This is a genomic window from Bradyrhizobium brasilense, from assembly GCF_029714345.1.
In the GTDB taxonomy this organism is placed as follows: domain Bacteria; phylum Pseudomonadota; class Alphaproteobacteria; order Rhizobiales; family Xanthobacteraceae; genus Bradyrhizobium; species Bradyrhizobium australafricanum.
On sequence record NZ_CP121669.1, the window covers coordinates 4,963,031 to 5,020,701 of the forward strand.

47 protein-coding genes and 1 pseudogene (2 of these 48 running past the window's edge) are annotated in these 57,671 nt (G+C 65.4%); 25 read left to right on the top strand and 23 right to left on the bottom strand.

Features of this window, described 5'->3' with window-relative positions:
* The 4 genes from sufD to QA635_RS23415 all read right to left on the bottom strand — a co-directional run.
* On the bottom strand, nt 1-224 hold the 5' end (the start) of the coding sequence (gene sufD, locus QA635_RS23400) for a Fe-S cluster assembly protein SufD (RefSeq protein WP_283061677.1). 1,099 nt of this gene lie to the left of the window's left edge; 224 of the gene's 1,323 nt are visible here — the first part of the coding sequence; its start codon is at nt 222-224; its stop codon lies beyond the left edge, outside the window.
* Between the two features lie 17 nt (nt 225-241).
* Nucleotides 242-994, bottom strand: coding sequence for a Fe-S cluster assembly ATPase SufC (gene sufC, locus QA635_RS23405; protein WP_283061678.1), 753 nt, complete (start codon nt 992-994; stop codon nt 242-244).
* 57 nt (nt 995-1,051) lie between these two features.
* Complete coding sequence (gene sufB, locus QA635_RS23410; RefSeq protein ID WP_038380064.1) at nt 1,052-2,548, bottom strand: Fe-S cluster assembly protein SufB; 1,497 nt, start codon at nt 2,546-2,548, stop codon at nt 1,052-1,054.
* 94 nt (nt 2,549-2,642) lie between these two features.
* Complete coding sequence (locus QA635_RS23415) at nt 2,643-3,800, bottom strand: cysteine desulfurase family protein (protein ID WP_283071771.1); 1,158 nt, start codon at nt 3,798-3,800, stop codon at nt 2,643-2,645.
* Nucleotides 3,801-4,261: 461 nt separating this feature from the next.
* Here QA635_RS23415 and QA635_RS23420 point away from each other — a divergent pair, with 461 nt between their 5' ends.
* On the top strand, nt 4,262-4,909 hold the full coding sequence (locus tag QA635_RS23420; protein ID WP_016843213.1) for an alpha/beta hydrolase: 648 nt from the start codon (nt 4,262-4,264) through the stop codon (nt 4,907-4,909).
* A gap of 94 nt (nt 4,910-5,003) precedes the next feature.
* Here the strand turns inward: QA635_RS23420 and QA635_RS23425 are convergent, their stop codons facing one another.
* From QA635_RS23425 to QA635_RS23435, 3 genes are all read right to left on the bottom strand, one after another.
* Entirely contained in the window at nt 5,004-5,333 is a 330-nt protein-coding gene (locus QA635_RS23425; RefSeq protein WP_283061681.1) for a DMT family transporter, read from the bottom strand.
* 3 nt (nt 5,334-5,336) lie between these two features.
* Nucleotides 5,337-6,014 (bottom strand): glutathione S-transferase family protein, encoded by a 678-nt coding sequence (locus QA635_RS23430; RefSeq protein ID WP_283061682.1) that lies wholly within the window; start codon nt 6,012-6,014, stop codon nt 5,337-5,339.
* An 82-nt stretch (nt 6,015-6,096) separates the two neighbouring features.
* Nucleotides 6,097-7,200, bottom strand: coding sequence for an anhydro-N-acetylmuramic acid kinase (locus QA635_RS23435; RefSeq protein WP_283061683.1), 1,104 nt, complete (start codon nt 7,198-7,200; stop codon nt 6,097-6,099).
* Nucleotides 7,201-7,352: 152 nt separating this feature from the next.
* Here QA635_RS23435 and tyrS point away from each other — a divergent pair, with 152 nt between their 5' ends.
* From tyrS to QA635_RS23450, 3 genes are all read left to right on the top strand, one after another.
* Nucleotides 7,353-8,606, top strand: a complete 1,254-nt coding sequence (gene tyrS, locus QA635_RS23440; protein ID WP_283061684.1) for a tyrosine--tRNA ligase — start codon at nt 7,353-7,355, stop codon at nt 8,604-8,606.
* A gap of 56 nt (nt 8,607-8,662) precedes the next feature.
* Nucleotides 8,663-9,910: an MFS transporter gene (locus tag QA635_RS23445; protein WP_283061685.1), complete on the top strand. Its 1,248-nt coding sequence runs from the start codon at nt 8,663-8,665 to the stop codon at nt 9,908-9,910.
* 983 nt (nt 9,911-10,893) lie between these two features.
* On the top strand, nt 10,894-12,387 hold the full coding sequence (locus QA635_RS23450) for an alkaline phosphatase family protein (RefSeq protein WP_283071773.1): 1,494 nt from the start codon (nt 10,894-10,896) through the stop codon (nt 12,385-12,387).
* Nucleotides 12,388-12,611: 224 nt separating this feature from the next.
* Here the strand turns inward: QA635_RS23450 and QA635_RS23455 are convergent, their stop codons facing one another.
* The gene (locus QA635_RS23455) at nt 12,612-16,316 is read right to left on the bottom strand and encodes a YhdP family protein (protein WP_283061686.1); all 3,705 of its coding nucleotides are present in this window, start codon (nt 16,314-16,316) and stop codon (nt 12,612-12,614) included.
* A gap of 227 nt (nt 16,317-16,543) precedes the next feature.
* Here QA635_RS23455 and QA635_RS23460 point away from each other — a divergent pair, with 227 nt between their 5' ends.
* Nucleotides 16,544-17,269 (top strand): peroxiredoxin, encoded by a 726-nt coding sequence (locus QA635_RS23460; RefSeq protein WP_283061687.1) that lies wholly within the window; start codon nt 16,544-16,546, stop codon nt 17,267-17,269.
* 100 nt (nt 17,270-17,369) lie between these two features.
* Nucleotides 17,370-18,719: a M23 family metallopeptidase gene (locus QA635_RS23465; protein WP_283061688.1), complete on the top strand. Its 1,350-nt coding sequence runs from the start codon at nt 17,370-17,372 to the stop codon at nt 18,717-18,719.
* A gap of 70 nt (nt 18,720-18,789) precedes the next feature.
* Here QA635_RS23465 and QA635_RS23470 read toward each other — a convergent pair whose 3' ends face one another.
* On the bottom strand, nt 18,790-20,052 hold the full coding sequence (locus tag QA635_RS23470; RefSeq protein WP_283061689.1) for a DUF5666 domain-containing protein: 1,263 nt from the start codon (nt 20,050-20,052) through the stop codon (nt 18,790-18,792).
* Nucleotides 20,049-20,924 (bottom strand): DUF6502 family protein, encoded by an 876-nt coding sequence (locus QA635_RS23475; protein WP_283061690.1) that lies wholly within the window; start codon nt 20,922-20,924, stop codon nt 20,049-20,051. Before QA635_RS23475 ends, QA635_RS23470 begins: the two co-directional genes overlap by 4 nt.
* A 162-nt stretch (nt 20,925-21,086) precedes the next feature.
* On the opposite strand from QA635_RS23475, the gene QA635_RS23480 reads away from it, so the two are divergent.
* The 6 genes from QA635_RS23480 (at nt 21,087) to QA635_RS23505 (ending at nt 27,322) form a co-directional block, all read left to right on the top strand.
* Nucleotides 21,087-21,515: a hypothetical protein gene (locus QA635_RS23480; RefSeq protein WP_283061692.1), complete on the top strand. Its 429-nt coding sequence runs from the start codon at nt 21,087-21,089 to the stop codon at nt 21,513-21,515.
* A gap of 199 nt (nt 21,516-21,714) precedes the next feature.
* Entirely contained in the window at nt 21,715-21,903 is a 189-nt protein-coding gene (locus tag QA635_RS23485) for a hypothetical protein (protein ID WP_283061693.1), read from the top strand.
* 17 nt (nt 21,904-21,920) lie between these two features.
* The gene (locus QA635_RS23490; RefSeq protein WP_283061694.1) at nt 21,921-23,861 is read left to right on the top strand and encodes a glycosyltransferase; all 1,941 of its coding nucleotides are present in this window, start codon (nt 21,921-21,923) and stop codon (nt 23,859-23,861) included.
* A gap of 3 nt (nt 23,862-23,864) precedes the next feature.
* On the top strand, nt 23,865-24,605 hold the full coding sequence (locus QA635_RS23495; protein ID WP_283061695.1) for an ABC transporter ATP-binding protein: 741 nt from the start codon (nt 23,865-23,867) through the stop codon (nt 24,603-24,605).
* Nucleotides 24,602-26,029: a glycosyltransferase family 4 protein gene (locus QA635_RS23500; RefSeq protein ID WP_283061696.1), complete on the top strand. Its 1,428-nt coding sequence runs from the start codon at nt 24,602-24,604 to the stop codon at nt 26,027-26,029. The genes QA635_RS23495 and QA635_RS23500 overlap by 4 nt, the downstream gene beginning before the upstream one ends.
* A gap of 6 nt (nt 26,030-26,035) precedes the next feature.
* On the top strand, nt 26,036-27,322 hold the full coding sequence (locus QA635_RS23505; RefSeq protein WP_283061697.1) for an O-antigen ligase family protein: 1,287 nt from the start codon (nt 26,036-26,038) through the stop codon (nt 27,320-27,322).
* Nucleotides 27,323-27,540: 218 nt separating this feature from the next.
* Here the strand turns inward: QA635_RS23505 and QA635_RS23510 are convergent, their stop codons facing one another.
* Nucleotides 27,541-28,776 (bottom strand): ABC transporter substrate-binding protein, encoded by a 1,236-nt coding sequence (locus QA635_RS23510; RefSeq protein WP_283061699.1) that lies wholly within the window; start codon nt 28,774-28,776, stop codon nt 27,541-27,543.
* Nucleotides 28,777-28,936: 160 nt separating this feature from the next.
* On the opposite strand from QA635_RS23510, the gene QA635_RS23515 reads away from it, so the two are divergent.
* Nucleotides 28,937-31,090, top strand: a complete 2,154-nt coding sequence (locus QA635_RS23515) for a carbamoyltransferase C-terminal domain-containing protein (protein WP_283061700.1) — start codon at nt 28,937-28,939, stop codon at nt 31,088-31,090.
* Here QA635_RS23515 and QA635_RS23520 read toward each other — a convergent pair.
* From QA635_RS23520 to QA635_RS23545, 6 genes and pseudogenes are all read right to left on the bottom strand, one after another.
* Nucleotides 31,050-31,983: pseudogene (locus QA635_RS23520) on the bottom strand (DMT family transporter). The gene QA635_RS23515 and the pseudogene QA635_RS23520 sit on opposite strands and share 41 nt — an antisense overlap.
* 84 nt (nt 31,984-32,067) lie before the next feature.
* The gene (locus QA635_RS23525) at nt 32,068-32,937 is read right to left on the bottom strand and encodes an NAD(P)-dependent oxidoreductase (protein WP_283061702.1); all 870 of its coding nucleotides are present in this window, start codon (nt 32,935-32,937) and stop codon (nt 32,068-32,070) included.
* A gap of 3 nt (nt 32,938-32,940) precedes the next feature.
* A protein-coding gene (gene prfB, locus QA635_RS23530; RefSeq protein WP_100213632.1) for a peptide chain release factor 2 occupies nt 32,941-34,072 on the bottom strand; the annotation gives its coding sequence in 2 pieces (ribosomal slippage) (nt 32,941-34,002 and nt 34,004-34,072; 1,131 coding nt in all).
* A 106-nt stretch (nt 34,073-34,178) separates the two neighbouring features.
* The gene (locus QA635_RS23535) at nt 34,179-36,680 is read right to left on the bottom strand and encodes a penicillin-binding protein 1A (RefSeq protein WP_283061704.1); all 2,502 of its coding nucleotides are present in this window, start codon (nt 36,678-36,680) and stop codon (nt 34,179-34,181) included.
* A 236-nt stretch (nt 36,681-36,916) separates the two neighbouring features.
* The gene (locus QA635_RS23540) at nt 36,917-38,227 is read right to left on the bottom strand and encodes an N-acetylmuramoyl-L-alanine amidase (protein ID WP_283061706.1); all 1,311 of its coding nucleotides are present in this window, start codon (nt 38,225-38,227) and stop codon (nt 36,917-36,919) included.
* 615 nt (nt 38,228-38,842) lie between these two features.
* A complete protein-coding gene (locus QA635_RS23545) occupies nt 38,843-39,607 on the bottom strand; it encodes a hypothetical protein (protein ID WP_283061707.1) in 765 nt (254 codons plus the stop codon).
* 27 nt (nt 39,608-39,634) lie between these two features.
* Between QA635_RS23545 and QA635_RS23550 the strand changes: the two genes are divergently transcribed.
* Both QA635_RS23550 and QA635_RS23555 read left to right on the top strand, forming a co-directional pair.
* Nucleotides 39,635-42,172 carry an Rne/Rng family ribonuclease gene (locus tag QA635_RS23550; protein ID WP_425249047.1) on the top strand — a complete coding sequence of 846 codons (2,538 nt, stop codon included), beginning with the start codon at nt 39,635-39,637 and terminating at the stop codon, nt 42,170-42,172.
* 106 nt (nt 42,173-42,278) lie between these two features.
* The gene (locus tag QA635_RS23555) at nt 42,279-43,511 is read left to right on the top strand and encodes an NAD(P)/FAD-dependent oxidoreductase (RefSeq protein WP_283061708.1); all 1,233 of its coding nucleotides are present in this window, start codon (nt 42,279-42,281) and stop codon (nt 43,509-43,511) included.
* Nucleotides 43,512-43,628: 117 nt separating this feature from the next.
* Here the strand turns inward: QA635_RS23555 and QA635_RS23560 are convergent, their stop codons facing one another.
* Together QA635_RS23560 and QA635_RS23565 are read right to left on the bottom strand one after the other, a co-directional pair.
* Nucleotides 43,629-44,963, bottom strand: coding sequence for a dicarboxylate/amino acid:cation symporter (locus QA635_RS23560; protein ID WP_057020000.1), 1,335 nt, complete (start codon nt 44,961-44,963; stop codon nt 43,629-43,631).
* 219 nt (nt 44,964-45,182) lie between these two features.
* Nucleotides 45,183-46,370: a pyridoxal phosphate-dependent aminotransferase gene (locus QA635_RS23565; RefSeq protein WP_283061709.1), complete on the bottom strand. Its 1,188-nt coding sequence runs from the start codon at nt 46,368-46,370 to the stop codon at nt 45,183-45,185.
* A 227-nt stretch (nt 46,371-46,597) separates the two neighbouring features.
* On the opposite strand from QA635_RS23565, the gene QA635_RS23570 reads away from it, so the two are divergent.
* Entirely contained in the window at nt 46,598-48,004 is a 1,407-nt protein-coding gene (locus tag QA635_RS23570; protein ID WP_225162527.1) for a M48 family metalloprotease, read from the top strand.
* 87 nt (nt 48,005-48,091) lie between these two features.
* Nucleotides 48,092-48,859, top strand: a complete 768-nt coding sequence (locus QA635_RS23575; protein WP_283061710.1) for a DsbA family protein — start codon at nt 48,092-48,094, stop codon at nt 48,857-48,859.
* On the opposite strand, the gene QA635_RS23580 is transcribed toward QA635_RS23575, so the two are convergent.
* On the bottom strand, nt 48,813-49,142 hold the full coding sequence (locus QA635_RS23580; protein WP_283061711.1) for a hypothetical protein: 330 nt from the start codon (nt 49,140-49,142) through the stop codon (nt 48,813-48,815). The genes QA635_RS23575 and QA635_RS23580 overlap by 47 nt on opposite strands.
* A gap of 110 nt (nt 49,143-49,252) precedes the next feature.
* Here QA635_RS23580 and QA635_RS23585 point away from each other — a divergent pair, with 110 nt between their 5' ends.
* The 8 genes from QA635_RS23585 to QA635_RS23620 all read left to right on the top strand — a co-directional run bounded on the left by QA635_RS23585 (nt 49,253) and on the right by QA635_RS23620 (nt 56,806).
* A complete protein-coding gene (locus tag QA635_RS23585; protein WP_283061712.1) occupies nt 49,253-50,071 on the top strand; it encodes a DUF1236 domain-containing protein in 819 nt (272 codons plus the stop codon).
* A gap of 336 nt (nt 50,072-50,407) precedes the next feature.
* Entirely contained in the window at nt 50,408-50,881 is a 474-nt protein-coding gene (gene aroQ, locus QA635_RS23590) for a type II 3-dehydroquinate dehydratase (protein WP_225162525.1), read from the top strand.
* A gap of 52 nt (nt 50,882-50,933) precedes the next feature.
* The gene (gene accB, locus QA635_RS23595; RefSeq protein WP_283061713.1) at nt 50,934-51,431 is read left to right on the top strand and encodes an acetyl-CoA carboxylase biotin carboxyl carrier protein; all 498 of its coding nucleotides are present in this window, start codon (nt 50,934-50,936) and stop codon (nt 51,429-51,431) included.
* A 24-nt stretch (nt 51,432-51,455) separates the two neighbouring features.
* The gene (accC, locus tag QA635_RS23600) at nt 51,456-52,814 is read left to right on the top strand and encodes an acetyl-CoA carboxylase biotin carboxylase subunit (RefSeq protein WP_283061714.1); all 1,359 of its coding nucleotides are present in this window, start codon (nt 51,456-51,458) and stop codon (nt 52,812-52,814) included.
* A gap of 93 nt (nt 52,815-52,907) precedes the next feature.
* Nucleotides 52,908-54,443 (top strand): sensor histidine kinase, encoded by a 1,536-nt coding sequence (locus tag QA635_RS23605; RefSeq protein ID WP_482151239.1) that lies wholly within the window; start codon nt 52,908-52,910, stop codon nt 54,441-54,443.
* Nucleotides 54,440-54,880: a response regulator gene (locus tag QA635_RS23610; RefSeq protein ID WP_092084305.1), complete on the top strand. Its 441-nt coding sequence runs from the start codon at nt 54,440-54,442 to the stop codon at nt 54,878-54,880. Before QA635_RS23605 ends, QA635_RS23610 begins: the two co-directional genes overlap by 4 nt.
* A complete protein-coding gene (locus tag QA635_RS23615) occupies nt 54,877-55,968 on the top strand; it encodes a sensor histidine kinase (protein ID WP_283061716.1) in 1,092 nt (363 codons plus the stop codon). The genes QA635_RS23610 and QA635_RS23615 overlap by 4 nt, the downstream gene beginning before the upstream one ends.
* A 202-nt stretch (nt 55,969-56,170) precedes the next feature.
* Nucleotides 56,171-56,806 carry a hypothetical protein gene (locus tag QA635_RS23620; RefSeq protein ID WP_283061717.1) on the top strand — a complete coding sequence of 212 codons (636 nt, stop codon included), beginning with the start codon at nt 56,171-56,173 and terminating at the stop codon, nt 56,804-56,806.
* Nucleotides 56,807-56,831: 25 nt separating this feature from the next.
* Here QA635_RS23620 and QA635_RS23625 read toward each other — a convergent pair whose 3' ends face one another.
* The 3 genes in view from QA635_RS23625 to QA635_RS23635 are tightly spaced (at most 10 nt apart) and all read right to left on the bottom strand, a layout consistent with a single transcriptional unit that may run on beyond the window.
* The gene (locus QA635_RS23625) at nt 56,832-57,158 is read right to left on the bottom strand and encodes a BA14K family protein (RefSeq protein ID WP_253608825.1); all 327 of its coding nucleotides are present in this window, start codon (nt 57,156-57,158) and stop codon (nt 56,832-56,834) included.
* 10 nt (nt 57,159-57,168) lie between these two features.
* On the bottom strand, nt 57,169-57,477 hold the full coding sequence (locus QA635_RS23630) for a hypothetical protein (RefSeq protein WP_283061718.1): 309 nt from the start codon (nt 57,475-57,477) through the stop codon (nt 57,169-57,171).
* An 8-nt stretch (nt 57,478-57,485) separates the two neighbouring features.
* Nucleotides 57,486-57,671 carry the end of an efflux transporter outer membrane subunit gene (locus tag QA635_RS23635; RefSeq protein ID WP_076832244.1) on the bottom strand. Its footprint extends 1,287 nt past the window's final position, so 186 of the gene's 1,473 nt are visible here — the last part of the coding sequence; its start codon lies off the right edge, out of view; the stop codon is at nt 57,486-57,488.

A 57,671-nucleotide genomic window follows, 5' to 3' on the forward strand; every position in this document is an offset into this window, starting at 1 on the left:
TCATCCGGGGATGCAGCGAGCGGCAGCACCTCGCGCATCAGCGCGCGCAGGTCGGTGTATTTCCAGTCCTCGATCCGGCGATGCGGCAGGCCGGATCGTTCATAAGCTTCGAAGGCCTGGCGCCGCTGATCGGCGATCTTGCCCTCGCCCGGCAGACGGTCGCGCACCACGGCGAATGCGTCGCCCAGCGCGCGCCCGGTCTCGGTCTTTGCAACAACGTTCATCACAAAACCCGCGTTTGTCAGGCAGCGTCTTCGAACTGCGTGTAACCGGACTCTTCCAGCTCCAGCGCCAGCTCCTTGCCGCCGCTCTTCACCACCCGGCCCTTCGACATCACGTGCACGAAGTCGGGCACGATGTAGTTGAGCAGCCGTTGATAGTGGGTGATCACGACCATCGCGCGCTCCGGCGAGCGCAGCGCGTTGACGCCGTCGGCCGCGATCCGCAGCGCGTCGATGTCGAGGCCGGAATCCATTTCGTCGAGGATGCAGACGGCCGGCTCGAACAGCGCCATCTGCAGAATCTCGTTGCGCTTCTTTTCGCCGCCGGAGAAGCCGACATTGACGCCGCGCTTCAGCATGTCCTGCGGAATGTTCAGCGACTTGGCGACCTCGCGGACCTTCTTGAGGAAGGCCGGCGACGAAATCTCGTCCTCGCCGCGCGCCTTGCGCTGGGCGTTGAGCGCCGCATGCAGGAAATTCCAGGTGGTGACGCCGGGGATCTCGACCGGATACTGGAACGCCAGGAACACGCCCCTGGCGGCGCGCTCGTTGGGCTCCATCTCCAGGAGGTCCTCGCCCCTGAACAGGATCTGCCCGCCGGTGACTTCATAGCCCGGCTTGCCGGCGATGACGTGGGAGAGCGTCGACTTGCCGGAGCCGTTCGGCCCCATGATCGCGTGCACCTCGCCCGGGTTCACCGTGAGCGACAGCCCGTGGAGGATCTCACGCTCCTCGACACGAACCTGCAGATCTTTCACTTCAAGCAGAGACATCTGATTTTTCCTGAGCATCACCCCGAGGCGCGTCGGCCGCGCCGTTGGCGGGATGGATTAGCCAACCGAACCTTCAAGGCTGATCGAGATCAGCTTCTGCGCTTCCACCGCGAACTCCATCGGCAGTTGCTGCAGCACGTCCTTCACGAAACCGTTGACGACGAGGCCGACGGCTTCTTCCTGCGAGAGCCCGCGCTGGATGCAGTAGAACAGCACGTCCTCGGAAATCTTCGAGGTCGTCGCTTCATGCTCGAACGTCGCCGAGGAGTTCTTGGCCTCGACATAGGGCACGGTGTGCGCGCCGCATTTGTCGCCGATCAGAAGCGAGTCGCAGGCGGTGTAGTTGCGTGCGCCGGTGGCCTTGCGATGGGCGCTGACGAGACCGCGATAGGTGTTCTGCGACTTGCCGGCGGCGATGCCCTTGGAGATGATCCGGCTCGACGTGTTCTTGCCGAGATGGATCATCTTGGTCCCGCTATCGACCTGCTGGAAACCGTTCGAGATCGCGATCGAGTAGAACTCGCCGCTCGAATTGTCGCCGCGCAGGATGCAGCTCGGATATTTCCAGGTGATCGCCGAACCGGTCTCGACCTGGGTCCAGGAGATCTTCGAATTGCGACCACGGCAGTCGCCACGCTTGGTGACGAAATTGTAGATGCCGCCCTTGCCTTCCGAATTGCCCGGGTACCAGTTCTGCACCGTCGAATACTTGATCTCGGCATCGTCGAGCGTGACGAGTTCGACCACGGCGGCGTGCAGCTGGTTCTCGTCGCGCTGCGGCGCGGTGCAGCCCTCGAGATAGGAGACGTAGGAGCCCTTGTCGGCGATGATCAGCGTGCGCTCGAACTGGCCGGTGTTGCGCTCGTTGATGCGGAAATAGGTCGACAACTCCATCGGGCAGCGCACGCCCGGCGGCACGTAGACGAACGAGCCGTCGGAGAACACAGCCGAATTCAATGTCGCGAAGTAGTTGTCCGAGGTCGGCACCACGGTGCCGAGATATTTCTGCACCAGCTCGGGATGCTCGCGGATCGCCTCCGAGATCGGCATGAAGATCACGCCGGCCGCCTTCAGCTCCTTCTGGAAGGTGGTCGCAACCGAGACCGAATCGAACACGGCGTCGACCGCGATCTTGCGGTTCGGCGTCTGCTCACCACCAGGCGGCGGCTCGACGCCCTCGAGGATCGCGACCTCGCGCAGGGGGATGCCGAGCTTCTCGTAGGTCTTGAGGATTTCCGGATCGATCTCGTCGATCGAGGACAGCGTCTTCTTCGGCTTCGGCGCCGCGTAGTAGTAGATGTCCTGGTAGTCGATCTTCGGATAGTCGACGCGCGCCCAGGTCGGCTCGGTCATGGTCAGCCAGCGGCGATACGCCTCCAGGCGCCATTCCAGCATCCAGGCCGGTTCGTTCTTCTTTGCGGAGATGAAGCGGACGGTGTCTTCCGACAGCCCCTTCGGGGCCTTGTCGGACTCGATCAGCGTCTCAAACCCATATCGATACTGGTCGACGTCGATGCGCCGGACGCGCTCGACCGTCTCTTGTACAGCAGGCATTCAATCCTCCGCTCGCGGTTTCAAGGACCGCGGTGGATCTCAAGTTCCGAAAATCTCTTACGATGCTTTGATGACGAAATCCGCTTAGAACAGTTCAAGCTGTGTTTCGTCGTCCCCCCTTAACTAAGGTATCGGCGAGCTTTCGCCAAGCCTTGAGGGTCAAATCCACGTCTGTCTCCGTGGTAGACCAGCCAAGACTGAGCCGCACCGCTCCCTGGGACACCTCCGAACGGTATCCCATTGCCTCCAGCACGTGGGACGGCTGGACCTTGCCCGACGAGCAGGCGGAACCGGACGAGACCGCGATTCCCCCAAGGTCGAACCCGATGACCGCCGTCTCGGCCTTCACGCCGGGTGCCGTGAACAGAACGGTATTAGGTAACCGCTTGACGTCATCGGAGAACACCAGCACGTCCGGCGTCTGCCGCAGCCCGTGCTCGAGCCGGTCGCGCAATCCCCTGACGCGGGCCGCGTCGGCCTTCAGCGCCGTCATCGCAGTCTTGGCGGCCGCACCGAACCCGGCGATGCCGGCGATGTTCTCGGTCCCTGCCCGCCGCCCGAACTCCTGCCCGCCGCCGCGCAGAAACGCGTCCAGGCCCTCGACGCCCTCGGCGAGCACCAGCGCGCCTGCGCCCTTCGGTCCGCCGATCTTGTGCGCCGACAGCGTCACCAGGTCGGCCTGCGTCGAGGCCAGATCGAACGGGATCTTGCCGAACGCCTGGATCGCATCGACATGCAGCAGCCCGCCAGCCGCATGGACGATTGCGGCGACATCAGCCACCGGCTGAATGGCACCGGTCTCGTTGTTCGCCAGCATCACCGAGACCAGAGCCGGCGGACCATCGGCCAGCAGTGGGCGCAGATGGTTGAGATCGATCACACCGGCCCGCGTGACATGGATTGCGGCGGTCGCCTCGGTCGCAAACCGACCGCCCGCGAGCACGGACGCGTGCTCGATCGCCGACATCAGGAGCCGCTGCACCGGCGCGCCCGCAGCGCGGCGCAATCCCGGCGTCAGTGCGAGCGCATTGGCTTCGGTCCCGCCGGAGAGAAACACGACGTCCTGCGGCCGTCCGCCGACCGCCTTCGCCACGGCATTGCGGGCATCCTCAACCAGCCGTCGCGCCCGCCGTCCCTCGCTGTGCACCGAGGATGGGTTGCCGATCAACTCCCACGCCGCAGCCATCGCCGCCTTCGCCTCCTGGCGAAGCGGCGTGGTGGCATTCCAATCGAGATAGACGCGATCGGCCATGGAGCTATCCGCGGCAACCACCATGGTTGCGGCCTTCACTGCGAGATAACGACAGTTGACGACCGAGACCAGATCAGACGTCGCCGGCACGGGAGATTTTTCCCGCGCGGCGGGAGCCTCGCGCTGCCGCCAGACACGGCGCTCGCGACCCCTTGAGCACGATAGCATTATGACAGACTGAAACTTCAGGTAGCCTTCGAGGCGATCCGGCGTGTCGATCCGGATCGCCGCCGACGCACTGGCTGCGCGCGCGTCGCGACGCGGATTCGCGACCGCCAAGCGGCACAATTTCCTTGATTTTTGCCCCTTGCGTCATGCTAGAAGGCCTCCAGCGTGCCGCGCGGCGGTGCCTGCGCCGATTTCATCACGAGCTGCTCTGTTCGCGAACCGTCGCTGAAGATGGCTCCAACCGGTTGATTGATCGAAGTCAATCAAGGGAACGCGGCAATCAAGGGAACACAATGCCTGAAGTCATTTTCACCGGCCCTGCTGGCCGCCTCGAGGGCCGCTACCACCCGGCCAAGCAGAAGAACGCGCCGATTGCGATGATCCTGCATCCGCATCCGCAGTTCCACGGCACGATGAACCACCAGATCGTCTATCAGTGCTACTACGCGTTCGCGCATCGCGGCTTCTCGGTGCTGCGCTTCAACTTCCGTGGCGTCGGCCGCAGCCAGGGCTCGTTCGATCACGGCACCGGCGAATTGTCTGACGCCGCGAGCGCGCTCGACTGGGCGCAGGCGATCAATCCGGAGGCACGCGCCTGCTGGGTTGCGGGCTTCTCGTTCGGCGCTTGGATCGGCATGCAGCTTCTGATGCGCCGGCCGGAGGTCGAGGGTTTCATCTCGATCGCGCCGCCCGCCAATCTCTACGACTTCTCGTTCCTTGCGCCCTGCCCGTCGTCGGGCCTGATCGTGCACGGCGACAAGGATGCCGTGGTGCCGCCCAAGGACGTCAACACGCTCGTCGAGAAGCTGAAGACGCAGAAGGGCATCGTGATCGACCAGCAGGTCATCCCCGGCGCCAACCACTTCTTCGACGGCAAGCTCGAGCCGCTGATGGAGACGGTGACCGGCTATCTCGACATGCGGCTGGCGAACGTGCGCTGACGCGATCTTGTAGCCCGCATGAGCGAAGCGACATGCGGGGCGCGACCGACAAGAACCCGGATATCGCTGCGCTCATCCGGGCTACGGCACTGACCTATTCCGGCGCCAACTTCAGTGCGGTGATGCCGATCAGCACGAATGCGATTCCCGCGACCTTCATCGGGTTGAGCGCCTCGTTGAACAGCAGCACGCCCATGGCCAGCGTGCCGGCCGCGCCGATGCCGGTCCACACGGTGTAGGCGACACCGACGCCGAGCACCTGCAACGCGCGTCCGAGCAGGAACACGAACGCGGCGAGCAGCAGCAGCGAGACCAGCGTCCAGCCGAGCCGCGTATAGCCCTCGGCATATTTCATCGAAATCGCCCAGCCGACGTCCAGCAGGCCGGCGACGATGAGCGCGATCCAGGCAACCGAGTGCGACATGGCTTACGCGGCAAGCTTCAGCATATGCGCGCGGTGGCCGACCAGGAACGCATGCAGCAGCGCCGGATAGTCAGGCGACACCGCACTGCGTACGCTCGGCCGCTGTGCCAGCGCGCTGCGCCAGGCGCGAAGTCTTGGCGTGTGCGTGAAAACAGCGAGATCGGTCAGCTGATCGAACAGATCGAAATAGCGGAAGATCGGCGCGAACACCGCATCCACCAGACTGAAATTCTGGCCGGCGAAGAACGGACCGGCGCCGAGCGCAGCCTCGACGCGCGCGAATTTCGCCGCGACCGCCTGCCGCTTGCTCTCGAAGGCCGCGGCATCTGTCGCAGTCTCGAGCCCCCAGAGATCGCCGAGAATGGCCGAGCCGAACTCCATCCAGGCGCGATGCTCGGCGCGGACAAGAGGATCCTGTGGGTGCAGCTTGGCGCCGGCCTGCGTCTCCTCGATGTACTCGCAGATCACATTGCTCTCGAACAGCGCGACCTCCTTGCCGTCGCCGCGCGTCACCACCAGCACCGGCACCTTGCCGAGCGGCGAGATCTTCAGGAACCAGTCCGGCTTGTTGGCGAGATCGATGTCGATCCGCTCGAACGGCACGCCCTTCTCACGCAGCGCGATCACCGCGCGTTGCACATAGGGGCAGAGCTTGTGGCTGATCAGTTTCAGGGCGGCCATGACGAACCTCGCGTTCAATGCAACTGCATCGAATTAAATGCAACGGCATGGAACTGTCAAGGTAGATGCATTTGCATCTAAATCACGGTCGCGCGATGATGCCCCCGGTCATCGGGATCGGCACCCCCGTGGTGGCGGGGTAGCTCAGCGGCAGGCCCTTCATGCCGCGCGCGGCAAGGAAGCCGAACGCCTGCGCCTCGATCGCGTCCGCCGCCCAGCCGAGCGCCTCGGCCGGCTCGACGGTCGCCGGCGCCAGGCGCTCGCGCAGCATCCGCAGCATCGTGAGGTTGGAGGCGCCGCCGCCGCAGATGATCCAGCTTTTCGGCCGTTTCGGCAGCAGCGGCACGACGCGGGCGATGGCCGCGGCAGTGAAGGCGGTCAGTGTCGCGGCACCATCGGCCGGCGCCACGGCGCCGAGCTTGAGGCTGCCGAAGTCGTTGCGGTCGAGCGATTTCGGCGGCGGCAGCGCAAAGAACGGCAGCTTCAGCGCCTGTGCGATCCAGGCCTCGTCGGGCCTGCCCAGCGCGGCGAACTTGCCGGCGGTGTCGAACGGCTGATGCATCTGACGGAACATGAAGTCGTCGAGCAGCGCATTGCCCGGCCCGGTGTCGCAGGCGATCAGCGTGTCCGTGCCGTCGATATAGGTGATGTTGGAGACGCCGCCGATATTGACCACGACGATCGGCCCCTCGCGGTTCAGCGATTGCACCAGCGCGCGGTGGTAGACCGGCACGAACGGCGCGCCCTGCCCGCCGGCCTCGACGTCGGCGGCGCGGAAATCGTGCATCACCGGAATGTGGATCACCTTGGCGAGCGCCAGGGCATCGCCGATCTGCACCGTCAACCTCCGCTCGGGGCGATGCAGCACGGTCTGGCCATGGAACCCGACGATGTCGATGTCCTGTGCCGAGATCCGGTGCTGTGCCGTGAAGCTGGCGACCGCCTCGGCATGGGCCGTGGTGACGGCCTGCTCGGCCTGCCGCAAAATCCCCGGCCGGGCGTCGCGCCGCGACAGATGGACCGCCTCCGTCAGCGCCTGGCGCAGCAGGCTGCGCTCGCCTTCGGTATAAGGCCGATAGCCCGAGGGGCCGAAGGCCTTGATCTGGCGGCCGTCGGTCTCGATCAATGCCACGTCGACCCCGTCGAGCGAGGTGCCGCTCATCAGACCGAGTGCCGTTAACATCATGCTAGAAGCGCCCCAGCCGGGAACCCCCGGCTTGTCTCAAACAAGTACATCCTATAATGCCACTGCGCGTCCGCCTGCGGCAGCCTCAAGCATCAAGGTTCCGCAAATAGATGCAAAAACCGTAAAACAAGAATGATCTGGCTCGCCGACAAATGACTGCATTTAAATCGGATTTCCTGAACACTTTACAGGAACGCGGCTTCGTCCACCAGTGCTCCGATTTCGAGGGCCTCGACGCGCTCGCCGCGAAGGGCGAGGCAACCGCCTATGTCGGCTATGATTGCACCGCACCGTCGCTGCACATCGGCAACTTCCTCACCATGATGATGCTGTACTGGCTGCAGCAGAGCGGCAACAAGCCGATCACGCTGATGGGCGGCGGCACCACGATGGTCGGCGATCCCTCCGGCAAGGACGAGACGCGCGCGATGCGCACGGTTGCGGAGATCGAAGCCAACAAGGCCTCGATCCGCGGCGTGTTCGCCAAGGTGCTGCGTTACGGCAATGGGCCTTCCGACGCCATCATGCTCGACAATGCCGAGTGGCTGACCAAATTGAACTGGATCGAGATGCTGCGCGACATCGGCCGGCACTTCTCGGTCAACCGCATGCTGACCATGGACTCGGTGCGGCTCCGGCTCGAGCGCGAGCAGGAGATGAGCTTCATCGAGTTCAACTACATGGTCTGCCAGGCCTACGACTTCGTCGAGCTGTCGCGCCGCGCCGGCTGCCGGCTGCAGATGGGCGGCTCCGACCAGTGGGGCAATATCGTCAACGGCGTCGATCTCGGCCGCCGCATGGGCGCGCCGCAACTGTTCGCGCTGACCACGCCGCTGCTCACCACCGCCTCCGGCGACAAGATGGGCAAGACGGCCAAGGGCGCGGTGTGGCTCAACGCCGACCAGTTCTCGCCCTACGATTTCTGGCAGTACTGGCGCAATGTCGAGGACGCCGACGTCGTCAAGTTCCTCAAGCTGTTCACCATCCTGCCGATGAGCGAGATCAGCAAGCTTGCGGCGCTGGCCGGCGGCGAGATCAACGAGGCCAAGAAGGTGCTGGCGACCGAGGCGACCGCCCTGCTCCATGGCCGCGATGCAGCGAACGAAGCCGCCGAGACCGCGCGCCGCACCTTCGAGGAAGGTGCGCTGGCCGAAACCTTGCCGACGGTGGAAATTCCGCGCGGCGAATTTGAAGCCGGCGTCGGCGTGCTGCTCGCCTTCGTCAAGGCCGAGCTGGTCGCTTCCAACGGCGAAGCGCGCCGGCAGATCAAGGGCGGCGGCCTTCGCGTCAACGATGCAGCCGTGACCGACGAGAAGATGCTGCTGACTTCGGCCAATCTCACGCCGGAAGGCGTGGTGAAACTGTCGCTCGGCAAGAAGCGCCACGTCCTGCTGAAGCCTGCATAGGCGCATTCGCATTTGTCGGTTGTCGGGAGTGCGGAAAGCGCGCTCCCATCTTTCCGATGGACCAGACCACGCCTCCGAACGACACGCTTGCAACGCCGGCGAAGCAGTCCCGCGTCGCGCTGAACGTGCTCGCGCTCTGCTTCGTGCTGTCGGTGCTTGGGCGCGGCCTCAGCGACAGCTTCACCGTTTTCCTGAAACCGATCTCGGAAAATTTCGGCTGGGACCGCGCCTCTGTGGTGTCGGTCTACTCGCTGACCTGGCTCGCCAGCGGCCTGACCGCGCCACTGGTCGGACGCCTGTTCGACCGCTCGGGTCCGCGCCTGGTCTATGCGCTCGGCCTCTCGCTGCTCGGTTGCGCCTTCCTCGTCGCCTCGCGCGCGCAAGCGCTCTGGCAATTCCAGCTCAGCGTCGGCCTCTGCGTCGGTTTCGGCACCGCGCTGATCGGCAATGTGTCGAATTCGATCCTGCTCGGCCGCTGGTTCGGACCACGCCTGCCGACCGCGATGGCCGTGATGTATTCGGCGACCGGCGCCGGCCTGTTGCTGCTGTTGCCGCTGTCGCAGGTTCTGATCGACCGGATCGGCTGGCGCGAGGCCTATCAGGTGTTCGGCATCGGCGCGCTCTGCCTGCTTGTTCCGCTGGTCTTTCTGCCGTGGCGGCTGCTCGCCGGCGGATCGCCGCATATCGTCAGGAAGGCGGAAAGCAGTTTGGCCGACGAAGGCTGGACGCTGCTCAGCGCGATGCGCCACCACGCCTTCTGGGCGCTGTTCTCCACCTTCTTCTTCACCGCGATTGCGATGTATGCGCTGACCGCGCAGATCGTCGCCTATCTGATCGATGTCGGCTTCCCGCCGCTGCAGGCGGCAACCGCCTGGGGCTTCTCCGGCGTCGCGCTGTTCGTCGGCATGCTCGGCGTGTCCACCCTCGACGGCATCATCGGCCGCCGTCCCAGTGTATTGTTCAGCTACGGCGTCTCGATCCTCGGCATCATTCTGCTCTGGCTGCTGCAGTGGTATCCGAACTACTGGCTGCTGACCGGCTTCATCATCTGCTTCGGCAGCATGATCGGCTCGCGCGGCCCGCTGATCACCGCGACCGCGCTGAAGATCTTCCGCGGCGAGCGGGTCGGCACGATCTACGGGACGATCATGATCGGCAGCGGCCTCGGCTCCGGCCTTGGCTCATGGGGCGGCGGCCTGATCCACGACTGGACCCACAGCTACAATCCGTTGATCGCCTTCGCGCTGGTCAATGTGGTGCTCGGCCTGATCCCGTTCCTGGTGGTGCCGGCGCTGCGACGGTGAGTTCGGACGCGTCCGCTTGCCCCTGCGGAGGCGATGTGGAATCCGACATGAACGCATGCCGGCCTTGGACCCAACACCTTGGGCCGATAGGCGGCATTAGCGAAATGAAACAGGCCGCCAACAGCAGCGGCCCTAGTCGATGGCTCCAATTCCTTGATTGCGAGAACCGACTGAGCGGCCTTGTAAGCCCGGAAGTCGATCCTCTGGTCCGGGACTGCTAGCCGCAGCGACGAACTCTCCGGACCGATCCGTCGTCACGCTCGATCGTGACGGTGCGGCATCCGCGATATCCGCGATCATATCCGTAGGCGCGATAAGCGGGTCGATCGTAGTCGCGGTAGTAACGGGGCTCCGGGCCCACTCTCACGCCGCCGAGCGGAGTATCAACGGCAACCTGAGCTGACGCGGGTGCAATGGAGATCGGCGTGGCCATAGCGAAACCAGCGACCGCCAGTACACCAGCCAATAACAGGGCTCTCATGAGAGTTCCTCCTGAGTTTGTTGAATTGCTCTCCAACATCCCAGACGGGGCAAGGTTCCTGCGAACTTCATCCGGACGGCGGGCCGCTCGGACTTGGTCGCAGCCTCGGATGAATGCGGACAGAAACCGGCCAGCGCACCTGTTCCCAAACCAAGCAAATACAACCGGGATGTCTGTCGAGGGTCGAAAGCAGGCTCGGCGCGCCGCAATAACCCCGGAGGCGAGCAAGACAGATATTGCCGCAGATATTCGCTCGATCCAGGCTTCTTCCTCCATCGAGGGGCCTCCATGGATATGCGTACGGTCATGACATCATCATTCCAGTTTCACATCGCCGTCGTGTTCGCAGCGGTATTCAAGGACGCCGATTTCTCCAGAAAGGGCGTCAATCATGAATGGATTTGGAAAGCTCGCGATTGCAGTATTGCTTGGCTCGACCGCGCTCGGCGCGCCCGCGCGCGCCGACGATGACGATCATCGTGAGCATCGCGCCATCGAGCACGTGCTCTTGATCAGCGTCGACGGCATGCACGAGGTCGACCTGCAGCGTTACGTCAAAGGCCATCCCAAATCGACCTTCGCCAAGCTGCTGAGGCACGGTGTGCACTACACCAATGCGCACACCTCCTACCCCTCGGATTCGTTCCCGGGACTGTTGGCATTCATGACTGGCGCCTCACCAAAGACGCACGGTGTTTTCTACGATGACACTTATGACCAGACCCTGTATCCGCCCGGAAGCAACTGTCAGGGCAAACCGGGCACCGAAGCCACATATTTCGAAGCGCTTGACTACGATCTAAGCAAGCTTGACGGCGGCGGTCCGGCAAATTCCGATCACATCAATCCGGCGAACCTGCCGCTGCGCAAGGTCGGCGGCGCTTGCCAGCCGGTCTATCCGCACGCCTACCTGAAGAACGACACCACAACGATCATGGAGGTCATCCACGAGGCCGGCCTGCGCACGGCCTGGTCGGACAAGCACCCGGCCTATGAGATCATCAGCGGCCCGTCCGGCAAGGGTCTCGATGAACTCTACGCTCCCGAGATCAATTCGACGACCGTGCTTGCCACCGCACCTCAGTTGATCCCCACGCCCAAAGCCAGTGACGACTGGACCGTGAACCCAGTCTACACCCGCTACTACGACAACCTGAAGGTCACCGCCGTCCTGAACTGGATCAAGGGCCTCGACCATACCGGGACGAAGACCGTCGGCGTGCCGGCGATCCTGGGCATGAACTTCCAGGCCGTCAGTGTCGGCCAGAAGATCACCGCCGACGGCTACACGGACGCGGCCGGCACACCGAGCACGGAGCTCGAATTGTCGCTCGACTTCGTCGACAGCTCGCTCGGCCAGATGCTTGAACAGTTCGACAAGCAGCATCTCACCAAGAACACCCTCGTCATCGTCGGCGCGAAGCACGGCCAGTCACCGATCGACGTGGGCCAGCTTCACGTGCTGAAGGGCAGCACCAATCCGAGGCTGCCGCTGGGCCATGCCGACGTCGTCGACCCGGTCGACCTGTTGGCCACCGGCGGCGTAAAGGCGGCCCTGGAGACAGCCGACGATGTCTCGCTGATCTGGCTGGCCGATCAGAGCCAGGCCACCAAGGCCGTCAGCATCCTCGAGAACGACAAGGTTCTCCTCAACCAGGCCCGCATCGAAAAGATCTATGCCGGCGACGAGTTGAAGGACAAATTCGGCAACCCGGCCCAGGGCCGCACGCCCGACATCATCATCCAGCCGATCCACGGCACGATCTACAGCGCGAGTTCGAAGAAGGTGTCCGAGCATGGCGGGTTCACCGACGACGATACTCACGTCCTGCTGGTTGTCGCCAACCCGGGCTTCGAAGGCGCGGTGGTTGATGAGAAGGTCGAGAACAAGCAGGTTGCGCCGACCATCCTGCGTGCGCTCCACCTCAACGCCAATAAGCTCACGGGCGCTCGCGCGGAGCATACCGCCGCGCTGCCCGGTTTCGACGACCGCTGAATTGGACGACTGCGGAAGACGTTAAATCAACGGCGCCCGATCCACTCTCGGACGCCGTTTTGTTTTGCCATTCTGAAAGGTCGACACTAAAGCGCGATGAGATTGGGTTGAATCATCATCGCGCCTTGGCTCTTTGTTTGAGCATGATCCCTTCGGAAAACGCTGCGCACTTTTCCGGATCATGCTTTAGCCCTCGCGCGATGGCTTGCGCCACCGCGCTTCGCTTAATTGTTCGTCGTCGGCAGATCGTTCGGGCCGTACTGCTTGAACTCGAAGATCTTGCGCGTCAGGCCGGGCGCCAGCGCGGAGATCGGATTGACGCGCAGCACCGGCGCGCTCGGCGTTCCCACCACTTCATAGGTCACGCCGATCAGGCCTTCATTGCTCCCGGCGCCGAGGAAAATCCCGAAGAACGGGATCTGGCCGAACATGTTGTTCAATCCGTACATCGGAATGAAGGTGCCGTTCATCCGCACCTGGTTGCCGATATAGTCGATGCTGCCTTCGATGGTCGCGCCGATGGTCGGTCCCTTGACCACACCATTGCGGATCGAAAGCTGGCCGCTCTGGCGCGTGAATTCGGCGCGCAGCGCGTCGAACCCGATGCCGTTCTGGGTGCTGACCGGCCCGCCGGCAACAGCGCGATCGAGCTGGGTTTCGCCCTTCACCGAGAATCCGGTGATATTGATGAGCCCCTCCCTTGGGCTCGGCTCAGGGATCGGCGGCTCCATCGCGAGCGTAAGCTGGCCGCCGACCACCTTCGAATAGGTATCGATGAAGCGCAGGAACGCACCGGCGTCGCTGGTCTGCAGATAGATCACCTCGCGGCCCTGCTGGCGTCCGCGCATATCGACCGTGACGGGGGTGTCGCGGCCGACCTTGCCGCTCAGCGTGAACGCCTTGAAGAACCCGTTGCGGCGCGAGACCTTGGCGTCGACGCTGCGCAGCGCTTCGCCGTTGAATCCTGCGACCGCGCCGAGTTTCAGATCGACATCGAAATCGGTGGTCCTGGTCTTGCTCTTGGGATCGCTATCGCGGCCGGAGATCGCCGACTTCAGGAAGCCGCGACCGTCGAACACGTCGCCGCGCATCGTGACCTTGATCACGCCGTCGGGACCGCGATCGGCCCGCAGCGAGGTCTTGTCGCCTTCCGACGGCGCGTAGGTCGGGAAGTACGCATTCATGAGATCGCCGTTCTGGTCGACCTCGAGCGCCCCCTTGATCGACGCGCCGGCGCCGTCGATCGAGATATCCTCGAACCGGGTCGATTGCCCCTTCGGCACCACGTTGAAGGTCGCCTTGCCGGCCCTGCCCTGCGCCTTGACCCACCCCGGCAGGATGTTGTCGAGCTTGAGCTGGGTCAGGTCGGCCTCGACGCCCATCTTGGTGGCGGGGTTGTCGCCGCTGCCGATCTTGCCGCTCAGCTTGATCGGGATCGCGCCGGAGACCGCGGGGCCGAGATCAAGCCCGAGGCGCGCGCGGCTCGCATCGTCCAGCGTCGCCTGCAGCTTGACGTCGGCATCGCCCTCGGCCGGCTTGCGGTAGTCGAGCGAGGCCGCCTGCCCGTTGATCTTGACGTCGCCCTTGACCTGGAAGCCGGCATTGCTGGCGATCACCTTCAGCGCGTTGGCTTCGAGCTTCTGGTTCATCACCAGCTTGTCGACAGCAACGCCGGAGATGTCGGCGGTGACCGAGTAGAGCGTATCGGCCTTGGTCAGCTCGCCCTTCACGGGCATGCCGAGATTGATCGTTGCGGTGACGTTGCCCTTGCTGGCGTTGGGATCGATCGGCGGACCGGAGAGATCGCTGAGCCGGTCGGACGCGAGGATCTCGGCGGCGGCCGGCACCGGACAGTCGACCCGGAACTTGACCTTGGACGGCGACGGCTTCGGCGCCATGTCCGGCACCTCGAAGGTGAAGTCCGACAGCGTGATCTTGCGGCCCGCCGGCGTGTCGGCAATGCCCTGGTTGATGGTCACGGTCGCGGTGCGGCCGGTCACCCTGGCCTTCAGATCCGCGTCATGCACCGCGGGCATCTGGTCCACCGGACGCACTGTGACACCGGAGGCGACAATGTTGACCGAGAGGCCGTCGTCCGGAATCGGCGGTCCCTTGCGCGACAGGTTGTGCACCGGCGAATTGACGCCGACATCGATACGCTGGAGCGTGCCGCGGTCGATCCGCTCGAGCACCCATTCGCGCACCTCGGGCACGATGATGACCGGCCACATCCGTTTCAGGGCCGAGGCCGACATCGGCGTGCCGGCGAATCCGAGCTGCAGCCGCGGCTCGCCGGAATAGTCGATGCTGCCGGTTCCGGCGACGCCGATCTCGCCATTGGAGATGTCGGCCTGGGTCAGCAGCACGCGCTTCTTGTCGGTGTCGAACCGGAAGCCGATGTTGATGCGATTGAAGATCAACGGTGGTTCGTTCTTGTCGGCGCCGGCCAGCACGATGGTGCCGCCAGACAGGCCGGCCTGCCAGTCGGTGACGTTGTCGTTCGGCGGCTCGAGATGGCCGAGCAGCGTGATGCGGTTGGCGCCCGAGACGACCTTGATCGGCGCCAGCAGTACGCGCCGGCCCGAATCCCATTCCACGCTCATCTCGGCCGCATCGATCGGCATCGGATAGTCGGGCGTGTCGGTGTCGATGATGTTGCCGGCGCCGACATTGATCTTGCCGCGGAAGTAGGTCGGCAGGCCGTCGCGGCCGAGCTCGCCCTTCATCTCGCCCGACAGCGGCAGGTCGGCGGTGTAGGTCAGATCCTTGGTCCGGAGCGCGAGCAGGATGTTCCGGGTGGAAACCTTGTCGGCCTTGATGTCGACCGAGCGCACGCCGTTCTGCTGCGGTCCGACCAGCACGCGCACCGACCAGGGTTTTGCGCCCTCCTCGCCGAAGCTGAGCGCAACGCCGCCGCCGCTCGGGCGCCGCAGGCTGAGGCTGATGTTCTCAAAGCTCCATTTGTTGCCGCGCTGCTGATCGTCGACGACGAGATTGCCGTTCTTCAGGCCGATCTCGTTGAGGTTCTGCCCGTCGAGGCCGGTCATGCTGAGGCTGTCGAGCCAGTCGAGACCGGCGAGCAGCCCGCTCTGGGCCGAATCGGACGCGCCTGCGGAGGGCTCGGCGGCAGCCGGCGGCGAGGCAACCGGCGGCGGCGGGGCTGCGGGTGTCGGACGCGGGAATGTCGGCGGCATCCCCGCCTCCCGCTTGGAGGCAACGCCGGTGGCCAGCGGTTTTGCTGTGTCGCCGGCGGACACGGTGACATTGCCGTCCGGCGTGATGCGTACCGACAGCTCCGCATCGACCAGATTGAGGCTCTCCGCCCGCAACTGGCCCATCAAGAGCGCGGTTCCCGACAGGCGCACTTCGGCTTTCGGCGCGCTCGCGACCACCGCATGGTCGCGATCGCGGACGATGATGTCGCGGATGCGCACCGCGATCCTGACGCGGCCGGCGCGCTCGATCTGCGTTCCGCCGACCTCGACCGTGTTGCCGTGGCCGATATTCTCCTCGATCGCCGCGGCGAGCCACGGCGTCGCCATGTCGAGATTGATCGGGCCGGCGCCGAGCCGCCACCACAGCCCGCCGAAACAGGTCGCGAACATCGCGACCAGCACCACGAGGACCAGCCCGATGCGACGGATCCAGCGCTCGCCGTTCAGCCAGCGCTGCATGCCCGAGCAGAAATCGGTGAAGCGATGCAGGTTGGTGTGGGAACGCGCCAGCAATTGCCGCGCACGGTTGCCCGCCGCCTCATCCTGCTCGTCCCACGCGGCGTCATCCTCCCATTGCGAGAGGTCAGCCCCGGCGCGCGGATTTGGACCCTGCGGCGACGTGTTCCTTGCCATTGCCTCTCGGTGCTGACGGCGAAGCTGATCGCCGCCATCAGGGCGCCCGTCGATACGTATCGAGCGCTCCTGTGCCGGCATCGCCGCCTATCCTCGCCTAATCATGTTACTCGCCGATGGCCCCCAGAGCGGACCAAACCAACCAATCAAAAGCCAATTCAGCAAGCGGACGGGTCACGCGTCGAATTCCTTGTCACCATACTCCGTGGCCATCAAACTTGCCCAGCGGCCGGTGCGAATCCGGCCGCCGCCAATAAGACCGCAATACCCCAATGGTTGAGCTTCGGAAAGCGACGAAAGGAAGGCGTATGTCCAAGAAAACGCGCAAGAAATCCTCCAACACAACCGGGAAGCGGGTCGCAACAAAGGTTGCGCGCGCCGCAAGCGCAAGCACTGGGAAGTCCGCGACGAAAACCCGCACAGCGGTTGCGAAGAAGGCAGCGGCCAAGAAAACAACTAAGAAAACGACCAAGGCGACCGCAGCGGGTGTTCGAAGCAAAGCCTCGCACAAGGCGGCATCGAAACCGTTAAAGCGAGAGCCGGCCGCAACCGTGACCAGTTCGTCCGCCGTCACACTTGCCGAGGGCGCCACGGCGCCTGGCTTCAACCTGCCGCGCGACGGCGGGGGCAGCGTTTCGCTGAAGGATTTTGCCGGCAAGAAGCTGGTCCTGTTCTTCTACCCCCGCGCCGACACCCCCGGCTGCACCAGGGAGGCGATCGATTTCACCCGGCTCAAAAGCGAGTTCGTAGCGGCAGGGACCGAAGTGGTCGGCATTTCCGCCGACACGGTTAAGGCGCAGGAGTCATTTCGAAACAAACACCAGCTTTCGGTGCCGCTGGTCTCCGATCCGGCCCACGAGATGCTGGAAGCCTATGGCGCCTGGGGCGAAAAATCCATGTATGGCAGGACCTTCATGGGAATTATTCGCACGACGGTTCTGGTCGATTCCGGTGGAAAGGTCGCCCGGGTCTGGCGTCATGTGAAGGTCGACGGCCACGCCGAAGCGGTATTGGAGGCTGCCCGGGCACTCTGACGGGACGGGTTCCGTTTCCTGAAAATTAACCATGACGGGCTCAAATCGGCCCCGCAAATTAGCCGTACGGAGTTTGGTCCGACCGGCCGCGGGAGTACCGATGTCGAGCCGGTCCGGTCACCACAAACACCATCATTCGCAGGACCATGGCCGGACGCCGGTGCGCCGTCCGGCAGCCCATCACCCCGCACCTGCCGCGGTGGCAGCCTCCGGCGAGGGCTATACGCTGGTCCATGCCGGCAAGCAGGTCCGGTTCGGGCCGGTGGTGTTCTGGATCATCGTCGGCACCGTGGTGCTGCTCGGCATGTGGTCGGCGGCGACCGCGACCTATTTCGCGTTCCGCGACGACGTGCTGACCCGGCTGATCGCGCGCCAGGCCGAGATGCAATACGCCTATGAGGACCGCATCTCGGAGCTGCGCGCCAAGGTCGACCGCACCACCAGCCGCCAGCTGCTCGATCAGGAGCAGTTCGACCAGAAGCTCGACCAGATCATGAAGCGGCAGTCGACGCTGGAATCGCGCGCCACCGCGCTTGGCGCGATGCCTGACGTCACCAGCACCGGATCGATCAAGCCGCAGGGCCGCGCCGAGGCGGCGCCGTCTTCCGGCACGCTGAAACCCTCCCCGATCAGCGACACCGTGATCTTCGTGGCGCCGCCGGATCGCGAGGCGCGGCTGGAATCGCGCGCGCCGCTGATCGCCAAGACGCAGCCGAACCAGTTCGCCAAGGCCCAGGGCGTCGACAACGTGCTGGTCCGCCTGCAAACCTCGCTTGACCAGGTCGAGCGGCGCCAGGTTGCCGCGCTCGCCTCGGTCGAGGACAGCATCGATTCCAAGGTGCGCCGGATGCGCGGCGTGATCTCCGATCTCGGCCTCAACATGGCGCAGCTCGAGGCGGCGACGCCGCGCTCCGGCATGGGCGGGCCCTTTGTCCCTGTGAAACTCTCTGCCGACGCCGGCGCGTTCGAACGCCAGCTCTATCGCATCAACATCAACCGGGCACAGATGCAGCGACTGAACCAGACGCTGGCGCTGGTGCCTTACCGCAAGCCCGTGGTCGGTGAAGTCGAATTCACCAGCGGCTTCGGCGTGCGCTCCGACCCCTTCCTCGGCCGGCCGGCAATGCATACCGGCCTCGACTTCCGCGCCGCGCAAGGCGATCCGGTGCGTGTCACCGCCAACGGCAAGGTGGTGTCGGCGGGCTGGGCCGGCGGCTATGGCCGCATGGTCGAGGTCGATCACGGCAACGGGCTCTCCACCCGCTACGGCCATCTCTCCGAGATCGGCGTCAAGGTCGGTGAATACGTCAAGATCGGCCAGGTGATCGGCGCGGTCGGCTCGACCGGCCGCTCCACCGGTCCGCATCTGCATTACGAGACCCGCATCGATGGCGAAGCGGTCGATCCGCAGAAATTCCTCCGCGCCGGCGTCCGGCTCAGTGCGGGCTAACTCAATCGAACAACGATCGATCTGAATATCGGCGCAAGCGGTCTCGCTTGCGCCGATCTTGTTTGTGGTTTCAGCGGCGGCCGCCGCCCATGCCGCCGGGCGGTCCGCCGCCACCGAATCCGCCGCCGGGCCCGAACGGACCACCACCGCCGCCGGGACCGAACGGTCCGCCGGGGGGGCCGAAGCCACCGAGACCGGGGCCGGTCGGTCCACCACTCAGGGGATCAGGCGCAGGCCCGCCGCCTGGCGGGCTGCCGCCCGGCATGCCGGACGGCGCCCCACCGGGGCCGCCACCCGGACCGCCGCCACCAGGCGCGCCGCGGCCGCCCGGTCCGCCAAGTCCCGATCCTGATCCCGGTCCATGACCCGGCCCGGGTCCGCCGCCACCGGAGCCACGGCCAGGCGTGCCCGGGCTCTTCACCGACGAGCCCGGGAACTTGCCGACCGACTGCACCGATTCGACGCGCAGATCGCGCGAGCCCGACAACTGCGCGTTGACGACGACGCGCGTATCGGCCGCCGGCGAAAACCGCGAATGGTCGCGCGCGACAAAGCCGGAGCCGAGCTGCAGGTCGTTGCCGACCCGCCGCACATAGGCCTCGATCAGCAGCCGGTTCGCGCCGGCGAGATCGGAGAAGTCGTCGGCCCGGCTGCGCGACACCTGCATCACGCCTTGTGCGACGTGTCCCTCGGCCTGCACGCGCTGACCGGCCAGCGCCGCATCGACGCCGGCGAGCTTGAGTTCGCCGATCCGCAAGACGCCGGCACGGTCGCGCTCGAGCGGCCCTGCGACACGCGCCGCGGCGGCGTGGCGCTCCTGCACCAGACTTGCGACGACGACGCCGTCGATGCGGCGCAGCCCGAACACGGCGACATGCGCGCCCACCTTCAGCCAACTCTCGCGTCCGGTCCAGGCGACCGTCTGGCCGAGCACCGTCAGGCCGCCCGGCTTCATTTGCTCGACCGGCCCGGTCACCTCGCTGGTCACATCGATGCGTTTGGTCGACAGCGTGCCGCCGGCATCGCGCTGCGCCACCACGCGCGCGAGCTGTCCGATTCGCAACGCCTTGGCGCTCGCCGCCTCGCCGTCGATTCTGACCGGCACGTCTGGTGCATAGGCGACGCGCTCGCCATTGACATAGATCGAGCCGAACCGCTGGATCACCCCGACGATGCCGGTGCCACCGATGCCCTGATCGGAACCGGTGATGCCGGTGCCGCCGATGCCCTGATCGTTGCCACGCTTCTTGACCTGCGCGCCCGCGAGCGACGTTCCGGCAAGCCAGAAGCCGACAAGCAGCGCGCGGCGCGAAATGACCGGCGGGCGCTTCACGCTGCACCGCCTTCGTCGGCATCGTCATCGACCGGACCATCCGGCCCCTCGCGATAGATGTAGATGCCGAAATTCCAGCGATAGTCGCCGCCCTTGTCTTTTGCGAGCGCGCGGTTGGCCTCGCGGTTGGCGACCTTGAGCGCCTCCATCGCCAGCTCGCGCGAGCGGCCCTCGAGCCGTTTCGCCAGCTTCGCCGACAGGCCGTCGTAATGCACCGCGCGTTCGAGGAAGCGCGGCGCGGCCGACGACACGTTCATCTCGGCGGCCGCCACGTGATCATGCAGGTTGCGGCCGAGATAGTGCCATTTGCGGTCGTCGTCGCCATGCGGCACGAAGGCCTCCTCGACCAGCATGATCTCGTCGTCGCCATTGATGGTGACGAGCTTGCGGTCGAGCCATTCGTCCAGCACGGCGCGCGGCCGCACATCCTTGGTGATCGATTCGACCAGCGTCTCGAACGACGGCGCGCCTCCGTCCGCGGTGCGCGGCAGCGGCAGCGGATCGCCCTTGGCATCGGTGAACTCGGGCCCGGCCAGCCAGCGCGCGATGATCGCGCTGGTGCGCGACAGCGTCGCCGGCACCGCATTGACCGGCGTGCCGGCGCCGCGCAGTCGCGCCACCTCCTTGCGGTGGACGCCGGTCAGCAGGCTGACGCGGCTGTCGGTCTGCTCCTTGCCCTCGAGCGCGAAGTCGTGCTCGGCGACGTTGACATAGAGCTCGCGCAGCAGCTGGGTCAGCGCCGGAAACGTCATGCCGCCGCGGATGCAAAGCCGCACCAGCGGGCGCAGCATCCGCGCCAGCGGCGCATGCAGCTTCGCTGCGGCGATCGGCGCGGACGATCCCACCTTCGACTTCGGGGCCTTGGCATTCATGCCTAACTTTTAGCCGTCCGCGCCGTGGGACACAATCCCACCTCACTTGACGTGTGACATTTTCCCACTTATGGGAAACAAAATCACCTCCGGACAAGGTTCGCGCGCTCGCCAGCGGGTGTCACGGAGTCCGGCACTGCCGCCATCGCCACGGACCGCTCCATGACGTCTGCCCGATTCGACCTTGCGATCGCGGAAGCCTGCCGGATCGCCCAGGTTCCCTTTGAGGAGTTCGTGTCGACGGTGATGGCGGGCGGCTATCCCTGCTTGCCGGGCGTTGCGCCCGGATCGCCGCGCCGCTTCGACGAAACCGACCTGCTCGCGCTCTACATCTACGGCCGCCTGCTCGCCTTCGGCTTCGGCGGCCTGCGCGCCGGCGAATATGCCTGCCGCGCGCATGCGGGCCTCCGCGCCGAGCCACGCGCACAATCGATCTCGATTGCGCTGACCTCCGACGGCGGCAAGCGCGTCGTCATCGAGCAGGATCTGGAGCGCCCGGCAATGCTGCCCGAGCGGATTCATTTCGACATCGCCGCGATCAGGCGCCAGCTCCGGCAACCGGCCGACCGCAGCGCCGCCGAGCCGGTCTGACGCTCCGCTAGCAACTCGCGCATTTGCTCGCCCACCCCGCGCCGTCGCGGCGCGATCGCACCGTCATGCGTTCCGCCGCCGTCCGCAAAAAGTTGTCCACCGCCATACGTGGGACATAATCCCACATTTTAGTCCGCCGCCATTGACGTGTGAAATTTTCCCACGTATCCAGAATTCATCCAAAAGGGAATCCGACCCAATGGCTCTTCGTTCGTCCCGCGAATCCTGTTCGTTTCAGGAACCCGGTCGGTTCGCCGCCACCGCACTCCGTTTCACGCCGCAGGCGCCTTGCGGCCCGATCGAGCCGGTGTTTCCGGCGCTGCTGCGCTCGCTGGTGTTCGCCGCCGCGCTGGCGCTGCCGTTCATCGTCGCCCTGTTCGTCGCATGATCCGGATCGAGCCGCCCATGATCGTCGTCAACGAGCCGGCCCGGCGTCCGTCGGTGCTCCACATCTTCAAGGTCTACTATCCCGACCTGTTCGGCGGCACGCTGACGGTGATCCGCGATATCTGCGCCGGACTGAAGGACACCTTCAACGCCGCCGTGCTGGTCTGCTCGCGCTCCGGCGGCGAGCAAAAGATCGTGGTCAACGACGTTGCGGTCGAGCGCGTGCACTCGTTCGGCGACGTGCTGTCGCTGCCGGCGGCGCCGACCTATCCGTGGCGGCTGTGGCGCCGCATCGCCGAGCACGACCTGCTGGCGCTGCACGCCCCCTTCCCGCTCGCCGACCTCGTCTTCGCATTCGGGCTCGGCCGCACCCGCCCGCTGGTCGTGCACTGGCACGCCGACATCGTCTCGCACGCGGCCTTGCGCTTCCTCGTCGAGCCGATGATGCGGCGAACGCTGCGCCGGGCCGCTGCGATCATCGTCTCCGATCCGGTGCTGATCGAAACCACGCCGCTGCTGCAGGAATTTTCCGACAAGTGCCACGCCGTTCCGTTCGGCGTCGATGTCGCGAAATATGATCGGCCGGCCGCCCAGGCCGACGACGTCAACGCCCGCGGCCGTCTCGTGCTCGCCTGCGGACGGCTGGTGCCATACAAGGGTTTTGACGTGCTGGTGCGCGCCGCCCATGCCCGCAATTTCGAGGTCTGGATCGTCGGCGAGGGCCGCGAGCGCGACAACCTCGAGCAACTGATCCGCGACTACGGTTTGCAGGACCGCGTCCGCCTGCTCGGCTCGGTGTCCGAGAGCGAGCGCGTCAAGCTGATGCGCATCGCCGATGTGTTCGTGATGCCGTCGGTGACCAATGCGGAGACCTTCGGGCTGGCGCAGCTCGAGGCGATGGCCGCAAGCCGGCCCGTCGTCAACACCGCGCTCGACACCGGCGTTCCGCATGTCGCCCGCGACGGCCTCGAGGCCATCACGGTGCCGCCCGGCGATCCCGCCGCGCTTGCCGACGCCATCGAGACACTGATCAACGATCCCGAGCGGCGCCGCCGCATGGGTCAGGCCGCGCGCCATCGCGCACTGACGAAATACTCAACCGCAGCCTTCAAGGAGGGAGTCGAGACGGTGTATCGCAAGGTCGTTACCGAGGAGGCCACCGCAAAGGACGCGGGGTCATCAGCCCCAGCCCGGCGTCCCCGAACGGCAGGTTTCGTCGGCGCGATCCAGATCGCGGCAACACTGGCCTGGTCCGACGTGCGCCATCGCTACGTCCGCTCCCTCCTTGGACCCTTCTGGATGTCGATCCAGATGGCGATCATGGTGGCCGTGCTCGGCTCGGTCATCGGCCATCTCTCCAACGCCAGCGCAGTGGCGCGGCTGCCGATGCTGGCGGCGAGCCTCACTGCCTGGACCTTCCTCAACAGCGTGGTGCTCGACGCCACCACCGCGTTGCAGGGGTCGGCCAGCCTGATCAAGGATCGCGCGCTGCCGCCGGTGATCTTCCTGCTGCAATGTACCTTCCGGCAGGCGCTGTTCGCCGCCCATAACGCGGTCGTGCCGCTGCTCCTGTGGCTCGCGCTGACGCCGCGCGATGTCGGCGGCGCCATCGCCGCCCTCCCCGGCCTCGCTCTGTTCGTGGTCTGCACGCTGGCGTTGAGCCTCGTGCTCGGCGCGCTGGCGACGCGTTACCGCGACATCAAGCCGATCATCGAGTCCTCGTTGACGCTGGCCTTCCTGGCCTCGCCGATCATCTGGACATCCGAGATGATCGATCGCGGCTCGACTGTGATGCGGCTCAATCCGCTGACGCATCTGTTCGCGATCTGGCGCGACCCGCTGGCAACTGGTCATGTCGCAACGGCCAGCGTGATCTATGTGCTGGCGTGCCTGGCCGCGCTCGCGGTCGCCGCGATCGTCACCATGACGCATCTGCGCAAAGCGGCATTCTGGATCTAGGGCATGGCAAGCATCCACCTCCGCGACGTCTGCCTGGATTATCCGCTGTACGGCGCCTACGACTTCTCGCTGAAGCGCCGCCTGCTCGGCCGCCTGTTCCGCCAGGCCAGCGAGATGCGGACCATCCGCGCGATCGACAGCATCTCGATCGAGGGGAAAGCCGGCGCCCGCATCGGCCTCGCCGGCCCGAACGGCTCCGGCAAGTCCACTCTGCTGCGGCTGATCGCCGGTGTGTTCCCGGCGACCAGCGGCCGCGTCGAGATATCAGGCAACATCGTGCCGCTGCTCGGCCTCGGCGCTGGCGTCAATCTCGATTTCGTCGCCGCCGACAATATCAGCCTGCTGTTGCGGATCTCGGGACGCAAGCCGACGCCGGCGATCCTGGACGAGATCTGGGCGTTCACGGAACTGGAGGAGCGCATGCAGCGGCTGCCGCTGCGCATGTTCTCGTCGGGCATGCTGATGCGCGTGCTGTTCGCGACCGCGACCGCGTTTCCCGCCGATATCCTGCTGCTCGACGAATGGCTCAGCGTGGTCGACGAGAATTTCTCGGCCAAGGCCGAGCAGCGGCTGCGCAAGATGGTCGAGACCGCGGCGATCGTGATCATCGCCTCGCACGACCACGCCCTGCTGCGCCGGACCTGCAACAGCATCATCAATCTCGATCACGGCCGCATCGCCAGCACCGTCGCGCTGGATGCGCCCGCCCCGCATCACCTCGAGCTCAGAGAAATCAGCGCATGACAAAGATCCTGGTCGTCAGCGAGGCGCTTGGCGAGCCCAACCACAAGCGCGGCATCTTCCATTTTACCCGTGAATTGATCCGCTCGCTGGCCGGCGACGGACATGCCCTGACCCTCGTCGTGGAGACCACGCGCCGGTACCGGAAGCTGCGCCGCAGGCAGCAGCGCACGCGCCTGCTGCCCGAGGACTCCCGGCTGATCGAGCTGCTCGCGCTCTATCGTTACCTCGATGAAACCGACATGAACTCGCCGATCATGCGCGGCGGCCTGCGCCGCACCGTCAACTGGTTCAAGCACAAGCTCGACGCGGCGACCTCGCTCGAATTCATCATCGCCTTCCTGCGCTCGATTCATCTGCTGCCGACCAGCGTCAAGCTGATCGAGAACCGGACCGAGGGCCTCGAATACATTCCGACCGATTTGCGCCATCTCGAATTGTTCGGCGATTTCCTGCTCGAGCCCGGCTTCTACAGCTATCAGGACACCTCGGCCCTGACCCGGTTGCCGCCACCGCGGGTCGATGCGCGCGACTATGACGTCATTCTCGTCGACACCCCGACCCGGGTTGCGATCCAACGCCGCCCGGGCGCAAAGGTGATTTGCGTCGTGCACGACCTGTTGCCGATCACCGATCTCAAGCTGGACGACATCGCGACACGCCTGTTCCTGTCGCGCCTTTTCACCAGCGTGAATCAGGCTGACGAGCTCGCCTTCGTCTCGAACTACAGCATGAACCGCTTCCGCGCCCTGCTCCCACAATATGCGCATATTCCGGCGCGAGTGGTCTATCCGCGGACCCGCTTCGACGTCGCGGAAGCGCCGCTTGCGCCGGTGCCAACCGCCGTCCCGGCTCGGCCAAGCTTCGTCGTCATCGTCTCGAACGAGCCCCGCAAGAACCTCGCGGCCGTCATCCGCGCCTTCCGCAAGCTGCCGGAGGCCGATCTCGTCGTGATCGGCTATGCCGGCGGCGCCAACCAGGCGCGCAACCTGCCGAAGAACGTCCGTTTCTCCGGCTATGTCGACGAGCACGAGAAGGCGGCACTGATCGCGGACGCGCACGGCTTGATCATGCCGAGCCTCGCCGAAGGCTTTGGCGTCCCGATCATCGAGGCATTCGCGGCCAACACCCCCGTGCTGTGCTCCGATATTGCCGTGTTCCGCGAGGTCGCGGGCGAGCTTGCCGACTATTTCGATCCGTTCTCGACCGACTCGATCTGCGCCTCGGTGCGGCGCGTGCTGGCGCAGCAGGAGCAATGGCGCGATCGGATCCGCGCGCGGCGGGCCGAGCTGGCCGAGCGCTTCGGCCACCACACCCAGGCGCGCGACCTGCTGTCGCATCGTGCTGCCCCGGACGTTGCGGCCGCTGCTGCGGCGCTCACCGCCGCGATGGCGACCTTCAACGGTGCAACCGCGCACGGCGTGTAACCGGTCATGAGCACCGATTCCGACGCCATTGGTCTCGCAATCGAACCGCCAGCACGATGGCGCGATCGCGTCCGCGCCTGGTCCGGCTCAGTCCCCTATGTCCGCGCCACCGATACCCTGATCGCCCTGGCCGCGGCGTCGCTACCCTGGTCGACCACGGCACTCGCCGTCTTCATGCTGCTGTGGCTTGTCGCCGTGATCCCGACCATCGACTGGGAGCAGTTCGTTCTCGATCTCGCGCAACCGGCCTTTGCGTTGCCGATCGCGCTGGTCGCACTCGCGGTGATCGGCCTAGCGTGGTCGGAGACGAGTTGGGCCGAACGGCTGCAAGGCATCAAGCCGCTCAGCAAGCTGCTGCTGCTGCCGTTCCTGCTCGGCTATTTCCAGCGCTCGCGGCGCGGGCTCTGGGTGTTCTCGGCCTTCCTGGTGTCGTGCACGCTGCTGATGATCCTGTCCTGGATCGTGCTGGCGCTGCCGCAGCTCAAGCTCGCGCACACCGCATCCGACGGCGTGCCGGTCAAGAACTACCTCGACCAGAGCCAGGAGTTCGCGCTCTGTGCGTTCGCGCTGGCGCTGCCGGCATTGACGGCGCTGCGGGCCCGGCAATGGCGCATCGCGGCCGGCGCCATCGCGCTGATGCTGCTGTTCGTCGCCAACATGCTTTATGTCGTCTCGGCGCGGACCGCGCTGGTCTACATGCCGGTGCTGTTGATCCTGTTCGCCTCGCTGCATCTGTCGCGGCGCGCCACGCGGCTGCTGTTCGCCGGCGTCGCGGTCACCAGCCTTGCGGTCTGGACCACGTCCCCCTACCTCCGCCAACGCATCGCCGATGTCAGTATCGAGTATCGCGCCCACGACACCTCGGGCATCGCCTCGACCGCGCAGCGCCTGACCTATTGGCGGAAGTCGGTGAAGTTCATCGTCGGCGCACCGTGGCTCGGGCACGGCACCGGCTCGATCAGGCACATGTTCACGCAGGATGCCGTCGGACAAGCCGGTCTTGAGGCCGAGGTGATCAACAACCCGCACAACCAAACCCTCAATGTCGGGGTCCAGTGGGGGCTGATCGGCATCCTGCTGCTCTACGCGATGTGGATCAGCCACGTCAGGCTGTTCGCCGGCCGAGATCTCGTGAGCTGGATCGGACTCGCCGTGGTCGTGCAGAACATCACAAGCTCGCTGCTCAATTCGCATCTGTCCGATTTTCACGAGGGCTGGATGTACGTGATCGGCGTCGGCGTCGCTGGCGGCATCGCGCTCCGCGCCCGCCGGCTGGAGAAGATTTTGGCGTAGACTTGTGACTCACGCCGCGCAGCACATTCGGTGTCGTCCCTGCCTAGTGCGCAATTGCGCACGGGAGCAGGGACCCATAACCCCAAATGCTGATTGTTGCGCGACGCTGGAACGACGAGTCCCTTCAACAACGTCCGCCGCGGCGTATGGGTCCCGGCTTTCGCCGGGACGACAGTCGTGTTTGCGGCGCTAGCAACGCCTTTCTAGCAACCGATCGCCTACCGCGACGCTTCGTGCCCGACCTCGCCGGTGATGACGTCACCGAACAGCTTCCACGCATCGCCGTTGAAGCGCATCAGCTGCATCTGCTCGATCGGGAAGTAGTCGTCGGGGGAGGTGTTGACCATAACGCCCGGCAGCATCAGGTCGGAGTGGAAGTTCTTCAGGTTGGCGGCCTGCTTCATCACGTTCTCGCGCGTGAGATTGTCGCCGCATTGCTTCAGCACCTGCATCATCGCCTCGGCCTGGACATAGCCATAGAGGTTGTTGGCGTTGGCCTTGTCGCCGTCGGGATAATACTTGTCCATGAAGGCGCGCCAGCTTTGCACCGCCGGATCCTTGTCCCAGGTCGGATCGGTCGGGTCCTTCAGATAGGCGGTCGAGATGATGCCCTTGGAGAACTCGAGGCCGGCCGGCTTCAGCACCGAGGCGACCGAGGTCGCGGTGTTGGCGAGGAAGAATTTCGGCTTCCAGCCGAGCTCGCCCACTTTCCGGATCGCCTGCGCCGATCCCTTCGGCGCCGCCCAGGAGAAGAAGATGTCGGCGCCGGAATCGTGCAGCGCGACGATCTGCGAATCGATCGAGGGATCGGAGACCTCGTACGACTTGTCGGCGATGATCATGCCGACCTTGTCGCCGAGCCCATCCTTCAGGCCCTTGAACTGATCCTTGCCGGCATCGTCATTCTGCCAGAACACCGCGATCTTGCTATCAGGGAATTTGTCGCGAATGTACTTTGCGTAGATGCGGCCCTCGCTCTGGTAGTTGGGCTGGAAGCCCATCGTCCAGGGAAAGTTCTTGGGATCACCGAACTTGGTGCCGCCGGAGGCGACGAACAATTGCGGCACCTTCTTGGCATTCATGTATTTCATGATTGCCGAATTGGACGGCGTGCCGAGCGGCTGGAAGATCAGCAGCACCTCGTCGCTCTCGACCAGCTTGCGTGCCTGCTCGATCGCCTTCGGCGGCGAATAGGCGTCGTCGTAGCTGATGAAGTTGATCTTGCGGCCGTTGATGCCGCCCTGCTCGTTGGTCATCCTGAAGAACGCGGCCTCGGTCTTGCCGATCACCCCATAGGACGACGCCGGGCCGCTGTATGGCATGATGTTGCCGATCTTGATTTCGCCATCACTCGCGCCAGGATCGTATTTCTTCTGCGCGGTGGCCGAGGTCGCGATCAGCGCGGCACTTGCGAACGCCGCGATTGCGCCAATATATCCGAAACGAGCCGGCATCGTTTTCTCCCGATTTTTGTCGTTGGTTTTGGCGGCAAGTCTCGCAAGAGACGCATGTGCTGGCAAGCGTTGGGTTTTTCCGTTGGGCGAAACGGCATTGTTGCCTGGCGCTATTTATGATTGAAGGTCGATCTGGGGATCACGAGTCGAGGCGTTCTGATTGCGTAAACCGGACATCCGTACCGGTCCGCGGCATCCGCATCTTGCGGCCGCGGGCTATGAGATCACGCGCCGCCTCAGCGAGTCTGCGCTGGCGAAGCGTGGCCTGCACAAGGCCAATGGCGCGTTCGCGCAGCGCACGATCGCCTCGATCCGCGAAAAACTGCAACGCGGCGAGACCGTCTACATCGCCGGCCTCGCCTGCCCCGGCACGCACAATACCGGCGTCGCGCTGGTCGAGATCACCCAGAAGGACGGACCGCGCCTGATCGTCAACAACGAGGAAGAGCGCTTCTCCGGCAACAAGCACACCAACGAGTTCCCGCAATACGCACTCGACGACATGCGCAAGGTGTTGCAGCGGATGGGCCGCGACATCGGCGATATCGCCGCCTTCGTCACGACATGGGACTATCCGGCGCTGCTGGCGATGCTGATCCGCACCTCGCTCGAGGAAGCGCCGGCCAGCCTCAAACTGCTGCGCGCCCCGATTGCACCGGCAATCAATCTGCGCCAGCTCGATCAGGTGCGGCGGCTGTCGCGCCGGCTCGGCCGGATGTACGGGCTCGACAAGCAATTGCCGCTGATCTGCATGCCGCATCACGACAATCACGCCTGGTACTCCTTCACGGCCTCGCCGTTCGCCGATACGCGCGAGCGTGTCGCGATCGCGGTGCTCGACGGCACCGGCGACGTCGGCTCGATCTCGCTCTATGTCGCCGAGAACGGCGAGATGAAGCAGCTCTATTGCAACGAGAGCCTGTTCGACTCGCTCGGTGCTTTCTACACCGTGATCTCATCCAGCCAGGGCGGCTGGACCTGGCTCTCCAGCGAGGGCCGCTACATGGGCGCCGCCGCCTGGGGCGACATGAACCGCGCCACCAATCCGTATTATCAGCGCCTGAAGGCGGTGCTGCAGCTCGGGCCCAACGGCAGCGTGCAGCTCAATCGCGCGATGGCCAATTGGTACGCCGATCCCGCCGACAATCCCTATCATCAGCCGCTGATCGACATTCTCGGTCCGCCGCTGCGCCCCGACCAGCTCTGGAATCCCGACGCCGTGCTGCGCGTCGAGGACATCAATCACCGCCCCGACACCAAGGACCGCGTCGACAAGGCGGCCGCGACGCAACTGGTGTTCGAGGACGCGATGATCCATGTCATCGACCATCTCCTGCGCACCACCGGCACCGACCGCCTGGTGCTGACCGGGGGCGTCGCGCTGAACGCGCTCGGCAACATGCGTCTGCTCGAGCATTTCGACGAGGCGTGGTTCGAGCGGGCGCAGCAGCGCAAAACGCGGCTGCATATGTGGGTGCCGCCGGTGCCCGGCGATCCCGGCGTGCCGATCGGCGCCGCCTGGCTGTTCGCGCATATGGCGGGCGCGCCGCGCGGCGCGCCGCTGTCGCACGCATTCTATTGCGGCCTGCCGCCCTCGAACGCCGACATCACCGCGGCGCTGCAAGCCGACGACATCGCCTCGACCGAGATCGGCAACGTCGCGACGTCAGAAGGGCGCGACGCGGTTGCCGACCTGATGGCATCCATGGTCGCGCAAGGCGGCGTGATCGCGATCTATCAGGGCGCCGCCGAAACCGGCCCGCGCGCGCTCGGCCATCGCTCGATCCTCGCCAATCCCTGCGATCCCGAGGTGCGCGAGCGGCTCAACGAGCGCGTCAAGTATCGCGAGGCGATCCGGCCGCTGGCGCCGATGGCGACGCTAGAGGCTGCGCGCGATTATTTCGAGCTGGAAGACGGCGCCTCCGACGCCGACTACAACGCCTATAACTACATGGTGCTGACGGCGCATTCGAAGCCCGAGGCGCGCGCGAAAATTCCGGCGGTGGTGCATGCGGACGGCACCGGCCGCATCCAGATCGTGCGCGAGGCCGACGATCCCCTCACCCATGCCTATCTGAAGGCGCTCGGCCGTCATATCGGCGTCGAGATGTCGGTCAACACCTCGTTCAATGTCGCGGGTCCGATCGCGCAGACGCCGGCGCAGGCGATGGACACGCTGCGCCGCTCCAAGGGGCTAGATGCCGTGGTGCTGGTCGCCGACGACGGTACCGCCTATGCCGCCTGGCACGGCGGCGAGCGCGACAGCGGACGCTTCAGCGGATGGCACGCGGCGTGGAGGCAGGCGCGCGGCTGAACCAGGCCAGCACGCGGCCGTCGATCAGGAGCAGCGCGCTCGCGATCACCAGCGCGCCGATCACCTCGCGCAGCGCGATCGGCTCGCCGAGCACGAGATATCCGAGCAGCATCGCGGTGACCGGAATCAGCAGCGTCACCAGCATCACATTGGTCGCGCCGGAACGCCGCAGGATCTGAAAGAACACGATATAGGCCAGCGCCGTCGACAACGCCGCGAGCCCGAGCACGGCGAGCCATGTCGTTGCGTGGGGCATCGGCAGCAGCCACGGCTGATCGACGACGGCGGCGATGGGCGCCATCAGCACCGCCGAGGCCATCATCTGGAACGTCGCGGTCCCCAGCGGCGGCACCCGCTGCGGCAGCCGCCGCCCGACCAGCGCCGCGATCCCGTAGCTGAAGGCCCGCGAGGCACAGCAGGATGCCGATGCCCTGCCGGCTCTCGAAGCCGAGCGCATCGCCATGCAGGATCGCAACCCCGATCAGCCCGACCAGGACGCCCGCCACGCGGCGCGCCTGCAGCCGCTCCTCGCCGGCCGCCGCCATCACGACTACCGCGAACAGCGGCGTCGTCGCATTGAGGATCGAGGCCAGCCCGCTCGGAATATAGGTCTGCCCGAACACGATCAGCGCGAACGGCAGCACATTGTTGAACAGCCCCATCGCAACGAACGGCGCCCAGCCGGACAGGCCGCGCGGGAATTCGATTCCGGCGGCCCGCAGCAGCGGCAGCAGGATGATCGTGCCGAGCACGACGCGCAGCAGCACCAGGGTCAGCGGCGGCAATTCGCGCAGGATCACGCCGTTGAAGAAGAACGAGCCGCCCCAGAGTACCGACAGCAGGACAAGCAGCCCCCAGTCGCGACGATCGATGCGGTTGTCGGCGGAAGGCATATCGGGCGCTCACCTGCAGTCGGACAGGTGACTAGCGCGGCGCCGCGAATATTCCCACCCGATTTCCGAGAATGGCGGCCCCGCCTATTTCGGCCGCGACACGATCTCGATCATCTGGCCCTCGTCGGCGTCGGGCGCATGGGCCTTCGCCTTGTCGTAGGCGGCGAGCGCGGCGCGGCTCACTGGCACGCCGGGCAGCAAGGTCTCGGCGAGCCGCACGGCGTAATCGGCGTCCTTGTGGCGCAGCGCCGCGGTGAACGATGCGCCGGAGAAGTTGCGGTCGATCATCCGCTTGGAGTGGCGGATCACCTGCGGGCTCGCCACCGCGCCGGTCGCCAGCGCCTCGGCCACCAATTGCATGTCGAGGCCCGCCTGCTCGGCGATCGCCACGCCCTCGGCGAGGCTTGCGATCTGCACCGCGCCGATCAGGTTGTTGATCAACTTGAACACAGTGCCAGTGCCAACCGCGCCGAAATGGCGGATCGTGCTGCCGATCGGCGCAAGATAAGGCTGCGCGCGTTCGAGATCGGCGGGATCAGCGCCCACCAGCAGCGTCAGCTTGCCGGCCGCCGCCGCCTCCGGCAGGCCGGTGACCGGGCAATCGATGTAGACCAAGCCACGGCTCTGCAGTTCGCGCGCCATCTCGACCGTGTGCTGGTACGAGACCGTGGAGCATTCGATCGCGAGCGTGCCGGCTTTCATGTTGGCGGCGGCGCCGTCCCTGGTCAGCCAGACCGCGCGCGAGGCCTCGTCGTCGGCGACCATGGTCACCACAGCATCGGCGTCGATCGCGGCATCCTCCGGCGAGGTCGCCCACAGCGCGCCGCGGGCGATCAGGTCCGCGGCCTTGGCCTTGCTCCGATTCCACACCGCCACCGTAAAGCCGGCATCGAGGTAACGGCCGGCCATGCCATGGCCCATGCGTCCCAATCCGATGAAAGCGACGCGCGGCATGGGCTAATCCACATCCTCGACGGAGCCAGGCCCGGTGCCGAAGGCACGCTGCGCCAAGGTCGCCGCCATGAATTCATCGAGGTCGCCATCGAGCACCCCCGACGTGTCGGAGGTCTGCACGCCGGTGCGCAGGTCCTTCACCATCTGATAGGGCTGCAGCACGTAGGAGCGGATCTGGTGACCCCAGCCGATATCGGTCTTGGCGGCCTGATCGGCAGCAGCCTGCTCCTCGCGCTTCTTCAGCTCGATCTCATAGAGCCGCGCGCGCAGCATGTCCCAAGCCTGCGCCCGGTTCTTGTGCTGGGAGCGGCCGGCCTGGCAGACCACCGCGATACCGGTCGGGATGTGCGTCAGGCGCACCGCCGATTCGGTCTTGTTGACGTGCTGACCGCCGGCGCCGCCCGACCGCATGGTATCGGTGCGGACATCGGACTCCTTGATCTCGATCTTGATGCTGTCGTCGATCACGGGGAAGATCTGCACCGACGAGAACGAGGTGTGCCGCCGCGCGTTGGAATCGAACGGCGAGATGCGCACCAGGCGATGCACGCCGGCCTCGGTCTTCAGCCAGCCATAGGCGTTGTGGCCGGAAATCTGGATGGTGGCGGACTTGATGCCGGCCTCTTCACCCTGGGACTCTTCGAGGAACTCGATCTTGAAGCCGTGCTTCTCCGCCCAGCGCGTGTACATGCGCAGCAGCATCTGCGCCCAGTCCTGGCTCTCAGTGCCGCCGGCGCCGGCATGGACTTCGAGATAGGAATCGAACTTATCGGCCTCGCCCGACAGCAGCGCCTCCAGCTCGCGCCGGGCGACCTCCTTCTTGAGGTCCTTGAGCGCCTTCTCGGCCTCAGTGACCACGCCCTCATCGTTCTCGGCCTCGCCGAGCTCGATCATGCCGATATTGTCCTCGAGCTCGCGCTCGACCTTGCCGATGCCCGAGAGCGCGTCCTCCAATGAGGTACGCTCCTGCATCAGCCGCTGGGCCTTCTGGGGATCGTTCCAGAGATTGGAGTCTTCAGCGAGCTTGTTCAGCTCAGCGAGGCGTGCCGTCGATTGTTCGACGTCAAAGATGCCTCCTCAGCAGCCCGACTGACTGCTTGATCTCTTCAACAAGGCGTTCGATTTCCGCGCGCATGGTCTTTCAGGTGTTGGCTAAAAAGGTTCCGGGGGATGTAGCGACCGGCGCGGCAAAGCGCAATCGGCTTGGCCGCACTATCCCGGCGATTTGGCCGGATCGGCCGCTAGTAGAGTCCCCCGGTTCCAGGACGCATGAAGAAACCGCCGTCCGGCTGGGCCCCATTCTGCGACGGCTGCGGGCCAGGCGCCGGGCCGCGCCCGTCGGCATCGGCGACGCCGATGACCGAATAGTTCTCCGGCGGCGCGGTGCCCGGCTTGAAGGCTTCGAGGATGGTGTTGCCGCCGTCGCCGGGGCCGGCGCGCATGCCGGACTTGGCGTCGACGCGGATCAGCTTGATGCCGGCCGGAACCTTGAACGGTGTCGGCGGCTTGTCGGCGAGCGCAAGCTTGAGGAAGTCGCGGGCGATCGGCGCTGCGACGTGACCGCCGGTGGCGGCGCGGCCGAGATTGCGCGGCTTGTCGTAGCCCATGTAGACGCCGACTGCGAGATCGGGCGAGAAGCCGACGAACCAGACGTCCTTCTCGTCGTTGGTGGTGCCGGTCTTGCCGGCGATCGGCTTGCCGACCTCCTTCACGACGGTTGCGGTGCCGCGCTGGACCACGCCTTCCATCATCTCGGTGATCTGGTAGGCGGTCATCGGGTCGAGCACCTGCTCGCGGCGGTCGACGAGCTGCGGCTCCGGCTGGCTCTTCCAGCCCCCGGGCGCGTCGCAGCCGCGGCATTCGCGGGTGTCGTGCTTGAAAATGGTATGCCCGTAGCGATCCTGGATGCGATCGATCAGCGTCGGCTTCACCCGGCGGCCGCCATTGGCGAACATCGAATAGGCCGTGACCATGCGCATCACGGTCGTTTCGCCGGCACCGAGCGCATACGACAGATAGTTCGGCAATTCGTCATAGACGCCGAAGCGCTTGGCGTATTCGCCGACCAGCGGCATGCCGATGTCCTGCGCGAGCCGCACCGTCACGGTGTTGAGCGAGCGCTGCAGCGCGTTGCGCAGCGTGGTCGGGCCGTAATATTTGCCGGTCGAATAGTTTTCCGGACGCCACACGCCGGCGCCCTGCCCCTGATCAATCTCGATCGGCGCGTCGATCACCGTGGTCGACGGCGTATAGCCGTTGTCCAGCGCCGACGAGTACACGATCGGCTTGAACGACGAACCCGGCTGCCGGTAGGCCTGCGTCGCGCGGTTGAACTGACTCTGGTCGAACGAGAAGCCGCCGACCATCGCGAGCACGCGGCCGGTCCATGGATCCATCGCCACCATCGCGCCGGACACTTCAGGCAATTGCCGCAGGCGATACTGGCCTTCGACCGCGTTGCCTTCCTTGGTCACCAGCGGGTCAGCGTAGATCACGTCGCCCGGCTGCAGCACCTGCGAAACCGCGTTCGGCGCCTTGCCCTTGGTCTTGGCCCAGCGCACGCCGTCCATCGTGATGATGCCGGTCTGCCGTTCCTTGCTGACCGCGCCGCCGAGCTCGCGGCCCGGCTGGAAGCCGATCCGCGCCGACTGATCGCTGGTCTCGAGCACGACAGCCATCCGCCACGGCGAGATGTCGGACAGCGACTTCACGTCGGCGAGCTTGACGCCCCAGTCACCAGAAATGTCGAGCTTGTGCAGCGCCCCGCGCCAGCCCTGCGCCTCGTCGTAATTGACGAGACCCGCGACCATGGTCTTGCGCGCCATCACCTGGATCTTGGGATCGAGCGTGGTGCGCACCGACAGGCCACCCTCGTAGAGCTTCTTTTCGCCGTAGCGCTCGAAGATGTCGCGGCGGACCTCCTCGGCGAAATATTCGCCGGCGAAGATATGCGCGCCGTTCGAGCGGCTGGTGACGTTGAGCGGGTCCTTGCGCGCCTTGTCGGCGTCGGCCTGCTTGATCCAGCCATTCTCCAGCAGACGGTCGATCACATAATTGCGGCGCTCGATGGCGCGGTCACGGTTGCGCACCGGATGCAGCGCGGCTGGCGCTTTCGGCAACGCGGCGAGATAGGACGCCTCCGCGATCGTCAGCTCGTTGACCGACTTGTCGAAATAGACCAGCGACGCCGCCGCGATGCCGTAGGCACCGAGGCCGAGATAGATCTCGTTCAGATAGAGCTCGAGGATGCGGTCCTTGGAATAAGCGCGCTCGATGCGCATCGCCAGCAACGCTTCCTTGATCTTGCGGCTGAACGAGACCTCGTTGGTGAGCAGGAAGTTTTTCGCGACCTGCTGGGTGATGGTCGAGGCACCCTGCGGGCGGCGGTTCGAGCCGTAGTTCTGCGCATAAAGGATCGCGGCGCGCGCCATGCCCTGATAGTCGATGCCGCCGTGCTCGTAGAAGTTCTTGTCTTCGGCGGCGAGGAAGGCGTTGATCACGAGCTTCGGCACCGCCTGGATCGGCAGATAGAGCCGGCGCTCCTTGGAGTATTCGCCAAGCAGCGCGCCGTCGGCGGCATGCACGCGGGTCATCACCGGCGGCTCATAGTCCTGCAGCTGCGAGTAGTCGGGCAGATCCTTGGAGAAATGCCAGATGGCGCCAGCGACGGCGGCGACACCGACCAGGAACACGACGGTTCCGGCGGCGAACAAGAAACCCATAAACCGCACGAGCAGGCGCATTATCGACGTTCCGTTCCTACCCTCCGGCGCTCAGTCGTCGGAAGCGCCTGTCCAAAAGTGCGAAAGCCTCACACAACGAAGCTTGGGCCCAGCGAGCCACTTGCGCACGCGAATATACAAGAGCCGCCGGACAATATGGTCGATTCTGCGGACCTGCGGTCCATTGTCTATACCGTCGCGGCTGTGGCCAAACTAGGGCTTCGGCGCAACGGCCCCGGCTTTTCAGCGGGCCAATTTCACTTTGCCGACCCGGCAGTTGCCAGCCGTTTGGCGAAGAACGTGTCGATCGCCTGGACCATCGAGCCGACCGCCTTGTTCCGCCAGCTCTCGGAGACCAGGTGCTCGAGGTCGCCCTTGTTGGAGACGTAGCCGATCTCGACCAGTACGGACGGCACGTCGGGCGCCTTCAGCACCCGGAAGCCGGCCGATTTGAGCGGATGCTTGTGCATCCGCACCGTGGTCTTCATCTCGTCCATCAGAAGACGGGCGAAGCGATTGGAGAACGTCTTGGTTTCACGCTGCGCGAGGTCGATCAGGATGTCGGCGACCTCGGTCGGTTCGTCGGTCAGGTTCACCCCGCCGATGGCGTCGGCCTTGTTTTCCGCCTCCGCCAGCCGTTCGGCCTCGGCGTCGGAGGCCTTGTCCGACACCGTGTAGATCGTGGCGCCCTGGGCATCGCCCTCGCGGCGCGGCAGGGCGTCGGCGTGGATCGAGACGAACAGCGCCGCGGACTGGGAGCGGGCGATCTTCACCCGATCGTTGAGCGGAATGAAGGTGTCGTCGGACCGCGTCATGACCACCCGATACTTGCCCGACTTCTCGATCCGGTCGCGCAGGGCAAGACCAAAGCCGAGCACGAGGTTCTTCTCGGTCTGGTCGCCGGATTGCGTGCCGTTGTCGATGCCGCCGTGACCGGGATCGATCACGATCAGCGGGCGCGCGTCGGTGACCGCGACCGGCGGCAGCGCCGCCGAGGTGACGGCCGGAATGGTCGCCGTGGTGGATTCGGAAATCGCCGGTTTCGATTCGGGCCGGCTCGCGGGCGCCAGCGACTGCACGAAGCTGGTGCGGTCGACCTCCTCGAAGTCCAGCACCAGCCGCGGCGGCTGACCGTTGGCGGCGTCGAGCACGTAAGAGTTGGCGATCTTCACCGGTCCGGTCAGGTCGAACACGATCCGCGAGCCGCCGGGCATCACGAGGCCATAGCGGAACGCCTTCACCAGGCCCCGCCCCGCCGAGCCGGTGCCGGCCGCGAGCTGGAAATCGACCTGCGGGATATCGACCACGACGCGGTAGGGGTCGGCCAGCGGGAAGGCGCGAAACTCGATTTTGCGGTCGAGGTCGAGGATGAATCGGGTCTGCTTGGCGTCGCCGGCGAGCCTGGCGCCGGATGCGACCGGGAAATTCGGGGCGCTCGCGGCCGGTGCCGGCGGGCCGTTCTGCGGTCCCTCTGCGGCGCTCGGGGCGCCGGCAATGGCAAACACCGATGCTGCGGCGCACAACAGCCCGCATCCCAGAAAAACAAGGTGTTTTGCGCGGTTCGCCACCCGATTCGTAGCCTCCCAGCTGCTTCTTACCGCATTAGAACCACACGGTTAATCGCCCCCTAATAACGCTCCAGCGAAAAGAACCGAGTGTTGCGGCGGCGTGACGCTTCCCTTGCACGCGGCGGTCAATCCACGTATGTACGAGGTGCTGACGGCTAGTACTCCCGGTTGTGTCGCGTTCAGCCTCCCGGTGCAGCGGTGGAACCTTCCTGATCGAAGATCCCGCCGTGTTTTTCCGGTCCCTCCCCAGCCAGCGCCGCGCGCGGCTGACACGGAGTGGCGGATTCAAGCCCGAGCGGCGTCCGGTCCCAGGCACACTCCCTCGCCAGAGGGACGGTTTGAGACACGGCATAACCGATTATCCGGTCCCTTGGGGCCTCGATATGCGATGGCCGGCAGGCGCTTCGGCGCCAGACGGGGCTTTCAGCAAAAGATACGGCGGTATTTTTCGCCGCCAACATGTTTAGACGGGCCGACGCTTAATGCGCCAGACTGCATTGCCGACCAGGATCCCCCGAATGATCGCGCTGACGCGAGGTGAAAACTTCGCCCGTCGCATCATCCCGGTGAGTTCCCGTCCGGCGCTGCGCCGCGAGATGCGTTTCGGCCTTCCCCTCACCCCCGAATCAGGTGGACCGTCGCGTCACCGGGCGGCGCAGTTTGCGCGCGCCATGATCCGCGCCCGCCGCCGTCAAGAGCTCCAAAATGCCCAACAAGATGTTGATCGATGCCACCCACCCGGAAGAGACCCGGGTCGTCGTGGTCCGTGGCAATCGCGTCGAAGAGTTTGATTTCGAGACCGCCCAGCGCAAACAGCTGCGCGGCAACATTTATCTCGCCAAGGTTACGCGCGTAGAGCCGTCGCTGCAGGCCGCCTTCATCGAGTATGGCGGCAACCGGCATGGCTTCCTGGCCTTCAGCGAAATCCATCCCGACTATTACCAGATCCCGGTCGCCGACCGTCAGGCGCTGATCGAGGCCGACGAGCGCGCCCATCGCGAGGCCGAGGAAGAGCACGAGAACCGCGGCCATCGCCGCCGGTCGCGCCATCGCAATGCCCGTCGCCGCGGCCATGGCGAGCGCGTCCAGAGCGAGGTGATCGAGGGCGCGAACGACACGCAGGCGCTGCCCACCATCGAGGCCCACGAACATCCCGTCGATACCGAGCATCATGAAGATGATGCCGGGCACCACGATCACGGCGTGGTCGCCCACGAAGGCCACGAGCATGATGCGCATGATCATGCGCATCACGAGGACCATGAGCATCACCATGATCATGGCCAGCATGATCACCATGATCATGGCCAGCATGATCATGACCAGGATGAGCATGACCACGACGATCATGGTCACGACGACCATCACGACCACGATCATGCACATGATCACGACCACGAGCCCGAGGTGAGCGAGGCGGCGGTTGCCGACGCCCCGTCCGACCCCGTCGTTGCTGTGGTCGAAGCCTCCGCCGCGTCGGCCGCGCCCGAGACCGTCGAGACGGTCGAGGTCAATCATGAGCCCGAGCGCGCCCATGAGGAGCAGATCGAAGAAAACGCCGCGCATGCCGACGACGCGCCGCATGTGGCTTCCGACGAGGTTCACGCCGCCGCCGATGAGCACGCGGTCGCCGAATATGGCGCGCTCGCCGAGGTGGTCGCGCCCGAGACCGGGCCTGGCGACGAGGCCGGCGAAGATGACGAAGAGGATGACGGCGAGGAAGGCGAGGAAGAGGACGTCGTCGAGTCAGTCGGCGGCGACGACGTGCTCGAGGAGGTTCCGGAGCGCCCGTTCCGCCCGCGCCGCCAGTACAAGATCCAGGAAGTGATCAAGCGCCGGCAGGTGATGCTGGTGCAGGTCGTCAAGGAAGAGCGCGGCAACAAGGGCGCCGCGCTGACCACCTATCTGTCGCTCGCCGGCCGCTACGCCGTGCTGATGCCCAACACCGCGCGCGGCGGCGGCATCAGCCGCAAGATCACCTCCGCCCAGGACCGTTCGCGGCTGAAGGAAGTGGTGCAGGATCTCGACGTGCCCGAGGGCATGGGGATCATCCTGCGCACCGCCGGCGCCTCCCGCAGCAAGCCGGAGATCAAGCGCGACTTCGAATATCTGATCCGGATGTGGGAAACGGTGCGCGACCTGACGCTGAAGTCGCAGGCGCCGACGCTGGTCTACGAGGAAGGCTCGCTGATCAAGCGCTCGCTGCGCGACCTCTACAACAAGGAGATCGACGAGATCCAGGTGGCCGGCGAAGCCGGCTACCGTGAAGCGCGCGACTTCATGAAGATGCTGATGCCGGCCAATGTGCGCGCGGTGAAGCAATATCGCGACGGCCAGCCGCTGTTCTCGCGCATGGGCGTCGAAAGTCAGCTCGACGCGATGTTCTCGCCGACCGTGCAGTTGCGCTCCGGCGGCTACATCGTGATCAACCAGACCGAGGCGCTGGTCTCGATCGACGTCAACTCCGGCCGCGCCACGCGCGAGCACCATATCGAGGACACCGCGCTCAAGACCAATCTGGAAGCGGCGGAAGAAGTCGCGCGCCAATTGCGCCTGCGTGACCTCGCCGGCCTGATCGTCATCGACTTCATCGACATGGACGAGAAGCGCAACAACCGCGCGGTCGAGCGCAAGCTGTCCGACTGCCTGCGCCAGGACCGTGCGCGGATCCAGGTCGGCCGCATCTCGCATTTCGGCCTCTTGGAAATGTCGCGCCAGCGCATCCGCGCCAGCGTGCTCGAAAGCTCGACGGAGCCCTGCCCGCAATGCGGCGGAAGCGGTCACGTCCGCTCGGTCTCGTCGGTGGCGCTGCAGCTCTTGCGCGGCATCGAGGAAATCCTGATGAAGGGCGCGACCCACAACCTGGTGGTCCGCACCCGTACCGACGTCGCGCTGTACGTGCTCAACCACAAGCGCGGCCATCTGCGCGATCTCGAAGACTCCTTCCGGGTTTCGCTGTCGATCGTCGCGGACGCCACGGTGCACGGCCAGCAGTCCTACATCATCGACCGCGGTGAGCAGGTGCATACGCTCGAAGCGGCCAAGGCGCTGCTCGCTGCGCAGGCTGCCGCTGCGCCGGCCCAGGCCGAAGAGGCCGATGACGAGGAAGAGCTGTTCGAATACGAGGCCGAGATCGAGACCGACGAGACCGAAGGCCTCGCCGACGAGCGGGCGGCCGGTGATGAATCGGGCTCCGCCGAGGGCGAAGGCGACGGTCAGCGCCGCAAGCGGCGCCGCCGGCGTCGCGGCCGCGGCGGCAGCGAGGCGCGTGAAGGCGCCCAGCAGCCGCGCGAGGACGGCGATCTCATGCATGTCCTGCCCGAAGGCACCGAGGCGGTTGCCGCCGCCGATGCCGAAGGCGATGAGGACGAAGGTGACGAGCAGCAGGGCGCTGCCCGCGACGACCAGGCCGGCAATGGCGATCGCCGTCCGCGGCGCCGCGGACGGCGTGGCGGCCGCCGCCGGCGCGGCAGTGGCGGACCGGATGACGGTCTCGCCGGATCGATCTCCGATGAGTTGAGCCCGGCGGCGACGTCGGAGGCCTCCGACGCAGTCGCCGATTTCGATAGTCATGATGGGGAGCCGGCTCCCTCGCTGGCGCAGCCCGAACTGGTGGCCGAGCCGCCGGAGTGGCAGCCGAACGAGGTCGCACCCGCTGAGCCTGTCGAGCCGGTCGCGGCACCCGAGCCCGAAACTGCCGCGGCGTCTGCCGCCGAGGACACGGCTGCCGAAGGCGACCGCGCGCAGCGCCGCCGCTCGACGGTGCGCGAAAAGGTCAACTTCGCGTCGAGCCCACTGCCCGAGGCATCAGCGGCGCTGGTTCAGAGCCCCGCGGAGGAAGCCCCTGAGCCGGCCGCGGCTACTCCAGAGCCGGCACCGGCCGCTGCGGCCGAGGCTCCGGCCCGCAAGGGCTGGTGGTCGCGCCGCTTCGGCGGCGGCAACTAGCACCACCTGCGAGTCAAAACGCCCGGTTCACGCCGGGCGTTTTTATTGAACAGGCAATCCGTTCGTCAGACGCCGGCGTAACGGAGCCTGACGGAGACGGATCCCAATGCAAAGCGCGATCGTTCTTGGCGGCGGCATGGTGGGCGTCAGCACGGCGCTGCATCTGCGGCGCCGCGGCTGGTCGGTGACGCTCGTCGACCGCAAGGAACCGGGCCGCGAAACCAGCTACGGCAATGCCGGCATCATCCAGAGCGAGGCGGTACGGCCCTACCCGATGCCACGCGATCCCGCCATCCTCGCCCGGATCGCGATGGGGCGCACCAACGACGTGCGCTACCGCCTGGCGTCGCTGCCGCAGCATGCCGGCCCGCTGCTGCGCTATTGGTGGAACTCGACGCCCGAACGCCACCGCGAAGCCACCATCGCCTGGGCGCGCCTGATCGCCTACGCCACCGCGGAGCACGACACGCTGATCCGCGATGCCCATGCCGACAATCTGATCCGCCGCGCCGGCTATCGCCTGCTACATCGCGACCCGGCCGCGCTCGAACAGGCCATTGCGATCGCCGAGGAGAACCAGCGCGACTTCGGCGTGACGTTTCGCGTGCTTGATGGCCGCGAGCTCGCCAGGGCGGAGCCGTTGCTGCGCGACGACCTGCCCGGCGCCATTCACTGGCTTGGGCCCTGGACCGTGTCGGACCCCGGCGGGCTTGTTTCCGCCTATGCCGGATTGTTCGAGCGTCTCGGCGGCACGCTGCTGCGCGGCGACGCGCTGACGCTGACGCAGACGACGTCCGGCTGGTCGGTCGACACCAGTGGCGGCCGGGTCGATGCCGCCCATGTCGTGGTCACGCTCGGGCCGTGGTCACCGCAATTGCTCCGCAAGTTCGGTTACCGCATCCCGCTGGTGCGAAAGCGCGGCTACCACATGCACTACCAGGGCGGCCGCTCGCTCGACCTGCCGCTGGTCGACACCGCGAACGGCTACGCGATGGCGCCGATGGCCAAGGGCATCCGCATCACCACCGGCGCGGAGCTGACCAGTCCCGACGCACCGGCGACGCCGATCCAGCTCGGCTACGCCGAAGCGGCCGCGCGCGAGCTGATCGAGATCGGCAGCCGCGTCGAGCCCGAGCCCTGGTTCGGCACCCGCCCCTGCACGACCGACATGCTGCCGGTGCTTGGGCCGGTGCCGCGCCATCGCGGGCTGTGGGTGAATTTCGGCCACGGCCATCAGGGCTTCACGCTCGGCCCGGCGACCGCGCGCGTGCTGGCCGAAACGATGAACGGCGAGGCATCCGCAGTGGACACCTCGCCGTATCGGCTGGACCGGTTCTGAGACGTCGAAGCAGACTTAGAGCGTTTTCGAGCGAAGTGGATACCGGTTCGCGTGAAGAAAACGCGTCAAAACAAGAATCTAGAGCCCCGTTCCGATTCCATCGGAACGGGAAAAGCTCTAGTCCGTCGTCAACGCGGTCTCCATGTCGGTCGGGTCGACCTGCTTGGCGAGATTGGCGTTGAGCTTGTCGCGATCGAGCTCGCCCTCCCACCAGGCGACGATCACGCAGGCCACGCCGTTGCCGCACAGATTGGTCAGCGCGCGGCACTCGCTCATGAACTTGTCGATACCGAGCACGATCGCCATGCCCGGCACCAGCCGCGGATCGACCACCGCGAGCGTCGCCGCCAAGGTGATGAAGCCGGCGCCGGTGATGCCGGAGGCGCCCTTCGAGGTCAGCATCGCCACGATCAGGATCGTGATCTGCTGGCTGAAGGTGAGATCGAAGCCCAGCGCCTGTGCGATGAACAGGGTCGCCAGCGTCATGTAGATGTTGGTGCCGTCGAGGTTGAACGAATAGCCCGTGGGCACCACGAGGCCGACCACCGATTTCGAGCAGCCGAGACGTTCGAGCTTCTCCATCAATGACGGCAGCGCGCTCTCGGAGGACGAGGTGCCGAGCACGATCAGGAGCTCGTCCTTGATGTAGGCCAGGAACTTGAAGATCGAGAACCCCGCGATCCGCGCGATGATGCCGAGCACCACGAACACGAACAGCGCGGCGGTCAGATAGAACGTCGCGATCAGCCCCATCAGGTTGAGGATCGCGCCGGTGCCGAACTTGCCGATGGTGAAGGCCATCGCGCCGAACGCGCCGATCGGCGCCGCCCGCATCACGATCGAGATGACGCCGAACACCGCGTGCGCGGCGTCGTCGATGAACGAGCGGATGGTGTGGCCGCGCTCGCCGAGGCCCATGATCGCGAAGCCGAACAGCACCGAGAACAGCAGCACCTGCAGGATCTCGCCCTGCGCGAATGCGCCGACCACGGTGTCGGGAATGATATGCAGCACGAAGTCGACGCTCTTCTGCGCCTCCGCCTGCTTGGCGTAGCCGGCGACCGCCTGCGCGTTCGCCGCCGCATTGCCGAAGCCGGCGCCGGGCCTGACCAGATTGCCGACGAGCAGTCCGATCACCAGGGCGAAGGTCGAGACGACCTCGAAATACACCAGCGCCTTGACGCCGATGCGGCCGACCTTCTTGGCATCTTGTATATGGGCGATGCCCGACACCACGGTGCAGAAGATGATCGGCGCGATCACCATCTTGATCAGCTTGATGAAGCCGTCACCGAGCGCCTTGATCCACTCGTTGGTGGCAAGGCCCGGCCACAACCAGCCGACCAATGCGCCGAGCACGATCGCGATCAGGACCTGGACATAGAGAACTTTATACCACGGCTTGCTGCCGGCGCTCGCCGGCGCAGCCGTGACAACGGTTGCCGTTGCCATGTGTCACTCCCCCTCAGAAATGGCGGAAACAGCCAAGATCAACTTGGCGGTTCAAGTCAAATGGAACTGTGTGGGCCCTGCCGCTTATCCGCGATGATCCGCCCGCCACAGTGCCGGCGAAACCACGGCACTGCGCTGCGAAACCGATCCGAAAGGCAAAGCGAACGCCGGAAGGCTCTTGATGGCTCTTGGAGTTTGAAGGCTCCTGGAGTTCGCGGGCTATTTAAGCCAATGCGCGATCCGTGCAACTGCTTCCTGCATCTCCGCGGCCGAGCGTGCATAGGAAAAACGGATGAAGGCGCGGCCGTGGATCGGATCGAAATCGACGCCGGGGGTCGCCGCGACATGCGCCCTCTCGAGCATCTCGCTGGCGAAGGCGAAGCTGTCGGAGGTGAAGTCGGAGACGTCGGCGTAGAGGTAGAACGCGCCGTCAGCGGGGAGGAATTTGGTCAGGCCGGCCTTCGGCAGGCCTTCGATCAGGATGCGGCGGTTCTCCTGATAGCCGCGCTTGATCGCCTCCATCTCCTCGCGGCCTTCGAACGCCGCTTCGGCCGCGATCTGCGACAGGGTCGGCACCGAGATCGACAGGTTCTGCTGCAGCCGCTCGATCGGCCGCACCAGCACGTCGGGCACCACCATCCAGCCGACACGCCAGCCGGTCATGCAGAAGTACTTCGAGAACGAGTTGATCACGAGCGCGTTCGGCGACAGCTCGGCGGCCGTCACCGCAGGGAACGCATAGTCGAGCCCGTGATAGATCTCGTCGGAGATGAAGCGGATGCCGGCGCTGTCGGCGGCTGCCATCAGGGTCGACAGCGCCTCGCGCGACATCATGGTGCCGGTCGGGTTGGCGGGGCTGCCGACCAGCACGCCCTTCAGCGGCGCCTTGCGATGGGCGGCGAGCAGCGCCTCGCCGGTCAGGGCATGGCGGGTGTCGCCGGAGGTTTCGATCAGCACCGGCTCGCAGCCCAGCGCGGTCAGGATATGCCGGTACGGCGGATAGCCCGGCACGGTCACGGCGACCCGGTCGCCCGGCTCGAACATCGCAAGAAACGCCAGGATGAATCCACCCGACGAGCCGGTCGTGACGATGATGCGCTCAGCATCAACCGCGCAACCATACGTGTCGCTGTAGTGCCGGGCGATGCGCGCGCGCAGCGAGGGAATGCCGAGTGCCGAGGTGTAGTCGATCCGCCCGTCCGCAAGCGCGGCCTGCGCGGCCGCGATCGCCGGCTTCGGCGCGCCTGCGGCAGGCTGCCCCACCTCCATATGGATGACATGGCCGCCGGCGGCCTCGATTCGCGCGGCAGCCGCCATCACGTCCATCACCATGAACGGCGGAACATCGCTCCGTCCGGACGCTGTCAACAGGCTGCTTACACGGTCTCTCGGTGTCGCTTCACGCATGGATTTCTGCTATTGCACGGCCGCTGCCGAATTCGGGTTCCCGTTACCGGCTGCCGCCCCAGACTGGCCGCATTCGGTGGCTCCTTATAACGCTTTCAGGCCAAGTGAATACCCGGTTCGCGTGAAGAAGAACTGCAAAAACAACAGACTGCGCCACGCGCCAAATCCGGTCGGACCCGGCCCCCGGATTCGTGCCGGCGCGGCCAGTCATCGCCGATAGATCGCCCATGCTGTTCCGCCTCGCGCTTCGCACCAGGACCTTCAAGCTGACCGCGTTCATGACTGCGGTTGCGCTCGCGGTCGGCCCCGTCGTCCCCGCGCGAGCCCAGCAAAAAGGCCCGCCGGTGCTGCGCGACACCGAGTCCGAGCAGCTGCTGCGCGAATACACAAGGCCGATCCTGCGCGCCGCCGGTCTGGAGAAGCAGAACATCCAGATCGTGATCATCAACGACGGCTCGTTCAACGCCTTCGTCGCCGACGGCCGGCGCATCTTCGTCAATTACGGCGCGCTGCTGCAATCGGAGACGCCGAACCAGATCATCGGCGTGCTGGCGCACGAGACCGGCCACCTCGCCGGCGGCCATCTCGCCAAGATGCGCGAGCAACTGGCGCAGGCCCAGACCCAGATGATCATCGCGATGCTGCTCGGCGTCGGCGCGCTTGCCGCGGGTGCGGGCGGCCGCGGCGGCGGCAACGGTCTCTCCAGCGCCGGCGCCGCGGCGATCTCGGCGCCGCAAGCGGTCATTCAGCGCACACTATTGTCCTATCAGCGCCAGCAGGAAGAAAACGCCGATCGCGCCGGCGTCAAGTTCCTGAACGCGACCGGACAGTCCGCCAAGGGCATGTACGAGACGTTCAAGCGCTTCACCGACGAGAGCCTGTTCGCCTCGCGCGGAGCCGACCCTTATCTGCAGTCGCACCCGATGCCGGTCGATCGCGTCTCCGCGTTGCAGGAACTGGCGCGCTCCAGCCCCTATTGGGACAAGAAGGACGATCCGGCGCTGCAGCTGCGCCACGACATGATGCGCGCCAAGATCTCGGGCTTCATGGAGCGGCAGGACACGGTCTACCGCCGCTATCCGCTGTCCAACACCAGCCTGCCGGCGCGCTATGCACGCGCGATCACGACCTATCTGCACGGCGATCTGCGCTCGGCGATCGCGCAGATCGACGGCTTGATCCAGGTGCAGCCCAATAATCCCTATTTCCATGAATTGCGCGGCCAGGCGCTGCTCGAAGGCGGCCGGCCGGCCGAAGCCATCGCGCCGCTGCGCCGCGCGGTGCAGCTCTCCAGCAATTCGCCCTTGATCGAGATGCTGCTCGGCCAGGCGCTGGTCGCCTCGGACAACAAGGCCTACACCGACGAGGCGATCAACATGCTGCGCGCTGCGGTGGCGCGCGAGCCCGAGGCGCCGCTCGGCTATACCCAGCTCGCGATGGCCTATGGCCGCAAGGGCGACTATGCCCAGGCCGACCTCGCCTCGGCGCAGGCCGCCTATCTGCGCGGCGACACCAAGACCGCCCGCGACCTTGCGTCACGCGCCAAGACGCGGTTCGCGATCGGCACGCCCGGCTGGGTCAAAGCTGACGACATTGTGAGCGCCAAGCCCATGCCGGGTCAGAAAAACAACTAGAAATAAACCGTAGTTCCATACAACGATCACCGAAACCAGCTCACGGCCTCGCCGTTTTTTTGGGCCACCGCGAACAAGGATTTTGTCATGCCAGCGCTTCGTTTTCTTGCCCCTGCCCTGCTCGCGCTCGGCGTTTGCGCCGCGCCGCTTCCGGCGTCCGCGCAGAGCTTCACCGACACCCAGCGCGGCGACATCGAGACCATCGTGCGCAACTATCTGATCGCGCACCCGGAGGTGCTCGAAGAGGCGATGAACGAGCTGAGCAAGCGGCAGGCCGTCGCTGAAGCCGAGAAGCATGAGCAGAGCGTCGCCAAGAACGCCGACACCATCTTCAATTCGCCGCGCGGCGTCATGCTCGGCAACAAGGACGGCGACGTCACCTTCGTCGAGTTCTTCGATTACAATTGCGGCTACTGCAAGCGCGCGATGTCCGACATGCTCGATTTGATGAAGGCGGATCCGAAGCTGAAGGTCGTGCTGAAGGAATTCCCGGTGCTGAGCCAGGGCTCGGTCGAGGCCGCGCAGGTCGCGGTCGCCGTGCGCATGCAGGATCCGACCGGCAAGAAGTATCTCGATTTCCACCAGAAGCTGCTCGGCGGCCGCGGCGCCGCCGACAAGGCGCGCGCGCTGGCGGTCGCCAAGGAGGTCGGTCTCGACATGGCGAAACTCGAGAAGGACATGGCGAGCCCCGAAGTGAAGGCGACCATCGAGGAGAACTTCCGCCTCGCCGAATCCATGGGCATGAACGGCACGCCGAGCTACGTGATCGGCAAGCAGGTCGTGATCGGCGCCGTCGGCGTCGACAACCTCAAGGAAAAGATCGGCATCGCCCGCTGCGGCAAGGCGACCTGCTGATCGCCGCTCCGACAGCGCTCATCGCGTACAAAATCCGGCTGCGGCGCAGCCGGATTTTTTTTGTTGTCGCCACCGAATCGATTCCGCGCGGGTCGCAATCAAGGGCCGTCACCAACCACGCAAGTCGCGCGAAGCCGAAGATATAGCGCGACCTAATCTCGTGATCGAAGAGCATGTCGGCGGCTTCAATTTCGGCGGCGGCAACGGCCAGCTCGATCATGCAGGCGCGGAGTTCGACTGGGCCTGCGGTTGAAGCAGCCGCGCATTCATCTCGCGCGTTCATCGCGCATTCACCTCAAGAACAAACCGCAAGGAACCGCAAATCAACAGGAACATCGCTCATGCTCTCCCGTTGTCGGCGCGGGCAATGCTGAAAAACGAGGAGGAATTACGATGTCTAACCGCTTTCTGATTTCGGTCGCGGCGGCGGCTTTGATCGCCGGCACCGGTTTCGCGAACGCACAGGGCGCCGGCGGCGCCAACAAGGAAACCGGGGCCGGTGGTGGTGCGACCACGCAGCAGTCTGCACCGTCCGGTGGCGCGTCATCGGGCACCATGCAGCATGACAAGAGCGGCATGAAGGGTTCCGAGCATTCGACGACCGGTGAGTCGAGCACCAAGGGAGCTGAGTCCGACAAGTCCGGCACGGCCACCAAGGGCGCGCAGGACAGTACCCAAAAGTCGAAGGGCATGAGCTCGGAGAACGAAGCGACCAAGGGCTCCAAGGAGGGCTCGAAGGACATGAAGGCCGAGGGTCGCGACAAGACCGGCAACATGAAAGCCGAGGAGCGTGACAAGAGCGGCAAGATGAACGCCGAGAGCCGCGACAAGAGCGGTGCCGGTGCCACGACCAACCAGAACGCTCAGACCAAGAGCCCGGCCGACCCCAACCGCGCGCAGACCAACGACACGAGCCGCACGCAGACCACGACCGGCAACGCGGCAACGTCGGCCACCGCGGCTCCACCGGCCGAGAAGCGCACCCAGATCACGACCGCGATCAAGTCGGAGCACGTGACCGAAGCCACCAACGTGAACTTCAATGTGGCGGTCGGCACCCGCGTTCCGGCTGACATTCACTTCTACCCGGTGCCGGAGCGGGTCGTGACGATCTACCCGCAGTGGCGCGGCTATCAGTTCATCCTGGTCAAGGGCCGCTACGTGATCGTGCAGCCTGAGACCCATGAGATCGTCTACATCATCGAGGGCTAAATCGGCCTCGGTGCGAGGGCGCCCAAACGGGCCCTCGCCTTGATCTCGACCCCGCCCCCTTCGGGGCGGGGTCTTGCTTTCGGCCGCACCCCGCATCACGCAGTGGATGGCGGGCCGGAGCGCCCGCCGAAGGCGGCTTCCGCAAGATTTGGTTAATCAGCATTTTCCGCAGGTTAGGACAGTCATCTAACAGGTCGGAGGAAGTTGTTGAAGACGTTCTGATTTCACCTAAAGACTTCCCCTTCGGCCGGTTGTTACCTATAACCCGGCCCACTCCACCCCTTGTCGGACCCCCGTCGGAACCTTTGGCCGGAACCCTTGGCAGGAAACTTTGGAATGGCTGCTGCCGGAACGATCTATGTGCTGAACGGCCCGAACCTCAATCTGCTGGGGACGCGCGAGCCGGAGACCTACGGCCATGCCACCCTCGCCGATGTCGAGAAGCTGTGCGCGGACACCGCGCGCCAGTTCGGGCTGAGCGCCGACTGCCGGCAGTCCAACCGCGAGGGTGAACTGATCGACTTCATCCATGAGGCCCACGCCAAGAAGGCGGTCGGCATCATCATCAACGCCGGTGGCTACTCTCATACCTCGATCGCGCTGCATGACGCGCTGGTCGCGGTCAAGATCCCCGCGGTCGAAGTTCACGTCAGCAACATCCACGCCCGCGAAAGCTTCCGGCACCACTCGTTCACTGCTAAAGCCGCCTTCGCGTCACTTTGCGGCTTCGGCATCGACGGCTACCGGCTTGCGATCATCGGCCTCGCCACCAGGATCGGCGTCAAGATCGACGCCAAGCCAAAGACTTAATCGTCAATCCTGACGTTCCCCGTCACCAGACAGAGATTTTGGATCACAGAGCATGGCGCGCCAGCCAGACGACAAATCAGCCGTAAAATCCAAGAACGACTCCAAGAGCGACGACAGCGCCCTCATTCGCGAGCTCGCGCTGCTGCTGGCCGAAACCAATCTGACCGAGATCGAGATCGAGCGTGCCGGCCTGCGCGTCCGCGTCGCGCGCAACATCAGCATCGCGGCCTCGGTGCCCACGGCCTCCGTGGCGGGCGTTGCCGCACCGGCCTTGGCCGTCCCGGCGGCTGCGGCCGCGACCGATCTCGCCAAGCACCCGGGCGCCGTGCCCTCGCCGATGGTCGGCACCGCCTATTGGGCGCCCGAGCCGGGCGCCAAGCCGTTCATTGAAATCGGCACCAAGGTCAGCGCCGGCCAGACGCTTCTGATCATCGAGGCGATGAAGACGATGAACCAGATCCCGTCGCCGCGCGCGGGCACCGTGACGCAGATTCTCGTCGAGGACGGCCAGCCGGTCGAATTCGGCGAGCCGCTCGTCATCATTGAATAGCTTCCGTCAACACCAGGCGCTGCGATGTTCGACAAGATCCTCATAGCCAATCGCGGCGAGATCGCGCTTCGCGTGCTGCGCGCCTGCAAGGAGCTCGGCATCTCGACCGTCGCGGTGCATTCCACCGCCGACGCCGACGCCATGCATGTGCGGCTCGCCGACGAGAGCGTGTGCATCGGCCCGCCCCCGTCGAAGGATTCCTATCTCAACGTGCCGGCGCTGCTCGCGGCGTGCGAGATCACCGGCGCCGACGCCGTGCATCCCGGCTACGGCTTCCTGTCCGAGAACGCGCGCTTCGCCGAGATCCTCGCCGACCACAATCTGGGCTTCATCGGACCGAAGGCCGAGCATATCCGCCTGATGGGCGACAAGATCGAAGCCAAGAAGACCGCCAAGCGGCTCGGCATTCCCGTGGTGCCCGGCTCGGACGGCGCGGTGACCTCGGAGGCCGACGCACTCACCATCGGCAGGGAGATCGGCTTCCCGGTGCTGGTGAAGGCGGCGGCCGGCGGCGGCGGCCGCGGCATGAAGGTCGCCCATACCGAGGCTGACCTCGCGCTGGCGCTCTCGACCGCGGCCAACGAAGCCAAGTCGGCATTCGGCGACGCCTCGGTCTACCTGGAGAAATACCTGCAGAAGCCGCGCCACATCGAAATCCAGATTCTCGGCGACGGCCGCGGCGGCGCCATCCATCTCGGCGAGCGCGACTGCTCGCTGCAGCGCCGTCACCAGAAGGTCTGGGAGGAAGGCCCCTCGCCCGTGCTCGCGGCGGCGGCGCGCGCCAGGATCGGCGAGACCTGCGCCAAGGCGATGCGGGACATGAAATATCTCGGCGTCGGCACCATCGAATTCCTCTACGAGGACGGCGAGTTCTATTTCATCGAAATGAACACGCGCATCCAGGTCGAGCATCCCGTCACCGAAAGCATCACCGATATCGATCTGGTGCTGGAGCAGATCCGGATCGCCGCCGGCGGCGATCTTCCGGCCAAGCAGGACGACATCGCGATCATCGGCCACGCCATCGAGTGCCGCATCAATGCGGAGAACCCGCAGACCTTCCGTCCCTCGCCCGGACGGATCACGCAATTCCATCCGCCTGGCGGCCTCGGCGTACGGATCGATTCCGCCGTCTATCAGGGCTATGTGATCCCGCCCTATTACGACTCGCTGGTCGGCAAGCTGATCGTGCACGGCAAGACCCGCGGCGAATGCCTGATGCGGCTGCGCCGGGCGCTGGACGAGATGGTGGTCGACGGGATCGAGACGACGCTGCCGCTGTTCCGCGCGCTGGTGCGCGAGCCCGACATTATCGAGGGCGACTACCACATTCACTGGCTGGAGCAGTACCTCGCCGGTCAGCCGTCCGACGCCGCAAAATAGTTCGGAACTCCGTGGAACCCAGCCCTTCCTCAGACGTACTATAGGATTATTGGCTTTCCACGGGGACGCGTTGAATCCCACTCCCATAGCGAGATCGTCGTGACGGTCGTTTCACGACGCCGGTCGACGTTACAGATCCTCCTGCTGTCGGCGGGATTTTTCGTGCTGGTCGCGGTCAGCGTGGCGTCCGTCCTGCTGGTCAACAAGGCGCGCGAGGACAACGCTTGGGTGATTCACACCGTCGAGACCGACAGCCAGATTGCCAATCTGCTGCTCGACGTCAGGCGCGCCGAAAGCGCGACCAGGGCGTATCTGCTGACATCAGCACCACAATACCTGTCCGAGTACCAGTCCGCGGCGGCGGGAGTCCCGGCCGCGCTCAACCATCTCCAAATGATGACCGTGGACAATCCGGCGCAGGTCGCCAACGCCGCGAAGCTCAAAGCCGCCGTCGAGCAACGTCTGGCCGAGTTCGCGCTCAGCATCGAGCGCGTCAAGAACAACGACACGGCGACCAGCATCGACGTCCTGCGCAAGACCACATCGACCGATGCGGTCGAGGCGATCGCGCGGATCGCCCGCGACATCCGCACCGAGGAGGATCGTCTGCTGGCATTGCGCACCGCGACGGCGGACAAGACCCAGGTGCTGGCCTCCTCCGTCACGATCGCCGGCTCCTGCATGGTGCTGGCGCTCGCCGCTCTCTCGGTGGTGCTGCTGCGGCGATCGTCGCGGGCGCGCGACGAGGCCGAGGCAAGGCTGCGCGACAGCAACGTCAATCTCGAAACCATCGTCGACGAGCGCACCTCCGACCTGCGCGAGGCCAACGAGGAAATCCAGCGCTTCGCCTATATCGTCAGCCACGATCTGCGCTCGCCGCTGGTCAACATCATGGGCTTCACCAGCGAACTCGAGGAACTGCGCGGCGACATCTTCAAGCGGATCGCCACGCTCAATCGCGCCGCCTCGCTGGCGCCGGCGATGCCGGAAGACGCGACCGATGTGGCCGAGCCCGAGCTCGAAGGCTCCGACAAGCAGCTATCCGACGACTTCAATGAATCGCTCGGCTTCATCAAATCGTCGATCGCCAAGATGGATCGCCTGATCAGTGCGATCCTCAATCTCACCCGCGAGGGCCGCCGCGAGTTCAAGCCCGAACGCATCGATCTGCGCGAGCTGATCGACGGCATCGTCAAGACGATGGCTCACCAGGCCGTCGAGGCCAACGCGACCGTCGAGGTCGGCGCGCTGCCCAATATCGTCAGCGACCGCCTCGCGCTGGAGCAGATCTTCTCCAATCTGATCGACAACGCCCTCAAGTACCTCAGGAACGGCGTTCCCGGCGAGATTTCGATCGAGGGCCGCACCAAGCTCGGCTTCGCGATCTTCGAAGTCACCGACAACGGCCGCGGCATCGATCCGAAGGACCACCAGCGCATCTTCGATTTGTTCCGTCGCGCCGGAACCCAGGACAAACCCGGTCAGGGCATCGGGCTTGCCCATGTCCGCGCACTTGTGCGCAGACTGGGCGGCACCATGTCGGTAGCATCGGAACTTCACAACGGCAGCACCTTCACGATCACGCTGCCTATCAATTGGTCAGGCAAGAACCGGGACAAAGTGACATGAGTGATCCAGTCACCATCATCATGATCGAAGACGACGAGGGCCATGCCCGCCTGATTGAGCGGAATATCCGGCGCTCAGGTGTCAACAATGAGATCATCCCGTTCACCAACGGTACAGAGGCGGTCAACTACCTGTTCGGCAAGGATGGCAGCGCCGTCGAGCGCAAGGGCCAGGCCCTGCTGATCCTGCTCGATCTCAATCTGCCCGATATGACCGGCATCGATATTCTGAGGCGGGTCAAGGAGAACAAATATCTCAAGTCGACGCCGGTGGTCGTGCTGACCACGACCGACGACTCCCAGGAGATCAAGCGTTGCTACGAGCTGGGTTGCAACGTCTACATCACCAAGCCGGTGAACTACGAAAGCTTCGCCAACGCCATTCGTCAGCTTGGCCTGTTCTTTTCCGTGATTCAGGTGCCGCCGGCTTCCGTATGACCAGCGCAACGCCGACACTGCTCTACATCGACGACGACGCGGCGCTGGCGCGCCTCGTCGAACGCGGGCTGACGCGCGCGGGCTACAAGGTCGTGCACGCCGCAAGCGGCCAGGAAGGCCTCGACCGGCTCGCCCAGGGCGGCATCGACGTCGTCGCACTCGATCAGTACATGCCCGGCCTCGACGGGCTGGAGACGCTGGAGCAGATCCTCAAGATACCGGACGCTCCGCCGGTGGTGTTCGTCACCGCGTCGCAGGATTCGGCGATCGCCGTCACCGCGCTGAAGGCCGGCGCGGCGGACTATCTGGTCAAGGACGTCAGGGGCGAGTTCATCCCCCTGCTCCAGGTCGCGGTGAACGGCGCGATCCGGCAGGCCGCGCTCCAGAAGGCGCGCGACGAGGCCGAGGCCGAGGTGCACGCCTCGCGCGACCGCTATGCCGCGCTCGCCGCGGAGCGTGAGGTTCTGCTCCGCGAGGTCAACCATCGCGTCGGCAATTCGCTGCAGATCATCGCCTCGCTGCTGCATCTGCAGGCCAACTCATCGAGCCAGCAGGATGTGAAGGCGGCGCTCACCAACGCGATGGGGCGCGTCGCGGCCGTCGCACAGGTGCACCGCCGCCTCTACACCTCGCACGACTTCAAGACGGTGATGCTCAACCAGTATCTCGAGGCACTGCTCGAGGATCTCCGGCGATCGGCCGAAGGCAACAAGATGTCGCGGCTGACCTTGAAGGCCGACCCGATCGAGATCGATCCCGACCGCGCGGTCGCGATCGGCATCATCGTCAACGAGCTGGTGATGAACGCCGTGAAATACGCCTATCCCGACGGCGCCGGCCCGATCCACGTCGAGCTGAAGCCGCAAGGCGACGATCTGCAGCTCGCGATCAGCGACGACGGGGTCGGCTTTTCCGACAAGGCCGATCCGCGCGGCACCGGCATGGGCCAGCGGATCGTCAGCGCGATGGCAGCCAAGCTCGATGCCAGCGTCGAGCGCGACCCCGGCCACAAAGGCACCCGCTTCGTGGTGCGGTTCGCCCGCGTCAGCCCGGCGCTCGACAAATCGACAAGCGCCGCCGCCAGCTAACGCCGCAAATTCAGCAAATTCGATTGATTTGTCCGGTTCGCTTTAACGACTGCGTCATGCTGTTGATGAATCGCCGCGCGCCAAGCCTGACCGGTTAAGAAAATTCTGGGCGTCCTTTGCGATGCTCGTGCCAACTGCTTGGCAGGAGCGGCACGCGATGTTCGGGCGCAGGCCAGTTTTTGGAAAGAAGCAAGAAACGACCTTGGGCGAGCTCAAGGAGACCGTGCGTCCGGCGCCGGGCGCCGACGGAGCGACGCCCGCTTTTCACAAGCAGCAGTGGGATCACCCGCTAATCGGGTCGATGCTGCGCGATGCAGGCTTCGCGCCTGACGACGAAGCCAGCATCGTGCCGACGGCGAACAATCGCCTTGCGGTGTTCGCTGCAGCCAACAAGCGATTGCAAGACCGCACCGAGACCTTCAACCGTGACATGACGGCGCGGCACGGCCACTGCCACGCGGTGCCGTTCCTGGTCATCGACCAGAAAATCTGGGATGGACCGCATGGCGCGTTTCTCTACGCGCAGATGGGACTGATCGGCTACGACGAGTGGAACGTGATCATGCTGGCGGGAGACCCGCAGACCACCGTGTCATGCGGCCTGGCAGGCCATCCCGGCTTCCTTCCATCCGTGACGCAAGTCATGACCGAGCATGTGATCGCGTGGAAGACGCGGCACAACGCCCTGCTCGAGACGTACGGAATCACCGCGACCGGCGGCCGGGATATCCCGCACGAACAATACGAGATGGAATTGGACACCCTGCGCAACGAAATCATCGACAAGGCCGGCTGGATGAAGCCGCGCATCATCGACGAGCTCTCGCGCAAGGCCTAGCGGCATCAAGCCTCTCCGAAGCGCCTCACTCGTGCCTGCCGCGGTGCCGGCGTGCGCGGTGCGGACGGCAATCCTGACACGGTGCGCCAAACACGACCTGCGACGGATAGGGCCGCGCGGAATGCCACGGCGTCGAGCCGAACAGGCCGGCCGCACCGAACCCCGCGCTGAACGGATCGGCCGCGAAATTGCCGGGGAAATAGCCGTTGCTGCGAAAATCCCGGTCGTCGTCCCTGCCGTCGAAATACGCGCCGCCGGTGCTGCCGTAGCGCAGCGGCCGCTGCTGGGCCGACGCCGCGGCTACGCTGAGCGCGATGGCGGCGCAGGCGATCAGTCCTCTCATGGCGATCATGGCCAAACCCTCATTGCGGAAGGGTGCCCCAGTCGCCCTTCCAGGCGATCAGGCGTCCCTTGCCGAATTGCAGATAGAGCCCGTCGCTGCGCCTCGACAGCACGCTGCCCCTGACATTGGGCAATGCGACGAACAATTCATTGCCCGGCGTGCCGCGCACGTAATTCAGGGGAACGCCGAGCGACCGGCTGGCCTGGTCGGCGCTCATGCCGAAGGCGAGCGGAACGCTGTTCGGTGGCCGCTGCTGCGCGCGGGACGCGCCGGTCGATGCGCCGAGCGCGATGACGAGGGCAACGAGGAGTGTCGCGAAACGCAGCATGGCTGACCTCATGGCACCGCCGCCGCCAGCGTACCGGCGGGCGTCCAGCCGCCGCCGAGCGCCTGGAACAGGCTGCTCGCCGCCAGCAGCTTGTTGAGCCGGACCGTAACCAGATTGTTTTCTGCCGTGAACAGCGTCTGCTGCGCCTGCAGCACCGTGATCAGGTTGACCGTGCCGCCGCGCAGCTGCGTCTC

Coding starts and splice junctions, on each gene's coding strand:
- sufC (WP_283061678.1), bottom strand. CDS start 994: ATGTCTCTGCTTGAAGTGAAAGATCTGCAGGTTCGTGTCGAGGAGCGT.
- sufB (WP_038380064.1), bottom strand. CDS start 2,548: ATGCCTGCTGTACAAGAGACGGTCGAGCGCGTCCGGCGCATCGACGTC.
- QA635_RS23415 (WP_283071771.1), bottom strand. CDS start 3,800: ATGGCCGATCGCGTCTATCTCGATTGGAATGCCACCACGCCGCTTCGC.
- QA635_RS23420 (WP_016843213.1), top strand. CDS start 4,262: ATGCCTGAAGTCATTTTCACCGGCCCTGCTGGCCGCCTCGAGGGCCGC.
- QA635_RS23425 (WP_283061681.1), bottom strand. CDS start 5,333: ATGTCGCACTCGGTTGCCTGGATCGCGCTCATCGTCGCCGGCCTGCTG.
- QA635_RS23430 (WP_283061682.1), bottom strand. CDS start 6,014: ATGGCCGCCCTGAAACTGATCAGCCACAAGCTCTGCCCCTATGTGCAA.
- QA635_RS23435 (WP_283061683.1), bottom strand. CDS start 7,200: ATGATGTTAACGGCACTCGGTCTGATGAGCGGCACCTCGCTCGACGGG.
- tyrS (WP_283061684.1), top strand. CDS start 7,353: ATGACTGCATTTAAATCGGATTTCCTGAACACTTTACAGGAACGCGGC.
- QA635_RS23445 (WP_283061685.1), top strand. CDS start 8,663: ATGGACCAGACCACGCCTCCGAACGACACGCTTGCAACGCCGGCGAAG.
- QA635_RS23455 (WP_283061686.1), bottom strand. CDS start 16,316: ATGCCGGCACAGGAGCGCTCGATACGTATCGACGGGCGCCCTGATGGC.
- QA635_RS23460 (WP_283061687.1), top strand. CDS start 16,544: ATGTCCAAGAAAACGCGCAAGAAATCCTCCAACACAACCGGGAAGCGG.
- QA635_RS23465 (WP_283061688.1), top strand. CDS start 17,370: ATGTCGAGCCGGTCCGGTCACCACAAACACCATCATTCGCAGGACCAT.
- QA635_RS23475 (WP_283061690.1), bottom strand. CDS start 20,924: ATGAATGCCAAGGCCCCGAAGTCGAAGGTGGGATCGTCCGCGCCGATC.
- QA635_RS23480 (WP_283061692.1), top strand. CDS start 21,087: ATGACGTCTGCCCGATTCGACCTTGCGATCGCGGAAGCCTGCCGGATC.
- QA635_RS23485 (WP_283061693.1), top strand. CDS start 21,715: ATGGCTCTTCGTTCGTCCCGCGAATCCTGTTCGTTTCAGGAACCCGGT.
- QA635_RS23490 (WP_283061694.1), top strand. CDS start 21,921: ATGATCGTCGTCAACGAGCCGGCCCGGCGTCCGTCGGTGCTCCACATC.
- QA635_RS23495 (WP_283061695.1), top strand. CDS start 23,865: ATGGCAAGCATCCACCTCCGCGACGTCTGCCTGGATTATCCGCTGTAC.
- QA635_RS23500 (WP_283061696.1), top strand. CDS start 24,602: ATGACAAAGATCCTGGTCGTCAGCGAGGCGCTTGGCGAGCCCAACCAC.
- QA635_RS23505 (WP_283061697.1), top strand. CDS start 26,036: ATGAGCACCGATTCCGACGCCATTGGTCTCGCAATCGAACCGCCAGCA.
- QA635_RS23510 (WP_283061699.1), bottom strand. CDS start 28,776: ATGCCGGCTCGTTTCGGATATATTGGCGCAATCGCGGCGTTCGCAAGT.
- QA635_RS23525 (WP_283061702.1), bottom strand. CDS start 32,937: ATGCCGCGCGTCGCTTTCATCGGATTGGGACGCATGGGCCATGGCATG.
- QA635_RS23535 (WP_283061704.1), bottom strand. CDS start 36,680: ATGCGCCTGCTCGTGCGGTTTATGGGTTTCTTGTTCGCCGCCGGAACC.
- QA635_RS23545 (WP_283061707.1), bottom strand. CDS start 39,607: ATGATCGTGGTCGTGATGGTCGTCGTGACCATGATCGTCGTGGTCATG.
- QA635_RS23555 (WP_283061708.1), top strand. CDS start 42,279: ATGCAAAGCGCGATCGTTCTTGGCGGCGGCATGGTGGGCGTCAGCACG.
- QA635_RS23560 (WP_057020000.1), bottom strand. CDS start 44,963: ATGGCAACGGCAACCGTTGTCACGGCTGCGCCGGCGAGCGCCGGCAGC.
- QA635_RS23565 (WP_283061709.1), bottom strand. CDS start 46,370: ATGCGTGAAGCGACACCGAGAGACCGTGTAAGCAGCCTGTTGACAGCG.
- QA635_RS23570 (WP_225162527.1), top strand. CDS start 46,598: ATGCTGTTCCGCCTCGCGCTTCGCACCAGGACCTTCAAGCTGACCGCG.
- QA635_RS23575 (WP_283061710.1), top strand. CDS start 48,092: ATGCCAGCGCTTCGTTTTCTTGCCCCTGCCCTGCTCGCGCTCGGCGTT.
- QA635_RS23580 (WP_283061711.1), bottom strand. CDS start 49,142: ATGAACGCGCGAGATGAATGCGCGGCTGCTTCAACCGCAGGCCCAGTC.
- QA635_RS23585 (WP_283061712.1), top strand. CDS start 49,253: ATGTCTAACCGCTTTCTGATTTCGGTCGCGGCGGCGGCTTTGATCGCC.
- aroQ (WP_225162525.1), top strand. CDS start 50,408: ATGGCTGCTGCCGGAACGATCTATGTGCTGAACGGCCCGAACCTCAAT.
- accB (WP_283061713.1), top strand. CDS start 50,934: ATGGCGCGCCAGCCAGACGACAAATCAGCCGTAAAATCCAAGAACGAC.
- accC (WP_283061714.1), top strand. CDS start 51,456: ATGTTCGACAAGATCCTCATAGCCAATCGCGGCGAGATCGCGCTTCGC.
- QA635_RS23610 (WP_092084305.1), top strand. CDS start 54,440: ATGAGTGATCCAGTCACCATCATCATGATCGAAGACGACGAGGGCCAT.
- QA635_RS23615 (WP_283061716.1), top strand. CDS start 54,877: ATGACCAGCGCAACGCCGACACTGCTCTACATCGACGACGACGCGGCG.
- QA635_RS23625 (WP_253608825.1), bottom strand. CDS start 57,158: ATGATCGCCATGAGAGGACTGATCGCCTGCGCCGCCATCGCGCTCAGC.
- QA635_RS23630 (WP_283061718.1), bottom strand. CDS start 57,477: ATGCTGCGTTTCGCGACACTCCTCGTTGCCCTCGTCATCGCGCTCGGC.